Below are 56,508 nucleotides of genomic sequence, written 5' to 3' on the forward strand. Positions count from 1 at the left end.
AAGACCTTCCTTTCCGCCATCGCCCTCGCCGCAACCGTCCTGTTCTGGCTTTGACGATCAATGAGTCTGGAGCCTAGCGAGAAGCGCGGCGGCAAGGGGCAGACGAGTCGCATCCCGTCGGCTCGCGTGATGAACCGCATCCCTGCCTGATCGGCTCCCGAGCGTGTGGCGCTTTCCCGGCGATCAGGCTTCGGCCAGCGGTACGACGAAACAAAGCCGGTTCTGCCCGTTCTCGCGCGTATAGGACAGTTCGCGGGCCATGGCGCGGATCAGGAACCAGCCGAATCCGCCCTCGGGCGGGCCGTCCTCGGTGTCGTCGAGCGGGGGCAGGGCGCCGCCGGGAAGGATGCCGTCCGGCATCGGGTCGCCATGGTCGCGCACATCGACGCAAAGTCGATTGCCGCAGCGTTCCATGCGCAGTTCGATCACGCCTTCGCCGAGACGGCGGTAGGCATGTTCGACCACATTGTTCAGAACTTCGGCCAGCACCGTTTCGGCCATGCCGAGCGTGTCGGGGCCGGGGGAGGACGGGGCGAAACGGCGCCGCATCTCGGCAAGGGCTTCACGCACGCCGAGCGGCGTGGCCGCCAGCGTGATCGGCTCCGTGCCCGCGCAGGCGTGTCCGCCGCCCGGGGCCGGGTCAGGTCCGTCCCGCAAGGGGTCCAAGAGAGTCATGCGATGGACCGCTTGTCCGCAAAGGCCGTTTCGGCATCGGGATGGATGGTGAAGACCCGGTCCATGCGCGTCAGGCGGAACACCTTTTCGACATTGGGGGTCAGGTTGCACAGTTCCAGCGTACGGCCGGGGCCGAGCAACTTCATCACCGCGACGACCGCGCCAAGCCCGCTGCTGTCGAGGAAATCGACCGCACCCAGATCCAGCACGACGCGCGCCGGTCCGTCGCCGGCCACCTCGCGCATGCGGTCCTTGAACCGGATCGCCACCGCCGAGTCGATGCGCGGTTCGGCGACGATCACATGCAGCGCTTCGTCGCGGGTTTCGGTGTGCAGTTCCATGCGGACTCTCTCCTGTGATCCGGGGATGAGGCTAGACGCCAATCGTTACCATTCGGTAAGTGTTGGACGTTGATGGCGGGAGGATGGCATGAACGAGGTTGTGATCTGCGGCGCGGCGCGCACGCCCATGGGCGGGTTCCAGGGGGTCTTTGCCGATGTCGATGCGCCCACATTGGGTGGCGTCGCGATTCGCGCGGCGATGATGGGCGCAGGCGTCGAGACGGTGGACGAGTTGCTGATGGGCTGCGTCCTGCCCGCGGGCCAGGGCCAGGCGCCCGCGCGGCAGGCGGGTTTCAAGGCGGGGCTGGGCGAGGATGTGCCCGCGACCACGCTGAACAAGATGTGCGGATCGGGGATGAAGACGGCGATGATCGCGCATGACCAGCTTGCGCTGGGCGCCGCCGCGGTGATCTGCGCCGGTGGCATGGAAAGCATGACCAACGCCCCCTATCTGCTGCCCGCGATGCGGGGCGGCGCGCGGATCGGGCATGGTCAGGTGATCGACCACATGTTCCTCGACGGGCTGGAAGATGCCTATGACAAGGGCCGCCTGATGGGCACCTTTGCCGAGGATTGCGCAGGGCATTTCCAGTTCACCCGGCAGGATCAGGACGACTATGCGCTGGGCTCGCTGTCCAATGCGCTGGCGGCGCAGAAATCCGGTGCCTTCGAGGGCGAGATCGTGCCCGTGACCGTCACCTCGCGCAGGGGCGAGACGGTCGTGACCGAGGACGAACAGCCCGCCAATGCGCGGCCCGAGAAGATCCCGCAACTCAAACCCGCCTTCCGCAAGGACGGCACGGTGACGGCGGCGAATTCCTCGTCGATCTCGGACGGGGCGGCGGCGCTGATCCTGGCGACCCGGGCCGAGGCCGAGGCGCGCGGCCTGCCCATCCGCGCCCGCATCCTGGGCCATGCAAGCCACGCGCAGGCGCCGGGCTGGTTCACCACCGCGCCGGTTCCGGCGGCGCAGAAGCTCTTGGCGCGGATCGGCTGGACAAGGGACGATGTCGATCTGTGGGAGGTGAACGAGGCTTTCGCCGTGGTGCCCATGGCCTTCATGCACGAGATGGGCCTGCCGCGCGAGCGGGTGAACGTGAATGGCGGGGCCTGTGCGCTGGGCCACCCGATCGGGGCCTCGGGCACGCGGATCATCGTGACGCTGCTGAACGCGCTGGAAAGGCGCGGGCTGAAACGCGGCGTCGCGGCGATCTGCATCGGCGGTGGCGAGGGCACCGCCATCGCGATCGAGCGGCCCTGAGTGACACGGGCCGTCCTGCCCCGGCAAGGCGGCCCTGTCCTAGTCCTGAAAGCGCCAGCCCGACCGGCGCGGCACCCGGACGGCCAGCATCGGCTTCAAGAGCGGGCTGGCGAAGCGGTCCAGATCCAGTGCCTCGTGAACGCCGACCATTTCCTCGCCGAAGACCCGCGTGCGCACGGCCGAGCGGCAATAGAACGGTGCGTCCAGCATGTCGTGGACCTGTTGCGGCACATAGCCCGGATCGGCCCGCGTCTCGCGCCGGACCAGCCATTTCGACCGCGCGAACCGCGTGCGCGGCGGCGCGTCGATCACCTGCGCCGAGCCATCCGCCCCGAACCGCAGCCCCACGGCCAGTTCTGACCCGTCCCGCACGCTGGCGTCATAGAAGCAGTAGGCGCCGTTATCGCGTGTCGGGAAGCGGCCCCAGGTCCAGTAGCTGAAATCGTCCTCAAGCGCATGGATACCGAAATTCGCGTCGAAATAGCCATGCCCGGTCCATTGCCAGCCCGGCTGGTTCAGGTCGACCTCGATTTCCGATGAGGGCGCGAAGGGTCGCCAGACATGGCTGCCATCCTGCTTCAGCGGCAGTTCGACGCCGGTGATCGCCGAAGGCGTCACCGTCACCCGTCCCTTCAGCCGCCCCATATGCGGCCAGGCCAGTTCGTCGATGTCGATGATCAGCTTGCCACCCACCCAGCTCAGGCTGGACGGGCCGACCTGAAACCGCTCGCGCGACTGGCGCAGCGCGGCCTGCCCGCGGTCGGTCATCGTCCAGCGCCCGCCCTCGCCATAGGTGGCGACGTTGATGCAGCAATGGTTTTCCGGGTTCTTCCGCCCCGACCAGCGATACCAGGGCGAAAAGACCGAGCCGATGAACGAGATGATGGAGATCGACTGCTCGCCCGAATGGCTGATCCCGTCGACATACCACCAGGCATAGCCGTCGGGCGGCACCTCTAGGTCGAAGCACGGTCCGTCAAGATCGCCTCGGCCGCGTGCCGGCCGGAGAGGGTCGCCATGGGGATGCCCGCCCCCGGATGCGCGCCGCCCCCCGCCAGATAGAGCCCCCTGATCTTCGTCCGGGCCGTTGGCTTCTTCAACGAGGCTGTCAGGCCGTGCGGGCTCCGCCCGTAAAGGGAACCTTCCGAGGCGGGAAACAGCTTCGCGAACTGGCGCGGCGTCGTCAGCCATTCGGTCCCCGGCCTCGGGTCGAAGGTCAGCCCGAACCGGGCCAGCGTGTCGAAGGTGCGTGTGCGGCACGTCTGTTTCTCCTGTTCGCTCGGCTCGGCCCCGTTGGACTGGGGCGGGCCGTTCATGATGATCTCGAACCGTTCCAGGCCCTGCGGCGTGCGGCCCGTGCCCCGATCCTGCGCGCAGATATAGAGCGTGCCGTCCTCGGGCATATGGCCCTTTGCGATCGGATCGAACTCGGTATGCGGATCGTTGCAGAAAAAGACATTGTGAAACGCCAATTCGGGGCCATGCGGCACGGCCGCAAAGGACCAGACATAGGCCGACAGGCTGCGCGGGTGCGTGGCATCGGGCGGCAGCGTGTCGCGCAAAGCCTCGCCCAGAAGCCCCGCGCCCAGTGCTGCCGGGTCGCCATTGAACACCACGGTTTCGGCGGGCAGGCGGGTGCCGTCCTCCAGATGCACGGCGGCCACGCGACCCGCCTGCATCTCGATCCGGTTGGCCGCCTTGCCGAAGGTGAAGCGCACGCCCTTGTCCACGGCCAGTTTTTCCAGCCCTCGCGCCAGCCGGTGCATGCCGCCCTCGACCCGCCAGACGCCACGTTCCTCGGCATGCCAGATCAGGCCGAGGATCGCGGGGCTGCCGAAGGGCGATCCGCCGACATAGGTCGCGAAGCGCCCGAAAAGCTGCGCAAGCCGCCGGTCGGTGAATTGCGCGGCCAGCGCGCGCGCCAGGCTGCGATGCGGCGCCATGTCCAGGATCAGGCGCGGATGGGTCAGCACATGGCGCGTCAGCGCCCCTTGCGAGGGCGTGCCCGCCAGCATCATCGGCCCCTCGAACGCGCGGAAAAGCCGCTCGGCCCGGGCACAGAAGGCGCGGAACTCGTGCTCTGCCCCGGCCCCGGCAAAGGCGCCCACGGCGGCCGCGCTCGCCTCGCGTTCGGCGAACAGATCCAGCGTCGAGCCATCGGGCCACCAGTGCCGCGCCAGCACCTCCTCGCGGTGGAGCGTGACGTAATCGGACAGCCGCGCGCCGACGCCTGCGAACAGCTCCTCGAAGACCGGGCGCAGGGTCATCACCGTCGGCCCGGCATCGACCGGCCCGGCATCGGTGGCCATGGTGCGCATCTTGCCGCCGGGCACGGGCGCACGGTCCACCACCTGCACCTCGAACCCCGCATGGGCCAGCCGGATCGCGGCGGAAAGCCCGCCCATTCCCGCGCCGATCACCACGACTTTCAAAGCCGGTGCGCCCATCTTGATCCACCTCAAGGAATGTTGACACGAAACCATAGACTGTCCACCCTGATTTACAATCGTGAACGTCTTGCCAGCCTGACACACAAGGGGTTGTGCGGCAGGCCGGACCAGAACGGGGAGCCAACATGGACCTTTCGGGCCGCATCGAATCCGCCATCAGCCGTGCGATCGCAGAGGGACAGGCCGGGGCCGCCCCGCCGAAACTGGCCTCGGCGCTTGACTATGCGCTGTCGCCGGGCGGTGCGCGCATCCGTCCCAGGATCTGCCTGAGCGTCGCGCTGGCCTGCGGCGACGGCCAGCCGGAACTGGCCGATGCCGCCGCGGTGGCCATCGAACTGATCCATTCCGCCAGCCTCGTGCATGACGACATGCCCTGTTTCGACAATGCCGACCTGCGCCGCGGCAAGCCCGCGCTGCACAAGGCCTATGGCGAGCCGCTGGCGTTGTTGACCGGCGACAGCCTGATCGTGGCGGGGTTCGAGGTGCTGGCCCGCGCGGCGCATCACGACCCGCAGCGGGCAATCGAGTTGATCCGTATCCTCGGGGTCCGCACCGGCATGCCCTATGGCATCTGCGCGGGGCAGGGCTGGGAAAGCGAGGACAAGATCGACCTGTCGGCCTATCACCGGGCCAAGACCGGCGCGCTGTTCATCGCGGCCACCTCGATGGGTGCGGTCGCGGCCGGGCAGGAGGCAGGCCCGTGGGAGGAACTGGGCGACCGCATCGGCGAGGCGTTCCAGGTTGCCGATGACCTGAAGGATGCGCTGCTCGACGAGGCGGAGATGGGCAAGCCCGCCGGTCAGGACGCCGCCAACAGCCGACCCAGCGCGGTTGCCGAACTGGGTGTCGCGGGCGCGGTGCAGCGCTTCAAGGACATCCTGTCGGGCGCCATCGCCTCGATCCCGTCCTGTCCGGGCGAAGCGCAACTGGCCCAGATGGTTCGCGTGATGTCCGAGCGGCTGATCCCCGAACCCGCCCGCCAGGCCGCCGAATGACGGACGCCCTCCCTGATGCAGTATCCGCTCGGCGCCCGCGTGGGTTCAGTTGGCGCCGCTGGCGCAACCGCAAGATCGCCTCGCCCGGGTTCCAGTCCTGGGCAAGCCACTTCCCCCTGACCCGTGGCCATGCGCGGCGCGAGGGCGAGCGGCTGTTCGATCTGGTTTCGGGCTTCGTCCACTCCCAGGTGCTTTATGCGGTAATCGAGCTGGACCTGCTGGAAGCCACCTGCGATGCGCCGCAATCTGTCGCGCGGCTTGCGTTGCGCAGTGGCATCGCTCCCGACCGTATGGAGGCGCTGTGCCAGGCCGCTGTGGCGCTTGGCCTTTTCGAGCGTGTTGGCGGCGGCTACCAGCTCGCCGCGCTTGGCGCGGCCCTTATGGGTGTTCCGGGGCTTGTCGACATGATTCGCCACCATGACGTGTTCTACCGGGACATGGAGGATCCGGTAGCAGTTCTGAAAGGCGAGAAGGAAACCGAACTTGCCCGGTTCTGGCCCTATGTCTTTGGGGCGGGGGCGGTCGAGCACCCCGAGGTGGCCGAGCGGTATTCAGGGCTGATGGCCGAAAGTCAGGCCCTGGTCGCCGAGGAAACCCTGCGCACGATCTCGTTCGCTGGCGTCGCCCGGTTGCTGGATGTGGGGGGCGGTACCGGCGCATTTCTTGCAGCTGTCGGTCGCGCCAACCCTGCGCTGCAAATGGTGCTGTTCGATTTGCCCGCCGTGGTGCCCGCCGCAGAAACCCGGTTCCACGAGGCCGGGATGGCTGGCCGGGCCAGGGTTGTGGCGGGCGATTTCCACGATGACCCGCTGCCGTCCGGGGCGGATGCGATTTCGCTTGTGCGGGTCTGTTTCGATCACTCGGATGACGCTGTCGCCGCCCTGATGGCCAAGGCATTTGCGGCGCTGCCGCCGGGCGGGCGGCTCATCGTTTCCGAACCTATGGCGGGCGGCGCGCGTCCCGACCGGCCGGGGGACGCATATTTCGCATTCTATTGCATGGCCATGCAGACCGGCAAGGCGCGGTCCCAGGCGCGGCTGGCCGAAATGATGAAAGAGGCGGGATTCCAAGGCATTGAGACCCCGCGCACCCGCCGTCCCTTTGTCACGTCGGTGGTGACCGGGTGTAAACCCGGGGCGACATGATGCCCCGCCCGGGCTGTCTAAAAAAGTTGACACTTGGGGCTGTCTAAATAAACTGACAAGAACCGATCACCGCGATGTGAGTCCCGAGTCTCTCGGGGATAAGAACGGAAGGGAGTTGCCCATGGAAACCACAGCCGTCATCCTTCGGGGCCCCAAGGAGCTTGGGCTCGGCAGGCTGGCGCTGACGGAGCCGGGGCCGCGCGATCTGGTCGTTCAGATCTCGCATTCCGGCATCTCCACCGGCACCGAAAAGCTGTTCTATACCGGCGAGATGCCGCCCTTCCCCGGCATGGGCTATCCGCTGGTGCCCGGCTACGAGGCCGCGGGCGAGGTGGTCGAGGCCGGGTCCGACACGAATTTCAGGGTGGGCGAGCGGGTCTTCGTGCCCGGTGCCAACTGCTATGACGGCGCGTTCGGCCTGTTCGGCGGCTCGGCCCGGCGGCTGGTGACCGATGCCAGCCGCGTCACCCGCATCGACCCTGGCCTCGGTGCCGAAGGTGCGTTGCTGGCGCTGGCCGCGACCGCGCGGCATGCGCTGGCGGGTGTCGACAAGAAGATGCCCGAACTCATCGTCGGCCATGGCGTTCTGGGCCGCCTGCTGGCGCGGCTGACCATCGCCGCCGGTGCCCCCGCCCCGACCGTGTGGGAGATCAACCCCGCTCGGGCCGGTGGTGCCGAAGGCTACGAAGTGCTGCATCCCGACGAAGACCCGCGCCGCGACTATCGCACGATCTACGACGCCTCGGGCGTCGGCAGCCTGCTTGACAGCCTCATCACCCGCATCGCCAAGGGCGGCGAGGTGGTGCTGGCCGGATTCTATACCCAACCTCTGTCCTTCGCCTTCCCGCCCGCCTTCATGAAGGAGGCCCGCCTGCGCATCGCCGCCGAGTGGGACCGCGAAGACCTGCTTGCAACGCGCCAGCTTGTGGAAGCTGGCGCGCTGTCGCTGGGGGGTCTGATTACCCACAGCGTTCCCGCGGAAAAGGCCGCAGAAGCCTATGAAACCGCATTCAACGATCCTGCCTGTCTGAAAATGATCCTGAACTGGGGAGCCGAACATGACGCTTGATGTCCCGAATATCAAAGACATCGACCAGCGGTTGAGGGACGAGGCGAACGAGCCTCTGGATGAAATCCCCCTGACCGAGCCGACCAAGAAGACCCAGATCATCGCGATCTACGGCAAGGGCGGCATCGGCAAGTCGTTCACGCTGGCGAACCTGTCCAACATGATGGCCGAACAGGGCAAGCGCGTGCTGCTGATCGGCTGCGACCCGAAATCGGACACCACGTCGCTGCTGTTCGGCGGCAAGGCCTGCCCGACCATCATCGAGACCTCGACCAAGAAGAAACTGGCCGGCGAGGAAGTCCAGATCGGCGATGTCTGCTTCAAGCGCAACGGCGTCTTCGCGATGGAACTGGGTGGCCCCGAGGTTGGCCGCGGCTGCGGCGGGCGCGGCATCATCCACGGTTTCGAACTGCTGGAAAAGCTGGGCTTCCACGACTGGGATTTCGACTATGTGCTGCTCGACTTCCTGGGCGATGTGGTCTGCGGCGGCTTCGGCCTGCCGATCGCCCGCGACATGGCGCAAAAGGTGATCCTGGTCGGCTCGAACGACCTGCAATCGCTCTATGTGGCCAACAATGTCTGCTCGGCGGTGGAATATTTCCGCAAGCTCGGCGGCAATGTCGGCGTCGCAGGGCTGGTCATCAACAAGGATGACGGCACCGGCGAGGCGCAGGCATTTGCCAATGCGGTGAACATCCCGGTTCTGGCCGCGATCCCGCAGGACGAGGATCTGCGCCGCAAATCCGCGAACTACCAGATCGTCGGCACCAATGCCGGTCCCTGGGGCGAGTTGTTCGCCCAGCTTGCGACCGCCGTGGCCGAGGCCCCGCCGATCCGGCCCCGTCCGCTGGACAATGACGGGCTCTTGGGTCTTTTCGCGCCCGAGGATGTGGGCGCCGATTTCGAGCTGGTCCCGGCGACCGATGCCGACATGCGCGGCAAGTACGCCAAGCCCAAGAAATCGCTCGAGGTGGTCTACGACAATGTTTGATCTCGACGAGATGGCCCGCTGGGACGCCGCGCTTCAGGCGCTGGCCCATCACGACGAAACCGAAACGGACACGCTCCGCGAGGAGGCCGCCCGCGAACCGGCCGCCGCGCGCGAACTGGAGGACGCATGACCGAAGAGGTCAGATATGACACCGCCCACACGGCGCAGGTGATCGAGGGCACGCCAGGGCGGCAGGGAAACGCCCCGCTGGCGACCGATCCGGCGCTGGGCGACGGCATGGGCTGCCATGCCGGAGCGGCCGAGATGGAAGCAGTAGCCCGCAGCGCGGGCAAGTCGGACATCCTCGACCAATATGCCAGGGACTATCCGCAAGGCCCGCACGACAAGCCGCAAAGCATGTGCCCGGCCTTCGGCAGCCTGCGCGTCGGGCTCAGGATGCGGCGCGTTGCGACCGTGCTTTCGGGCTCGGCCTGCTGCGTCTATGGCCTGACCTTCGTCAGCCATTTCTACGGTGCCCGCCGGTCGGTCGGCTATGTGCCGTTCAGTTCCGAGACGCTGGTCACCGGCAAGCTGTTCGAGGACATCCGCGACGCGGTGCATGAACTGGCCGATCCCGACCGCTATGACGCCATCGTGGTGACGAATCTCTGCGTCCCCACCGCCTCTGGCGTGCCGCTGCGGCTGTTGCCGGACGAGATCAACGGCGTGCGGATCGTCGGCATCGACGTGCCCGGTTTCGGCGTGCCGACCCATGCCGAGGCCAAGGACGTGCTGGCGGGCGCGATGCTGAACTATGCCCGCAAGGAGATCATGGCAGGCCCCGTCGCCGCGCCCGAGGGCGGGCTGTCGGACCGGCCGACCGTGACCCTTCTGGGCGAGATGTTCCCGGCCGATCCCATCGTGATCGGCAAGCTTCTGGACCCGCTCGGGCTGGCCTGCGGCCCGGTCGTGCCCTGCCGCGAGTGGCGCGAGCTTTACGCCGCGCTCGACTGCGGCGCGGTGGCGGCGATCCATCCGTTCTACACCTCTGCCATGCGTGAATTCGACGCGGCCGGTCGGCCGATCGTCGGCTCGGCGCCGGTGGGACATGATGGCACAGCCGCGTGGCTGGCCAATATCGGCGACGCCTTCGGCCTGCCCGCCGACAAGGTTGCGGCGGCGCAGAACATGTTCCTGCCCGCGATCAAGGGCGCGCTGGCCGGAGCCCCGATCAACGGTACGATCACGCTGTCGGGCTATGAGGGATCCGAACTGCTGGTGGCCCGTCTGCTGATCGAGTCCGGTGCAAATATTCCTTATGTCGGAACGGCTTGCGCGAAGACGAAGCAATCCGAAGCCGACCGCGACTGGCTGGAATCCAGGGGCGTCAAGGTCAAGTTCCGCGCCTCGCTCGAGGATGATTGCGCCGCGATGGAGGCGATCCGCCCCGATCTGGCCATCGGCACCACGCCGGTCGTGCAGAAGGCCAAGGAACTGGCGATTCCCGGGCTCTACTTCACCAACCTGATTTCGGCCCGTCCGCTGATGGGACCGGCGGGCGCTGGCTCGCTCGCGCAGGTTGTGAACTCGGCGATTGCGAACAAGGGACGCATGGCGTCGATGCGCGAATTCTTCGAAGGTGTCGGACAGGGTGACACTGCGGGCGTCTGGGAGGGGGATCCGAATCTCCATCCCGAGTTCCGCGAAGCCCACCAGAAGAAACTCGACAAGAAACGTCGCGCCGAAAAGGCGGAGGAAATGATCTGATGCTGGTTCAGGATCACGACAGGGCCGGAGGGTATTGGGGGGCGGTTTATGCCTTCTGTGCCGTCAAGGGTCTGCAGGTGGTCATCGACGGCCCCGTGGGCTGCGAGAACCTGCCGGTCACCTCTGTCCTTCACTATACCGACGCGCTGCCCCCGCACGAGCTGCCCATCGTCGTCACCGGCCTGGGCGAGGAAGAACTGGGCCGCGACGGCACCGAGGGCGCGATGAAGCGCGCCTGGAAGACGCTGGACCCGGCGCTGCCCGCGGTCGTCGTCACCGGCTCGATCGCCGAGATGATCGGCGGCGGCGTCACGCCCATGGGCACCAACATCCAGCGCTTCCTGCCGCGCACCATCGACGAGGATCAATGGGAAGCCGCCGACCGGGCGATGACCTGGATCTTCACCGAGTTCGGAATGACCAAGGGCCGGATGCCCCCCGAGAAGAAGCGCGAAGAGGGCGCGAAGCCGCGGGTCAACATCCTTGGCCCGATGTATGGCGTGTTCAACATGCCCTCGGACCTGGCCGAGATCCGGCGCCTAGTCGAAGGCATCGGCGCCGAGGTCAACATGGTGATGCCGCTTGGCGCCCATCTGGCCGAGATGCGCAACCTGGTGAATGCCGACGTCAACATCGTGATGTATCGCGAGTTCGGCCGCGGTCTGGCCGAGGTGCTGGGCAAGCCCTATCTTCAGGCGCCCATCGGCATCGACTCGACGACGAAATTCCTGCGCAAGCTGGGCGAGCTTCTGGGCCTGGACCCCGAGCCGTTCATCGCGCGCGAGAAGCATTCGACGATCAAGCCGGTCTGGGATCTGTGGCGGTCCGTGACGCAGGACTTCTTTGCCACGGCCAGCTTCGGCATCGTCGCGAACGAGACCTATGCCCGCGGCGTGCGCCATTTCCTCGAAAGCGATCTGGGCTTCCCCTGCGCCTTTGCGGTTGCCCGCCAGCGCGGCGCCAAGACCGACAACCAGCAGGTGCGCGCGCTGATGGCGCAGAAGCGGCCGCTGGTCGTGATGGGCTCGATCAACGAAAAGATCTACCTCGCCGAGCTGTCCGCCGGGCACGGTCCGAAACCGGCCTTCATCCCCGCGGGCTTCCCGGGTGCGGCGATCCGGCGCGCGACGGGCACACCCTTCATGGGCTATGCCGGTGCGACCTATCTGCTTCAGGAGGTCTGCAACGCGCTGTTCGATGCGCTCTTCCATATCCTGCCGCTGGGCTCCGAGATGGACTCTGCGGCGGCAACACCGACCCGGCTGCGCCGCGACTTCCCCTGGGACGAGGACGCGCAGGCGCTTCTCGACCGGATTGTGGCCGAACACCCGGTTCTTACCCGTATCTCCGCAGCCAAGACCCTGCGAGACGCCGCCGAGAAGGCAGCACTCGAACAAGGGGCAGAGCGGGTGGTGCGGGAGACCGTCGAGGCGCTTGCGCCCGCCGGTTTCGACCGTCTTGACAAGGGAGACAGCAGATGACCGACCAGACGTCCGATGTCCAAGTCGCACGCGCGCACCGGCCGCCGAAAGCGGAGTTTGCCGTCTACTTCACGATCATCTTCCTTGCCGCACTGCCGCTGGCGCTGATCGCCACGCTGCTGTCGGTGCTGCGCAACGGAGATCTGAAAACCAAGGGGCCGATCGCCCGCGCCTGGAGCCAGGCGCGGATCATCACCCCCATGATCTTTTCTGCCTGAATGTTCGGGCAGTTCACAGAATTCGCTCATCCCCCCGGTTGGGCGAATAGCTGGCAGGCCAACAGGCTCTGCTGGAACCCGGCCGCCGGGGTGCGCGGCATCAGTCTGACGATCCGGAGGAAAGTTTATGGCTGAATCTGACCTGTCGTTCTCGGGTCTGAACGATGAGCAAGCGCAGGAAGTGCATGCTGTCTACATGAGCGGGCTTTGGCTGTTCTCGGCTGTTGCCGTTTTCGCTCACCTGGCAGTGTACATCTGGCGTCCGTGGCTCTGAGAAGGATCTAAGAGATGGCTAAATTCTACAAAGTCTGGATGATCTTCGACCCCCGTCGCGTGCTCGTCGCGCAGGGCGTCTTTCTCTTCCTCGTGGCGGTGATGATTCACCTCTTCGTTCTCAGCAACCCGTACTTCAACTGGCTGAACGTCGCTGCCGAGAAGGCCGCTGGCGCGTAAGCGACACGGCCTTCCGGTGGACTGCACTGGAAGTGACATCAGCGCCGCGGGCGGGAGCCCCGATCTCCCGCCCGCGGCGACCTCGAAGAACAAGGACGGCTGAGGCCCGGACGGACACGGCCGCCATTTGCGGAGACAGACGATGGCACTGCTCAGTTTTGAGAGAAAGTATCGCGTCCGTGGAGGGACGCTCATCGGTGGCGATCTGTTCGACTTTTGGGTGGGGCCTTTCTATGTGGGCTTCTTCGGAGTGACGACCGCCTTTTTCGCCACCCTCGGGACCGCGCTGATCTTCTACAGTGCGTCCCTGCAAGGAACCTTCAACCCGTTCACGATCCACGTTGCGCCGCCTGACCTCTCGCATGGTCTGGGCATCGCGCCGCTGGCCGAGGGCGGGCTTTGGCAATTCATCACCGTTTGCGCCATCGGCGCATTCGTCAGCTGGGCGCTTCGCGAAGTGGAAATCTGCCGCAAGCTCGGCATGGGCTACCACGTTCCGATCGCCTTCAGCGTCGCGATCCTGGCCTATGTGACGCTTGTCGTGTTCCGCCCGCTGCTTCTGGGCGCCTGGGGCCACGGCTTCCCCTACGGTATCTTCAGCCACCTCGACTGGGTGTCGAATACCGGCTACGCCTATCTGCACTTCCACTACAACCCGTTCCACATGCTCGGCGTGTCGCTGTTCTTTGCGACCTGTCTCGCGCTGGCTCTGCATGGCGGTCTGATCCTGTCGGCCTGCAATCCGGAGAAGGGCGAGGAAGCCAAGACCCCCGACCACGAAGACACGTTCTTCCGTGACCTGATCGGCTACTCGATCGGGACGCTCGGGATTCACCGGCTCGGCTGGCTGCTGGCGATCAACGCGGTCTTCTTCTCGGCCGTCTGTATCATCATCTCCGGTCCGTTCTGGACCCAGGGCTGGCCCGAATGGTGGACCTGGTGGAGCAACATGCCGATCTGGCCCGCTATCGAGGCAGCCGGCGCAGGCCAAGGAGTGATGTAACCATGGCTGAGTATCAGAACATCTTTACCCAGGTCCAGGTTGCCGGCTCCGGTGACTGGGGCATGGACAACGAGAACAACATGATGGAGGAGCGGGTCGGCGGCGTCGGCAACTTCCCGATCCTCGGCTGGCTCGGAAACGCCCAGCTCGGGCCGATCTACCTGGGTTATGCCGGCGTGATCTCGATCTTTGCGGGCTTCACGGCGTTCTTCATCATCGGCTTCAACATGCTGGCTCAGGTCGATTACTCGATCGTCCAGTTCCTGCGTCAGGGCTTCTGGCTGGCGCTGGAACCCCCGAGCCCGGAATACGGCCTGCGGATTCCGCCGCTCAGCGATGGCGGCTGGTACATGATCGCCAGCTTCTTCCTGCTGATCTCGGTCTGGGCCTGGTGGTGGCGCACCTATGCGCTGGCTGCCGAGCACAAGATGGGCAAGCACATTGCCTGGGCGTTCCTGGCCGCAATCTGGCTGTTCATGGTTCTGGGCTTCTTCCGCCCGATCCTGATGGGGTCCTGGTCGGAAATGGTGCCTTACGGCATCTTCCCGCACCTTGACTGGACGACGGCCTTCTCGATCCGCTACGGCAACCTCTACTACAACCCCTTCCACGCGCTTTCGATCGCGTTCCTCTATGGCTCTGCCCTGCTCTTCGCGATGCATGGCGGCACCATTCTCGCCGTGACCCGCTTCGGTGGCGACCGCGAGCTGGAGCAGATCTACGACCGCGGTACCGCGTCCGAACGCGCGGCACTGTTCTGGCGCTGGACCATGGGCTTCAACGCCACGATGGAAGGTATCCACCGCTGGGCCTGGTGGTTTGCGGTTCTCACCCCGATCACGGGCGGGATCGGCATCCTGCTGACCGGCACGGTTGTCGACAACTGGTTCATCTGGGCCCAGGAGCACAACTTCGCTCCGGAATACATGGAGCCCTATGGCTACGAAGCCTATACCGGGCGGACAGGAGGCTGACATGTTGAAACTCCCTAAATGGTTCTTCAAGTGGAGTGAAGACAACCCCACTGACCTGATGGGGCCCGGCATCCTCGCTGGGGTAGTCGGTGGTGCAGCGGCGGTCGTGGCCTTGCTCGTGGCCTTCGACAACCCCTACAAGACCGTCGACTACCAGACCGGGCCGCGCGGCATCGGCATGGATGTGTCCAAGTTCGTGAAGGACAATCCGCAATACGATGCCTATGCGGAGACCTATGCGGCATTCGAACGGCCCGAGGCTCAGGAAGACGAGCCGACGGCGGCCGAGGCATATGGCGAGACCGTCATGGCCTTTGGCGACCTGCCGCAAAGCAGCTTTGACCGGCTGCAGGAGGCGATGAGCGCCTGGGTGGGAACGCCCGTGGTTCTGTATGACAATGGCGAGGTCGACGAGACCACGCTGGCGATCACGCAAAGCTGCGTCGAGGCCACCCAGTATCTCAACACCGACTGGGATACCCACAACCTGGCGTCCGATGGCCGGGGGGTGAACTGCTATACCTGCCACCGTGGCCAGCCGACTCCTCCGGGATCGTGGCTCAAGGCGGGCGTGGTCAACTCGGCCGCCTCGGGTTGGGCGGGGATTCAGAACCGGCTGCTGACCTATGAACGGGCCGGGACGACGTCCTTCGTTCACAAGTACACCCAGAGCGAGTTCACCGCGCTGCCGGTAGACGCGGTCGAGAAGTTCCTGCTGGATGGCGCGTCGATCAAGGTCCATGACCTTGAAAGCCGCGTGGCCCAGCAACCGGGCGACCCGACCTGGCAGGACGCCGAGCGGACCTTCACGCTGATGAACCACCAGTCGAACGCGCTCGATGTCGGCTGCGTCTTCTGCCACAACACCCGGGCGTTCTACGACGCGACCCAGGTGACCCCGCAGTGGTCGATCACCACGCTGGCGCAGCAGATGACCATCGACATCAACCAGAACATCTACGAGCCCCGCTCGGAGATCCTGGGCCGCGAGTCCGCCAAGGTGAACTGCATGACCTGCCACATGGGCGTCATCAGCCCGCTCAACGGCCGCGACATGGTGGCCGAGTGGCCGGAACTGGCGCAGTGACATGAAATCGGCCGGGCGGCGCGGCTTGCGTGCCGCCTGGTCTCACGGGATCGGGCCCTTCGCGGGGTCCGGTATTCGGGGCCTCCACACCCCGGTTCCCTTCCTGTCAGACACAGGACACTGGCGCCGTGTGGGGAACAGACCACACGGCGCTTTTTTGTGAAAAAGAAACGCGCGGGAGAAGACCGATGACCAAGCCTCCGACCCCGATGCTGGACCGCGTCGCAGGTCCGGCCGACCTTAAGGGCATGAGCCAGGCCGACCTTGTCCAACTGGCACGCGACGTCCGCCAGGAGGTGATCTCCGTGGTCGCACAGACCGGCGGGCATCTGGGGTCGTCGCTGGGCGTCGTGGAACTGACCGTGGCGCTGCATGCGGTCTTCAACACGCCGTTCGACAAGCTGGTCTGGGATGTCAGCCACCAGTGCTATCCCCACAAGATCCTGACCGGGCGCCGCGACCGGATGCACACGTTGCGTCAGGGCGGCGGGCTGGCCGGATTCTGCAAGCGGTCCGAAAGCGAATATGACGCCTTCGGCGCAGGCCACAGTTCCACATCCATTTCGGCCGCGCTTGGCTTTGCGGTCGGCCGCGAGATGGGCCAACCCACCGGCGACGCGATTGCGGTCATCGGCGACGGCTCGATCTCGGCGGGGATGGCCTATGAGGCGCTGAACCATTCGGGCCACCTGAAATCGCGGCTTTTCGTGATCCTGAACGACAACGAGATGTCCATCGCGCCGCCCGTCGGTGCTATGTCGAAATATCTCTCGGGGCTTTATTCCGGCACCCCGCTGGGCAAGCTCAAGGACATGGCCGAGGATTTCGAGGCTGTTCTGCCCGGCCCGATCCGCGAGGGCGCACGCCGCGCCCGGCAACTGGTCACCGGCTTCCCCGGTGGCGGCACGCTGTTCGAGGAACTGGGCTTCGACTATATCGGCCCGATCGACGGGCATGACATGGGCCAGTTGCTGACCGTCCTGCGCGCCGCGCGGGCGCGGGCCTCGGGGCCGACGCTGATCCATGTCTGCACCGTCAAGGGCAAGGGCTACCAGCCGGCCGAAAGCTCGGCCGACCGCGGCCATGGCGTGGCGAAATTCGACGTGGCCTCGGGTGCGCAGGCGAAAAGCCAGCCGAACGCGCCCAGCTATACCTCGGTCTTCGGCAAGACCCTGACCGACGAGGCATCGCGCGATCCCAGGATCGTCGGGATCACCGCTGCGATGCCCTCGGGCACCGGGCTTGACATCATGCAGGGCCGTTTCCCGCAGCGGGTCTTTGACGTGGGCATCGCCGAACAGCATGCGGTGACATTTGCGGGTGGGATGGCGGCGTCGGGGCTGAAACCCTTCTGCGCGATCTACTCGACCTTCCTGCAACGCGGCTATGACCAGATCGTGCATGACGTGGTGCTGCAAAACCTGCCCGTGCGCTTCTGCATCGACCGGGCCGGGCTTGTGGGTGCGGATGGCTCGACCCATGCGGGCGCGTTCGATGTGGCGTTCCTGTCGAACCTGCCCGGCATGACCGTGATGGCCGCGGGCGACGAGGCGGAACTGGTCCACATGGTCGCGACCGCCGCGGCCTATGACGAGGGACCCATCGCCTTCCGCTATCCGCGCGGCGAGGGGATGGGGGTCGAGATGCCGGAACGCGGCCGGATCCTGGAAATCGGCAAGGGCCGGATCGTCAGGGAAGGCACGAAACTTGCGCTGCTATCGCTGGGTGCGCCGCTGGTCGACTGCCTGCGGGCCGCCGAAGAGCTTGAGGCGCGGGGCATTTCGGTCACCGTGGCCGATGCCCGCTTCGCCAAGCCCTTCGATACCGATCTGGTGGCGCGTCTGGTCAAGGAACACGAGGCGCTGGTGACCGTCGAACACGGTGCCGAGGGCGGTTTCGGCGCGATGGTGCTGCACTGGCTGGCGCGGACCGGGCGGCTGGATCGCGGTCTGCCCGTGCGCACCATGACCCTGCCCGATGCCTTCATCGAACAGGCCAGCCCCGAGGCGATGTATGCCGAGGCCGGCCTGACCGCGCGCGACATCGCCAATACCGGGCTGGAGGTGCTGGGCATCGCGGCTGCGCGCTTCGGCAACGCTGCCCGCTGAGGCCAGCGCCAGTATCTGCGAACGGCCCCGCCCCAGGCGGGGCCGTTCCGCGTTTCAGAGGTGACGCTGAATGATCGCGCGTAGATCGACCCGCGCCCTCAGACGGCTCGCCAGCAAGTAAATGCCGCCGAATTTGCGCTGGATGAACAGCGTGTCCATCGGCGGGATGTGCCAGAAATCGCGATCCGCCCCCAGCGCCATCCCCGCATCGCGCATCCGCAACGCCAGATCTGTATCGGCGAAGTCGAACGCGCCGGGGCGGCGCAGGGGTTCCATCGACATCTCGAACATGGCCAGCATCGTCTCCTGGTGATGCGATGCCGTATCCTCGGCGAAGAAGCCGATATCGAGGATCGCGCGCCGCATCGCCCCCCGCTCGCCCGACAGCCCCGCCGCCATCAACGCGCGGAACTGCTCGGCCATGGCGGGCGCAAATTCGCGCGAGGCGCCGAAATCCAGAAGGACCACCCGCCCCGTGTCAGGCTGATAGCGGTAATTGGCGAAATTCGGGTCGGTCTGCATCAGCCGGAACTCGAACAACTCGCGGAACAACAGCCCGATCAGCAGCGCCATCACCCGGTCGCGTTCGGCCTGCGGGGCATCGGCCAGCGCCTCGATCGGCACGCCCTCGACGAAATCCATCGCCAGGATGTCGGGCGTGGTCAGGTCCGGCTGAAGCCCCGGCACCACGAAATCGGGCGCCCCCGCCAGCAGCGCGCCGAACCGGCCCATGTAGCGGCCTTCGCGTTCGTAATCGGCCTCTTCGTGAAGCTGGCGCTTGGCTTCCTCCAGCATCGGCGCGATGTCGAGTTCCCGGGGCATCACGCCGGACAGCCGCATCAGCGCGGCCACGTTGTTCACGTCGCTGTCGATGGACCGACGCACGCCGGGATATTGCACCTTGATCGCCAGATCGCGCCCGTCCTTCGTATGCGCCCGATGGACCTGTCCGATCGAGGCCGCGGCGATGGGCCGGACCTGGAACTTGTCGAATCGCTTCAGCCAGTCCGCGCCCCAGGCCTCGGTCAGCACCTTCTTCAACTGCCCGCCCGGCATGTGATGCGCATCCGCCCTGAGCCGGGCCATGATCTCGGCCAGTTCCGGGGGCAGCATGTCGCCCGCATCCATCGAGATCAGTTGCCCCACCTTCATCGCCGCCCCGCGCATCTGCGCCAGTTGGTCGGCCACGCGCCGCGCATTGGCGGGCGTCAGCAGCAGATCGGCCGCGCGCGGCCGCTTGCCCTGCGCCACCTGCCGCGCGCCCGCCAGCGCCATGTTGCCCGCGACACTCGATGTCAGCGCGCCGAACCGGGCAAGCCGTGTCAGCCGCCCGGAGGGAACGGCAAGGGCGCGGGCGTCGGGTTTCGGCTGGGTCATTGGGCGATCCATCAGAGGGGGGGTGAGGCGCGAGCATAGGGCGGCGGCCCCGCGCCCGCAGTGACATAGGCACAAAACCCGCGCCCGCAACGCGGCGGGCGTGATCCCGGCGCCGAGTGCCCTAGATAGCCCGGGACGAACAGGCAGGACGGGTCAGGTCATGAGTGTGAACGCGATGATCGTTTCGGCCGGCGAGGCGCTGGATGTGCTGCGCGCGGGCTGGCAGGCGCAGGCGACGGGGCAGATGCTGGCCTCCTACATGATGCATGGGCGGCCGGGGGTCGGAAAGACGCAGGTGGTCGAGCAACTGGCCGACGAGATCGGCGCGCGGCTCTTTGACCTGCGCCTGACGACCATCGAGCCGCAGGACCTGCGCGGGCTGCCCTATTACGATCACCAGACGCAAAAGACCAAATGGTACCGCCCCGAGGATCTGCCCGACGATGTGGCGCATCCCTCGATCCTGTTTCTGGACGAGCTGACTGCCGCCTCGCCCATGCTGCAACCCACGGTCTACGGGCTGTTGCAGGAACGCCGGGTCGGGCGCCACAAGCTGCCGGGCAATGTCTTCATCGTGGCGGCGGGCAACACGGTCGAGGATGGTGCGATCGCCTACCAGATGAACACCGCGCTGTCGGACCGGCTGATCCACCTGCATGTGCAGGCCGCCGCCGCCGACTGGCTGGACAATTACGCGGTGCCGCGCGGGCTGCACCCTACCGTTGTCGCCTTCATCAAGACCCGGCCCGACCTGCTGGACACGACGGAACGCACGGTTGCCGAGGGCCAGTTGATTGCCACCACGCCGCGCAGTTGGGAGCGTGTCAGCCAGATCCTGCGCGCCGTGCCCGACAGGCGGATGCGCAACGTGCTGGTCGCGGGCACAGTGGGCGAGGCGGTCGCCGCCGAATTCGCGATGATCGCCGACGACATTTCCGCCACCGTGCAGGTACAGGACATGCTGGAGGCCGACCGCAAGGAGCGCGTTGTGCTTTACCCCGCCTCGATGCATGGGCTGAACGCGCTGATCTATGGCCTGATCGGGATTCTGGACGGGCGCAACGTCAACGGCGTGATCGACATCATGGCCGATATCCGCCAGCTTGCCCGGCTCCGCGAGGAAGAGGAGTTCAAGCGCATGCCGCTGTCCGAGCTTTGCACCTACGGGTTCGAGGGGCTGATCCGCAAGGGGCTGGATCTGGGGCTGGGCGAACGCTTCCTCGGCCATGACGCCTATCGCGCCTATGCCGCCGAGCGCAAGGAAGCGGGGCTGGCGTGACGCCCCTGCGCCATTCCACAAGGGCAAGGCGGGCCTTGACCAAGCTGGCCGAGCAGGATCCGGCCTTTGCCGCGCTGGCGCTCTGGTGCACCCATCTTGACAGCGACCAGCGCGCGGGCGCCGCCTGGACCGATGGCCGGGCCATCCATTACGGCCCGGAATTCGAGGGGCTGAGCCTGCCCGAACAGATCGGGCTTGCGGCGCATCACATCCTGCACATCGCCTTTCGCCACGCGCCGCGCTCGCGTGCGATGTATCTGCGCTTCGGCGACCGGTTCGACGAAGATCTGTTCAACCTTGCGACCGATGCCATCGTGAACGAGACACTGATGCTGACGGGTTACATCCTGCCCCGTCCCGCGGTGCGGCTGACCGGGCTGTTGCTGGCCACCACGCGCGAGAAGATCTCGGGTCAGGATGCGGTCACGAAATACGATGCCGAACGGCTTTACATCGCTCTGATGCAGGACGCTGCGCCGCCCAGGACCACAAGGCCCGGCGACAAGGGGGTGGCCAGCGGCGGCGGCGGGCGGACGGGCGGGCAGGGCGGCAGCGGTGGCGAGAAGCCGCGCCGCGGCGGTGCGCTGGCCGATGCGGCGCGGGCCTATGCCGACCAGATGGCCTTTGCCCCCGATCTGGAGAGTGCGCGGGACGAGCGCGACGACGGCGCGGGGCGCGAGGAGGATGCCGACTGGCGCCAGCGTGTCGCCCGCGCGATGGAGGCGGGGCGGCTTGCGGGGCATGGCATCGGCGCGCTGGGCCACCGGCTGGCCGATCTGCCCGAGGTTCACACCCCATGGGAGGTGCTGCTGCGCGGGCTGGTCAGCCGCGCGGTCATGGCCAGCCCCCGGCCGCTTGCCACCCGTCCTGCGCGGCGCTGGCTGGCCCGCGATGCCGATGCCCGCGCCCATGGCGGCCCCGATCCGGCCTTCGAGCCGGGCATCCTGCGCGACCGCGACATTCCCCGGATCGTGGTCGGGGTGGACAGTTCGGGGTCGGTCGATGGCACGCTCTTGGCGAAATTCGCCGCCGAACTGGGCGCCATCGCCAAGCGCACGGGGGCCGAAACCCATGTTCTGGTCTTCGATACCGAGGTGCGCAGCCGCGCGGTCATGGGGGGGGCAGTCTGGGAGCGGCGCATCACCGATATCCTGTTCACCCGCGACGGCGGCACCTCGTTCATCCAGGTGATGGACGAGGCGCTGGCGCTGGATCCCTCCGCGGTGGTCATCCTGACCGACCTTCAGGGCCCCTTTGGCCCCGTGCCGCGCCAGCGTCTGCCGATTCTCTGGGCCGTTCCGGGCGAGCCGCCGGCCACGGGTGCGCCTTTCGGTCGCGTCCTCAGCCTGGCGCGCTGACCCGGCCGCTCAGGCCGTTGCCAGCGCCTCCAGCCGGGCATGGGCCGACACGCCCCTGGTTTCCAGCGTCACGTCATGCAGGAAGCGCCCCAGCGCAAGGCTGGTGATATGCATGCGCTTTTCGGTGAACTCGGCATCGAACAGCGTTGTCTCGATCAGGCGGCGTTCCTCGTCGTCCAGGTCCAGAACATGCGGCTCGGGCACGTCCGACTGCACCGAAACGAAGGTCAGAGGCGAAATCCGGGCCAGTGCGGATTGTTCGATCACCAGATGCAGCTCGCCCGCCTTCAGCCCCCGTTTCGCGGCGATCCGCGTCAGGATCTCGCGGCCCCGGGCGCGGGCGATATCGGCGCCGCGCTCGGCCTCTTCCTCGGGCATCAGGCGACGGCGGCGTTCGGGGTTGTCGACCGAAAGCACCCGGGATTCCACCAGATAGACCATCAGGAACATCAGCGCAGGCGCCTGGCCGATCGCCAGCGCATGTTCGGGCAGCATCAGGATCAGCACCGGAAAGGGGCTGAGCGCCAGCAGATAGCGCAGGAACGACACCTCGATCACCACCCGCCGGTAAAGCGCGCTGCCCATCGACCCGCGCGGCAGCACCGAGAAGCCATGCGCGAACAGCGCGCGCGGCACCTTGCGGATCTTCATGGTCGAGGGGCTGGACACGGTCGAGGGTGTGATGACATGCAGCATGGGTCGGCCTCTGCGGGATCGAGGTGGAATAAGTCTAGTCCAGCCCGGCCCCCCGTCCAGCCCGCCGGGATTCGACGCGCCCGGCTGCGCCGTCTATCATGCCGCTGCCGCCCGGCAGGGTGCGGCAAGAGCGGGGCATTGACCAAAGCAGGACGCCCCCTTAACCCCGAACACCGACAGCGACCGGAGGAAGTCCCATGCGACCCGCCAACGAAGCCCTGATCGTGATCGACGTCCAGAACGATTTCTGCACCGGGGGCGCGCTGGCCGTGCCCGGCGGCGAGGAGGTGGTAGCGCGCATCAACGCGATGATGGACGAATTCCAGACCCGCGTCCTGACCCAGGACTGGCACCCGGCCAACCATGCCTCGTTCGCGGTGAACCATCCCGGCAAGCAGCCCTACGAGGTGGCTGGGATGCCCTATGGTCCGCAGATCCTGTGGCCCGTCCATTGCGTGCAGGACACGCCGGGCGCCGCTTTCCACCCCGATCTGGACATCACCCGGGCCGATCATGTCGTGCGCAAGGGGTTCCGCCCCGAAATCGACAGCTATTCGGCCTTTTTCGAGAACGATCACGAGACGCCCACCGGGCTTGACGACTACCTTGCCGCGCGCGGGATCGACCATCTGATCCTGGTCGGGCTCGCCACCGATTTCTGCGTGCTCTATTCCGCGCTCGATGCCGCCCGGCTGGGCTATCGCGTGACGGTGATCGAGGGGGCCTGCCGCGGCATCGACCTGAACGGCTCGCTCGAAGATGCGCGCCAGGCGATGCTGGACGCGCATATCGTGCTGGAGCCCTGAGAATGCTGGACATCGCAACGCGGGTCTACAACCATCACTGGAAGATCGACCCGATTGTCCGGTCCCTGCTCGACACCGATTTCTACAAGCTGTTGATGTGCCAGTCGGTTTTCCGCAATCGGCCAGATACCCACGTCACCTTCAGCCTGATCAACCGCACCACCTCTATCCGGCTGGCCGACCTGATCGACGAGGGCGAGCTGCGCGAGCAGCTGGACCATATCCGCACCCTGCGGCTGACCCGCGGCGAAAGCACCTGGCTGCGCGGCAACACCTTTTACGGCAAGCGGCAGATGTTCCGTTCCGATTTCATGGAATGGTACGAGGCGCTGCAACTGCCGCCCTATCACCTGGAAAAGCGCGACGGGCAGTACGAACTGACCTTCGAGGGGCGCTGGCCTGAGGTGATGATGTGGGAAATCCCCGCGCTTGCCGTGCTGATGGAGATGCGCTCGCGCGCGGTGCTGCAAACGCTGGGCAAGTTCGAACTTCAGGTGCTTTACGCCCGCGCCATGACGAAGCTGTGGGAAAAGATCGAGCGTCTGCGCCCGCTCGACCCGCTGCGGGTGGCCGATTTCGGCACGCGCAGGCGCCATTCCTTCCTGTGGCAGGACTGGTGCGTGCAGGCGATGATCGAGGGGCTGGGGTCGAAATTCGTCGGCACCTCGAACTGCCTGATCGCGATGCGCCGCGACATCGAGGCGATCGGCACCAATGCGCATGAACTGCCGATGGTCCATGCCGCGCTGGCCGAAACCGATGACGAGTTGCGCCAGGCGCCCTACCGGGTGCTGGCCGACTGGCACGAGGAACATGACGGCAACCTGCGCATCATCCTGCCCGACACGTTCGGCACCAGGGGCTTTCTGCAAAATGCCCCCGACTGGCTGGCGGGTTGGACCGGGATTCGCGTCGATTCCGGCGATCCGGTCGAAGGCGCCGAGACCGCCATCGCCTGGTGGACCGAACGCGGCGAGGATCCGCGCAAGAAGCTCATCATCTTCTCGGACGGGCTGGATGCCGATGTCATCACCGACCTGCATGCACGGTTTTCCGGCCGCACCCGGCTCAGCTTTGGCTGGGGCACGCTCCTGACCAACGATTTCCGCGGGCTGGTGCCGGGCGATGCGCTGGCGCCCTTCTCGCTGGTCTGCAAGGCGGTCAGCGCGAACGGGCGGCCCACGGTCAAGCTGTCGGACAACCCGAACAAGGCGATGGGACCGGCCGACGAGATCGCGCGCTACAAGCGCGTGTTCGGCGTCGGCGCGCAACAGCCGTTCGAGGTCGTGGTCTGAGCGCCGTCCCGCCGGGCAGGATCGCCTTTTTCGCGTCACCTTGGCGTGGAAATCGCGTCAAAAGGTTTTCATCATTGCGGAGCAACAGTATCTCCGATTCAGGAGGGTGGCCGGTCGGCCGCCCAAGAACGAGCCGCGACTCCGGTCCGGGGGAAACCGAAGCAAGGGGCACGTGACCTGATGGACATCATTCTGAATTCCGCCTTCGGCGAGGTTGCCTCGCTTCTGGTGATGGCGGCCGTGATCGGGTTCCTGGGGATCATCCTGCGCCAGCCGCTGATCGTCAGCTTCATCGCGGTGGGCCTGATCGCCGGGCCGTCTGCGCTGGATCTCGTGCGCTCGGACGAACAGATCAACCTGTTGTCGCAGCTCGGCATCGCGCTGCTCCTTTTCCTTGTGGGTATCAAGCTCGACGTCAAGCTGATCCGCTCGCTTGGGGGGGTGGCGGTGCTGACCGGTCTGGGCCAGGTCGCGTTCACCTCGATCTTTGGCTACCTGATCGGTCTGGCGCTGGGGCTTGGCCACATAACCAGCATCTATGTGGCTGTCGCGCTTACCTTTTCTTCGACCATCATCATCGTCAAGCTGTTGTCGGACAAGCGCGAGATCGACAGCCTGCATGGCCAGATCGCGCTGGGCTTCCTGATCGTGCAGGATCTGGTGGTGGTTCTGGCCATGATCGTGCTGTCGGCCATCGGCATCGGCGCGGCGGCCGAGGGCCATGGCAGTGGCTCGGTCGTGGTGGTGCTGTCCTCGGGCGTCGCGATGGTGGCGCTGGTGATCCTGTTCGTGCGCTATGTCGCCAATCCGCTGACCGAGCGGCTGGCGCGCGCGCCCGAATTGCTGGTGATCTTTGCCATCGCCCAGGCGGCGATCTTTGCCGCCATCGGCGATTTCGTGGGCTTGGGCAAGGAGGTGGGCGGGCTTCTGGCGGGCGTGTCGCTGGCCTCGACCCCCTATCGCGAAACCATCGCCGCGCGGCTTTCGCCGCTCAGGGATTTCCTGCTGCTGTTCTTCTTCATCGCGCTGGGTTCGTCGCTCGACCTGTCGCTTCTGGGCACGCATGTCGGCGGCGCCGTCATCTTTTCGCTGTTCGTGCTGATCGGCAACCCGCTGATCGTGCTCGTCATCATGGGCGCGATGGGGTACCGCAAGCGCACCGGTTTCCTGGCCGGTCTGACCGTCGCGCAGATCAGCGAATTCTCGTTGATCTTCATCGCGATGGGGGTGGCGCTTGGCCATGTGGAACAGGACGCGCTGGGTCTTGTGACCTTGGTCGGGCTCGTGACCATCGCGGCCTCGACCTACATGATCACCTATTCGCATCAGCTTTACCGCCTGTTCGAGCCGGTGCTTGGCATCTTCGAGCGCCGCGAAACCCCGCGCGAGCCGAACGGCGGCAACGCCCCCAGTACAGAGGGGTTCCCCGTGCTGGTCTTTGGGCTGGGCCGGTTCGGCGCGGCCATCGCGGTGCGGTTGCAGAAGCGCGGCGTCAGGGTTCTGGGTATCGATTTCAACCCGCAAGCCGTGCGCCGGGCCCGGGCGCTGGGGATCCGGGCGAAGTATGGCGATGCCTCTGACCCGGAATTCGTCGCCGAACTGCCGCTGGCGCGCGCCGACTGGATCGTTTCGACCGTGCCGATCCATGTCGGTGGCCTCAGCCATGAAGATACGCGCCGCACGCTGATACAGATGGCCCAGACCGGCGGGTTCCACGGCCGCATCGCGGTCACCTCGCACAATGTCAAGGACACCGAAGAACTGATCGCCGCCGGGGCCGATATCGTGCTGGAACCCTTTCAGGATGCGGCGGACCGGGCGGTGGAACTGTTGTCCGGCGCCCCCGGAACCGAACGGACCGAGATCCCCGAGATCGTGGGCGAGGAGCCGCAGACAACCTGACACGACGCGCGGGACCGGCCCGCGCCCGAGCCAGAGGAGACGTCATGTCCGACACGTCGCACGCCTTTCACGCGCTGTCCGCCCCGGACGCCCTGGCCGCGGTTCAGGCAACCCCCGAAGGTCTGGCCAGTCTCGAAGCCCGGCGCCGTCTGGACACCCATGGCGAGAACCGGCTGCCCGAACCGCCCCGCCGCAGCCCGGTCCTGCGTTTCCTGCTGCAATTCAACAATGTGCTGATCTATGTCCTGCTGGTCGCCGCCGTTGTGACCGCAGCGTTGCAGCACTGGGTCGATACCGGGGTGATCATTGCGGTCGTGGTCGTCAACGCGATCATCGGCTTCATCCAGGAGGGCCGCGCGGAACAGGCGATGCAGGCGATCCGCGGCATGCTGGCCCCGCGCTCGGCGGTGCTGCGCGATGGCCGCCGGATCAGCGTCGATGCCGCCGTTCTGGTGCCCGGTGACATTGTCCTGATCGAGGCAGGCGACCGCGTTCCAGCCGATCTGCGGCTGATCGAGGCGCGCGGGCTGAAGGCCGAGGAGGCGATCCTGACCGGCGAATCCGTGCCCGTCGACAAGGGCACCGATCCCGTCGCCGCCGGGGCCGCGCTGGGCGACCGCACGCCGATGCTGTTCTCGGGCACGCTGATCGCCACCGGCGCCGGGCGCGGCGTCGTGGTCGAAACCGGCGTGAATACCCAGATCGGCCGCATCAGCGGCATGCTGGCAAGGGTCGAGACGCTGACCACGCCGCTAGTCCACCATATGGACATCTTTGCGAAATGGCTGACGGTGTTCATCCTGCTCGTGGCGGCAAGCCTGCTGGGCTATGGCTATTTCGTCGGCCATATGGAGTTTTCCGAGCTGTTCATGGCCGTTGTCGGCCTGTCCGTCGCCGCGATCCCCGAGGGGCTGCCCGCTGTGCTGACGATCACGCTGGCGGTGGGCGTGCAGGCCATGGCACGGCGCAACGCCATCGTCCGGCGGCTTCCGGCGATCGAGACGCTGGGCTCGGTCTCGGTGATCTGTTCGGACAAGACCGGCACGCTGACCCGCAACGAGATGATGGCCGCAAGCCTTGCCACCGCCGCCCATGTCCTTGCGGTCGAGGGCGAGGGCTATGCGCCCGAGGGGCGGGTGCGTCTTGACGGCGACGATCCCGATGCCGGGGCGCAGGCGATCCTGTCGGAATTCGCCCATGCCGCGGGGCTTTGCAACGATGCGGTGCTGCATGGCACCGAAGCAGGCTGGCGGGTCGAGGGCGATCCGATGGAAGGGGCGCTGATGGCGCTGGCGGGCAAGATCACCGGCGCAGGCGCCGACCCCTTCCGCAACTGGACCCGCACCGATGCGATCCCCTTCGATGCCGCGCATCGCTACATGGCCACGCTGCATCACGACCACGAAGGCCATGCCGCGATCCATGTCAAGGGCGCGCCCGAGGCGGTGCTGGCCATGTGCGCCGACCAGCGCGCGGCAGGCGGCGGCACCGGGCCGCTGACACCGGAGCACTGGCATCACATGGTCGAGCTTCTGGCGGCGCAGGGTCAGCGGGTGATCGCGGTGGCGGCGCGCAGCGTGCCGCAGGAGCATACCATCCTGAACACCTCTGATCTGACGGGGCGCCTGACGCTGATCGGGCTGATCGGCCTGATCGACCCGCCGCGGCCCGAGGCGATTGCCGCGGTTGCCGAGTGTCACGAGGCCGGGATAAGGGTCAAGATGATCACCGGCGATCACGCCGCCACAGCCCAGGCCATCGCCGCGCAGATCGGGCTGAAGAACACCGCCACCGTCCTGACCGGCGCCGATATCGAGGCGATGGACGATGCCGAACTGGCCGAGGTGGCGGCCGGGACCGACATCTTCGCCCGCACCTCGCCCGCCCACAAGCTGCGGCTGGTCACGGCGCTGCAATCGCGCGGGCTGACCGTGGCGATGACCGGCGACGGGGTGAATGACGCGCCCGCGCTGAAGCGCGCGGATGCCGGGATCGCCATGGGCCAGAAGGGTAGCGAGGCGGCCAAGGAAGCTTCGGAACTGGTGCTGGCCGACGACAATTTCGCCTCGATCGCGGCGGCGGTGCGCGAGGGGCGCACCGTCTATGACAACATCAAGAAGGTCATAAGCTGGACGCTGCCCACCAATGGCGGCGAGTCGATGACCATCGTTCTGGCGCTGGCGCTGGGCATGGCGCTGCCGATCACCCCGGTCCAGATCCTGTGGACCAACATGATCACCGCGGTCACGCTGGGCATCGCGCTTGCCTTCGAGCCGACCGAGGCGGGCACAATGCGCCGCCCGCCCCGGCCGCGCGACGAACCGCTGCTGACCGGCGAACTGGTCTGGCATATCGTGCTGGTTTCGGTACTGTTCCTTGCGGGCATCTACGGCGTCTATGCCTATGCGCTGGATCGCGGCTACGATCAGGACGTGGCCCGCAGCATGGCGCTGAACACGCTGGTCGTGCTCAAGATCTTCCACCTGTTCTTCATCCGCAACATCCACGGCACCTCGCTGACCTGGGCTGCCGCCAGGGGGACGCGGGTGGTGTGGATCTGCGTCATCACCGTGACGGCGGCGCAGTTCGCCATCACCTATCTGCCGCCCTTGCAAGTGCTGTTCGGCACCGCGGCGATCCCGTTCTGGGACGGTGTGTTGATCGTCGCGGTGGGGGTGCTGTTCTTTGCGCTGATCGAGACCGAAAAGCAGATGCGACTTGCCTTCCGCCGCCCGGCCAGATCCTCGGCCAGCGGCGGAGCGGGCCGCGCCTAGCTGCGGCCGCGCCAGTAGGAATAGACCACGCCGGACGAAATCAGCATGATCAGCACGCCCAGCATGCTGAACACCTTGCCCAGCCAGGACAGCAAGGGCCAGTCCGGCAGGGCAAGGCCTGTCAGCAGCAGCGCCGCGCCCGCAAGGCCGATCAGCAGGAAATCCCGTGCCATCGCTGCCGGGCTGCGCCAGCCGCGGCCCAGAAGTGCCCGCAGCAAGGGCGAGCCCGAAGTCAGCCCGCGCCGGTCGGCCATGTCCGGGCTGCGGGCGGGCGCCGTCGCGATCAGCCCCTGGCGCAGCGGTGCGGCGCGGGGCGCGGGCGCTGGCCGTGACGGGCGGGGCTGCGCGGGTTGGCGCCGCGGGCGGTCCTGCCAGGCGGTCCGGAGGCGGGCCAGAAGGCGATGCACGCGGTCGGGATTTTTCAGATAGGCGAGGATCAGAACGACCGTTGCTGCCGCCAGCAGTACCAGGAACGGCACCGCCGTCCCGAGCAGCACGCCCGACAGCACCAGCAGATAGCCCACCAGCACCACAAGCGCGGCAAGCCCCCCGCGTCCGAAGAAATCCCGTCCCCAAGTCATCCTGCCCGCGCCTCTCTGGTTGTTTCGATGCCTGCCGCATATGGGTCAACGCCGCGGCCGATGCACCGGCGACGTTGTGTCGCGCCTATGTCTTCGGCCTTGCCCGAACCCCGAACCGATTCGCAACACCCCGGGGCCCTGTCGCCCCGTTTCCGCTCTGTTCCCGCATTGACGGCCGTCAAGATCACTCTCCCGCACGCATGCTAGCTTGACCGGGCGCAGGAACGGCCTGACACTTCCCCCGGAGGAGGAAGACGGGCTGTGCGCCGCATGCGGCCCGCGCGGCCGCGTCTAGCAGAGGAGGAATACCCATGTTCCGTTACAAGACGGTTACCCCGCTCGTGGCAGCGGCGGGTCTGGCGTTTTCCGGCGCCGCACAGGCCGGGGGCACGGTCGAGGTTCTGCACTGGTGGACCTCGGGCGGCGAGGCCCGCGCGGTGGGTGAACTCAAGAACAGCTTCGAGGCCGAGGGCGGCACCTGGATCGATTCGCCCATCGCGGGCGGCGGTGGCGATGCCGCGATGACCGCGCTGCGCGCCCGCGTGGTGGCCGGCAACCCGCCCGCCGCGGTACAACTGAAAGGCCCCGGCATCCAGGAATGGGCCGAGCAGGGCGCATTGGCCGATGTCGAGGATGTCGCCGCGGCCGAGGGCTGGGATGCCGTTCTGCCCCCCGTTCTGGCGGGCATCATGAAATATCAGGGCGAATATGTCGCCGCGCCGGTCAATATCCACCGGGTCGACTGGATGTGGGCCAATCCCGAGGTTCTGGCCAAGGCAGGCATCGGGACCATGCCCACTACCTGGGAGGAGTTCAACGCCGCCGCCGATGCGCTCTTGGCCGCGGGCATCACGCCCCTGGCCCATGGCGGCCAGCCCTGGCAGGATGCCACCATCTTCGAGAACGTGGTTCTGGGGGTGGGCGGGGCCGATTTCTTCCGCGCAGCGCTGGTCGATCTGGATCAGGACGCGCTGAACTCGCCCACCATGGTTGCCGCCTTCGACCAGTTGCGCAGGATGCGCGGCTATGTCGATCCGAACTTCTCGGGCCGCGACTGGAACCTTGCCACCGCCATGGTGATGAATGGCGAGGCCGCGTTCCAGATCATGGGCGACTGGGCCAAGGGCGAGTTTCTTGCCGCGGGCAAGGTGCCAGGGCAGGATTTCCTGTGCGCGCCGACCCCGGGCAACGGCTTCGTGCTGAACTCGGACAGCTTCACCTTCTTCAAGGTCTCGGGCGAGGACAACATCGCCGGGCAGAAGCTTCTGGCCAGCCTGATCATGTCGCCGGGGTTCCAGGAGACCTTCAACCTGGCCAAGGGGTCCATCCCGGCGCGGACCGATGTGGCCCTCGATGCCTTCGACGCCTGCGCGCAACGCTCGCATGAGGATCTGCTCAAGGCGACCGAGGCGAATGCGCTGGTGCCCTCGATGGCGCATGAAATGGCGATCTCGCGCTCGGTGCGGGGCGAATTCCTGGATCTGGTGACCGAGTTCTTCAACTCGGACATGAGTTCCGAAACCGCCGCAGAGCGGCTGGCCGCCGCCGTCAAGCGCGCGATGTAGGGACTGGACGGCCCGGCCGGGGGCGGCACCCCCGGCCGGCGTCAGGGGACAGGGGGGAGCGTGCTGACAGCCATGGCACGGGCGATCGAGCGGCGCCTGCCGCTCATCGTGGTATCACCGCTTTTCGCGGTCAGCCTGTTTTTCGTCTATGGCTTCATCGCCTGGACGATCTGGATTTCCTTTACCAAGTCCGGCGTCATGCCGGTCTATGACTTTCACGGTCTGGCGCAATACGAACGGCTCTGGGCTACCCCGCGCTGGTATGTGGCGCTGAAGAACCTGTTCGTCTTCTCGGGGCTTTTCATCGCGATCAGCATGGCCCTGGGCATCTTTCTGGCGATCCTTCTGGACCAGCGCATCCGCATCGAGGGGGCGATCCGCACGATCTACCTTTACCCGATGGCGCTGTCCTTCATCGTCACCGGCACGGTCTGGAAATGGATCCTGAACCCCGGGCTGGGCATCGAAAAGGTGATGCGCGACTGGGGATTTTCCGATTTCACCTTCGACTGGCTGGTGAACCCCGATTTCGCGATCTACACGATTGTCATAGCGGGCGTCTGGCAAAGCTCTGGCTACGCCATGGCGCTGTTCCTGGCCGGGCTGCGGTCGGTCGATGACGAGGTGATCAAGGCCGCCGCCATCGACGGGGCCGGGCCGTGGCGGGTCTATACCGGGATCGTGCTGCCCGCGCTGCGGCCGGTCTTCCTGTCGGTGGTCATCATCCTTGCCCATCTGGCGATCAAGAGTTTCGATCTGGTCGTGGCGCTGACCGGCGGCGGGCCCGGCTTTGCCACCGACATGCCCGCGACCTTCATGTATGCCTTTGCCTTCCAGCGCTCCGAACTGGGGGTGGCGGCGGCCAGCGCGGTGATGATGCTGGCGACCGTCTGCGCGATCATCGTGCCTTATCTCTATTCCGAACTTCGGGGGGCGCGGCGATGAGGGCGCGCAGGACCGACGGCATCGTGCGCCCCTCGGGGCCGGGGGCCATCGCGCTTCGCGTGCTTCTGTTCACACTGCTCGGGCTGTTCTGCCTTTACTACCTGTTCCCGCTTTTCGTCATGGTCTCGACCTCGCTCAAGTCGCTGGCCGAGATCCGCGAGGGCAGCTTTCTGGCCTTGCCCCGGGCGATCAGCTTCGAGGCCTGGGCCAAGGCCTGGGGGTCGGCCTGTGTCGGCGTGCGCTGCGACGGCTTGCAGCCCTATTTCGTGAACTCGGTGATGATGGCGGTGCCCGCGGTGCTGCTGTCGACGCTGCTGGGCGCGCTCAATGGCTACGCGCTGACCAAGTGGCGGTTTCGCGGGGCCGACATCATCTTTGCGCTGATGCTGTTCGGCGCCTTCATCCCGTTCCAGGTGGTGCTGCTGCCGATGGCTCGCACGCTGGGCGAGCTTGGCCTTGCGGGCACCGTGCCGGGGCTGATCCTGGTGCACACCGTCTATGGCCTCGCTTTCACCACGCTCTTCTTCCGCAACTTCTTCATCGGCGTGTCCGATGGCATCGTGAATGCGGCCAAGGTCGATGGCGCGGGCTTTTTCGGCATCTTCTTTCGCATCGTGCTGCCGATGTCGCTGCCCGCCATCGTCGTGACCGTGATCTGGCAATTCACCCAGATCTGGAACGACTTCCTGTTCGGCGTGTCCTTTACCGTGGGGGATTCCAACCCGGTCACGGTGGCGCTGAACAACGTCGTCAACACCTCGACAGGCGTCAAGGAATACAACGTCGACATGGCGGCGGCGATCATCGCGGGCCTGCCGACGCTTCTGGTCTATGTCGTGGCGGGGGCGTATTTCGTGCGCGGGCTATCGGCCGGGGCGATCAAGGGGTAGGGTATGGCATCGGGCATCCGGCTGGAAAACCTGCGCAAGAGCTTTGGCGCGACCGATGTCATCAAGGGCATCGACATGGCGATCGAGCCCGGCGAATTCGTGGTTCTTGTCGGCCCCTCGGGCTGCGGGAAATCCACGCTTTTGAACCTGATCGCGGGGCTTGAAACCGTCACCTCGGGCAATGTCCTGATCGGCGGGCGCAACGTCAACAAGGTGCCGCCGCGCGACCGCGACATCGCCATGGTGTTCCAGTCCTACGCGCTTTACCCCACCAGGACGGTGCGCGCGAACATCACCTTCGGGATGGAAACAAGGCGCGTGCCGAAGGACGCGCAGGAATCCGCGCTGGCGGAATTCGCGAAGCTTCTTCAGATCGACCACCTGCTCGACCGCAAGCCCGGCCAGTTGTCGGGCGGCCAGCGCCAGCGGGTTGCCATGGGCCGTGCGCTGGTCCGGCAACCGGCGGTGTTCCTGTTCGACGAACCGCTTTCGAACCTCGACGCCAAGCTGCGCATCGAGATGCGCACCGAGATCAAGAAGCTGCATCAGCGGTTGGGCAAGACCGTGGTCTATGTCACCCATGACCAGATCGAGGCGATGACGCTGGCCACCCGGATCGCGGTGATGGACAACGGCCATATCCGGCAATTCGCCGATCCGGCCACGATCTATGAAAACCCCGTGGACCTGTTCGTGGCGGGTTTCATGGGCTCGCCGCCGATGAACATGATCCCGGGGCGGCTGTTCCACGAGAACGGACAGGTCTTTGTCCTGCCCCGCAGTGCGCGCGAACGCATCCGCTTTCCGCTGGACGGGCCGGCCGGGCAGGGCGAGGGGCTGGCGGACGGGCGTGAGGTGATGCTGGGTCTGCGTCCCGAAACGATCTTTGCCGCCGGGGCCAAGCTGCCGGGGCCGCACCGCTTCCTGTTCGAGGCGCCGGTCGAGGTGGTGGAGCCCACCGGCCCCGACACGATGCTGGTCTTTCAGATCGGCGGGCAGGATCTGATCGCCCGCGTCCGCCCCGAGGATACCGCCACCCCCGGCGCGACCTTTCGGTTCGAGGTGGACATGGGCAAGGCCAAGCTGTTCGATGCGGGGACGGGCATGGCGCTGTGAGCGGGGCCGCGCCCTTGCCCGAGTGAAAGACTTGGATTGACAAAGCCGACAAGATCGCTCAGGAATGAGAGGTGCCGCCGCCCGGAGCATTCCGCGATGATCGTCTGTCACTGCCGCGCCATCACCGACCGGGATATCCATGCCGCGATAGACTGGATGCGCGCATCCGATCCGCAAACGCTCATCACTCCGGGCAAAATTTTCCACGCTTTGGGGAAAACAACCGATTGCGGCGGCTGTTTGTCGCTGTTCCTCGACACCATGCGCCTGAATGATAACCTTGAGGTGCCGTTGGAACTCGGCGCCCTCAAGGAACTTCCCCGCAGAAAGGAACACGCGACATGCAAGGCGACCCCAAGGTCATCGACTACCTCAACCGGGCCCTCCGCAGCGAACTGACCGCGATCAACCAGTACTGGCTGCATTACCGGCTACAGGACGACTGGGGCCTGGGCCACATGGCCAAGAAGAGCCGCGAGGAAAGCATCGAGGAGATGAACCACGCCGACAAGCTGGTGGCGCGCATCCTGTTCCTCGAAGGCCATCCGAACCTGCAAAAGCTCGACTCGCTGCGGATTGGCCAGACCCCGAAGGAAACGCTGGAATGCGACCTTGCCGCCGAGCATGAGGCGCATGCGCTGTACAAGGAGGCGCGCGAATATTGTGCCAGCGTCGGCGACCATGTCACCAAGGAACTGTTCGACGAGCTGCTGGCCGACGAGGAGGGCCATATCGACTTCCTCGAAACCCAGCTTGACCTGCTTGCGCGCATCGGCCCCGAGAATTACGCGCATCTGAACGCGACCCGGATGGACGAGGCCGAATAGGCTCCATCATCCCGGATCCGGTGGCCGAAATGGCCGCCGGACCATGCCCGGTGGTATTCGCCGCGGCGCCTCCCCCTGCGAAAACCGTCACATGAACACCCCTGCGTGCCCGGCGCGCAACGGTGCGCGCGGTCTTGATTCCATGACAATTCCGCGCCTCTTGCGCCATTGGTGCGGAAATGCCAGAGCGGCGGCCCCATTCATGGTTTTTTTACGCCTTTTGCTGGGCAGGCGCCCTTTCCGGTGCCATAGTCCAGCCACGAATTGAGGAGTGCTCCCGCATGTTCGATCGAGTGGTGTTGGTAACGGGGGGCGCAGGCTTCCTTGGGTCTCATTTGTGTGACCGTCTGATGGGCGAAGGCGCCCGCGTGATCTGTCTCGACAACCTGATGACGGGCTCGATCTCGAACATCTCGCATCTTATCGGGCGTCCGGGTTTCCGCTTTGTCCAGCATGACGTGATCACGCCCTTCGATCCGGGCGAGCGGATCGACGAGATCTTCAACCTTGCCTGCCCGGCCTCGCCGCCGAAATACGCGCTCGACCCTATCCACACCTTCCAGACCTGTGTTCTGGGGGCGATGAACATGCTCGATCTGGCCCGCAGGCAGGGTGCGCGGATCGTCCAGTCCTCGACCTCCGAGGTTTATGGCGATCCCACCGTCAGCCCGCAGCCCGAAACCTATCGCGGCTATGTCAACCCCGTCGGGCCGCGCGCCTGCTATGACGAGGGCAAGCGCGGCGCCGAGACGCTGTTCTTCCATTATCGCGAAAGCTACGGCGTCGATGCGCGGATCGCGCGCATCTTCAACACCTATGGCCCGCGGATGAGCCCCGATGACGGCCGCGTGGTGTCGAACTTCATCGTGCAGGCCCTGACCGGCGCGCCGCTGACGGTTTACGGCACCGGCGAGCAGACCCGGTCCTTCTGCTATGTCGACGATCTGGTCGAGGGGCTGTTGCGGCTGATGGCAGCACCCGGTCATGGGCTGGGCCCGGTCAATCTGGGCAATCCGGGCGAGTTCACGATGCTGGAACTTGCCGAACTGGTGCTTGCCAAGACGCGCGCGGGATCGCGCCTGACCTTCGAGGCGCTGCCCCAGGACGATCCGCGTCAGCGCCGCCCCGACATCATGCTGGCCGGACAGATGCTGGGCTGGGCGCCCACCGTGCCGCTGAGCGAGGGACTGGACCGCACCATCGCCTATTTCGCCGAGAGCATCCACCAGGGCAAGACCGGGGAATAGGAGCGGACCTTGACCCAGTCGAAAGCGGTTCTGGTCACCGGCGGCGCCGGTTACATCGGCTCTCATACCTGCAAGCGACTGGCCGAGGCGGGCTATCTGCCGGTGGCCTATGACAACCTGTCGACCGGCCACGAGGACGCGGTGCGCTGGGGCCCACTTGTGCAGGGCGACACGCGCGACGCGGCGGCCATGGCGGACGCGATCCGCGCCCATGCACCGCTGGCCGTGATCCATTTCGCCGCCGCCGCCTATGTCGGGGACTCGGTGCGCGATCCGGGTTTCTACTACGACAACAACGTGAACGGCATGCAGGGGCTGCTGACCGCCTGCCGCGAGACCGGGCTTTCGCGCGTGATCTTCAGTTCGTCCTGCGCCACCTATGGCGTGCCCGACCGGCTGCCGATCACAGAGGACACACCCCAGAACCCGATCAACCCCTATGGCCGGACCAAGCTGATCGGGGAATGGATGCTGGCCGATTTCGCTCGCGCCCATGGCATCCGCTACGCCGCGCTGCGCTATTTCAACGCCTGCGGCGCCGACCCGGACGGCACGCTTTGCGAACGCCACGACCCCGAGACGCATCTGCTGCCGCTGGCGCTGTTCGCTGCGGACGGGCGGCGCGCAGCACTTGACCTGTTCGGCACCGATTACCCCACGCCCGACGGCACCTGCATCCGCGACTACATCCATGTCTGCGATCTGGCCGAGGGGCATCTGGCCGCGCTGCGCCATCTCGAAGCGGGGGGCGACAGCGTGGCGGTGAACCTTGGCACCGGCACCGGCCATTCCAACCGCGAGGTGCTGGCCGCAGTCGGCCGCGTTCTGGGCCGCCCGGTCCCGGTGAACGAGGTTGCGCGGCGCGAGGGCGATCCGCCCGCGCTGGTCGCCGATCCGACCTGCGCCCGCGACCTGCTGGGCTTTTCGGCCCGTTTTCGCGATCTCGACGCGACCGTCGCCCATGCGGCGCGGGCCTTCGGCATGAAGCTTGGTGATGACCCCACGCCCTGACCGACACCCGCCGCGCCCCCGTCCGCGCCACCTTGTCCCGATCTACACGTCGCGCATGAAGCTGCGCTACTGGCTGTCGGTCCTGCTATGGGCTGCGACCGCCCTGTGGTTCTGGGCGTGGTGGTTCCAGCCGCACCACAATATCGGCACCTTCCGCTATCTGGTCATCACGCTGGCCATCGGGTGGGTGATGTTCCTTCAGGTCTATTTCCTGACCGTGATGCTGCGCGCCGTGCGCCCTTCGGGCGATCTGGCGGCGCTGAAGGGCGCGCGGGTTGCCATGGTCGTGACGAAAAGCCCGACCGAGCCCTTCGAGGTGGTGCGCCGCACGCTTGAGGGGATGCTGGCGCAGGACTGGCCGCATGACACCTGGCTGGCCGACGAAGACCCCGCACCCGAGACGCTGGCCTGGTGCGCGGCCCATGGCGTCAAGGTCTCGACCCGCAAGGACCGGACCGAATATCACCGCGCCGAATGGCCACGCCGCACCCGCTGCAAGGAAGGCAACCTGGCCTTTTTCTACGACAGCTACGGCTACGAGAATTACGATTTCGTGGCCCAGCTCGACGCCGACCATGTGCCCCAGCCGGGCTATCTGCGCGAGATGCTGCGCCCCTTCGTCGATGCCGAGGTCGGCTATGTCAGCGCCCCCTCGATCTGCGCCAGCAATGCGCGCGAAAGCTGGGCGGCGCGGATGCGGCTCGATCACGAGGGGATGTTCCACGGCATCCTTCAGGCGGGCTATTCCAACGGCTGGGCGCCGATGTGCATCGGCTCGCATTATGCGGTGCGCACGGTGGCGCTGCGCGAGATCGGCGGGCTGGGCCCGGAACTGGCCGAGGATCATTCCACCACGATGATGATGAACGCCTTCGGCTGGCGCGGCGTGCATGCCTTCGACGCGATCGCGGTGGGCGACGGGCCGGTGACCTTCGCCGACATGCTGACGCAGGAATTCCAGTGGTCGCGCAGCCTGGTGACGCTGTTCCTGCGCTATACGCCGGGCTATTTCCCGGGGCTCCGGCCGATCCTCAAGTTCCAGTTCCTGTTCTCGCAGCTCTGGTATCCGGGCTTCGCCTTCTTCATGGCGGCGACGCTTCTTGTTCCGATCACGGCGGTCCTGTTCGACATCCGCTTTGCCAATGTCACCTATCCCGCCTTTGTCGGCCATAGTGTGCCGGTGGTGCTGGCTTTCATCCTGATCGCCTATCAACTCAAGGCCGACGGGCTGTTCCGCCCCGCCGATGCCAAGGTCATCAGCTGGGAGAAGGGGTTGTTCCAATGCGCGCAATGGCCCTGGGTGCTGTGGGGCTGCCTGATGGCGCTGCGCGACAGCGTGACCGGGCGCTTCGTCGATTTCCGGATCACCCCCAAGGGCTCATCGGCCAGCACGCGGCTGCCGTTCCGGGTGCTCATGCCCTATATGGCGCTTGCGGCGGCGGCGATCCTGCCGGTCCTTGTCGTCGATCACCTCGAGAACTCGGCGGGCTTCTACCTGCTGTGTCTTTTGAACGCAGCCCTCTATCTGGCGGTTCTTGGCGTGGCGATCACTCATCACATCCGCCAGAATGGGCTTGGCTGGATGAACAATGCGCTTCGATTGGGGCCGCAGATGGCGATAACCTTGGCACTGGCGGGCACGCTGGTCTTTTCGGGCTGGCTGAGGGGCATGCAGAGCCTGCATTATCTGTCCACCGGACTGGGGCCCTACCAGTTCACCAAGGTTGAATTCATGGTTTCCGGGGCGGGGCAAGGGGGCAAGAGGTCGATGCGCTATTCGTTCGACCTTCCCTTTGCCCGGTCGGACCGGAGGCCTTTCTTCGAGTGAGGAACGCATCATGGCCTACGCTCTGAAACCCGCGATTGCCGGACTGGCCGCCACGCTGGCGTTGTCTGCCGTCGCTCTTGCGGAATCCGCGCCTCCGGGCGAGTTGCCCTTCGGCGTCTATGATCCCGACGGGCTGTTCGCGGATGATCCCGAGGTTACCATCGAACATCTGTTCCTGCCCTGGGAAGACGTGTTCCTGCCCAGCCTGATCGAGGCCGATGCCTATGCGATGGCGCGCGGCCGCTCGATCCTGGCCACGATCGAGCCCTGGACCTGGAACCGCAGCGAACGCAACACCCCCGAAGCGTTGCAGCAGGGCATCGCTTCGGGCGATTACGACCGCTACATGGCCTCGATCTGCGCCGTCCTGAACCTGTTCGACAGCCCCGTGACCGTGCGCTGGGCGCATGAGATGGAAGATGAGAGCGGCCAGTTCATCTGGGCCAACTGGGAACCCGAAACCTATATCGCCGCCTATCGCCGGATGGTTGATGTCTGCCGCGCCCAGGCGCCCAATGTTAACTACATGTGGTCGCCGCTGGGCTTCGAACCCCTGACCGACTACTATCCCGGCGATGAGTATGTCGATATCGTGGGGCTGTCGGTCTTCGGTCTGCAACCTTGGGAGCGCGAGATTCTCGGCGAGGAGCAATCCTTCGAATCGATCCTGTCCCCCCGCTACGCGCGGGCCGAACCCTTCGGCAAGCCGGTGGTGGTGGCCGAGGTCGGCTATTCGGGCAGCGAGGACTACGTCGCCAAATGGGACAGCGAGATCCGGTTGATCTATCCTGATTTCCCCAGCCTGGTCGCGGTGGTCTATTTCAACCAGAAAGAGGTCTATCCTTGGCCTGATGGCTATGGCCTGCCGAACTGGCGCTTCGACTCGCGGGTGATCGAGGAATAGGCGCCGGGCAAACGCCGCCCGAAGTGCATCGGCAAGGGGCCGCCCACGACAGGCGGCCCTCGGCGATTTCCCGCCTGTTGAGTGGTGTGCGGGGCCTGATGCCTCGCCATTGCCTTCGGAATGCCACAAAACGGGCTTATCACTCAACGATGCTCAATATCTGGTGATGCCTTCGGCCAGTTGAAGGAAACGCTGCGCGTTTGCCGGGCTGCCGGGCTCTGTCTGAGGTAACGCAGGAACCATTCGCCATGCGCCACGGAAGACGTCCATTCCTTGCCGGACTGCCGCTGCTTGCAGCGCTGGCGACCGCCGGAACGATGGCCACGGTCGCCCCGGCCCGTGCCGAAACTCCGGGCGTGCAGCGCCCGGCAATCGTCGGCGCCTCGGTCATGCGCTGGCTGAACCCCGCGCCCCCGGCGGACAAGTCCCTTTCGATCCGCGAGCGCAAGGCAATGGCCAGCCGGTTCGACAGCCGCCATGGCCGTGGCAGCTATATCTGTACCGCCTCGGGCTTCGGCAATCGGCCAAGCTGCTTCGCCCGCTGAGAGGCGCGTCTTTCCCGACGCCGCCACACGGGCTGTTCCCGGGCCTGTCCCTGAACGGCCCTTTCGCCCGCTGCGTCTTTGCGCTATGCGTCCGCCCCGGGAATACCCCCGACGCTGAAGGAAGAACCCGATGGGCTACAAGGTCGCCGTCGTCGGCGCCACGGGCAACGTGGGCCGCGAAATGCTGAACATCCTCGCCGAGCGCGAGTTTCCGGTGGACGAGATCGCGGCACTTGCCTCGCGCCGCTCGCTCGGCACCGAATGCAGCTTTGGCGACCGCACCCTCAAGACCCAGGATCTGGAGCAGTTCGACTTCACCGGCTGGGATATCGCGCTTTTCGCCATCGGCTCGGATGCGACCAGGGAATATGCGCCCAAGGCCGCCAGGGCCGGTTGCGTGGTGATCGACAACTCGTCGCTCTACCGCTACGACCCCGATGTGCCGCTGATCGTGCCGGAGGTGAATGCCGACGCGGTGATGGGCTATTCCAAACGCAACATCATCGCCAATCCCAACTGTTCCACCGCGCAGATGGTGGTGGCGCTCAAGCCGCTGCATGACCGCGCGCGGATCAAGCGGGTTGTGGTCTCTACCTATCAATCCGTGTCCGGTTCGGGCAAGGAGGCGATGGACGAGCTGTGGAACCAGACCAAGGGCATGTATGTGCCGGGCCAGGAAGTTGCGCCCAGCGTCTATCCCAAGCAGATCGCCTTCAACGTGATCCCGCATATCGACGTCTTCCTCGATTCCGGCGAGACCAAGGAAGAATGGAAGATGGTCGCCGAGACCAAGAAGATCCTAGATCCCGCGATCAAGGTGACGGCCACCTGCGTGCGGGTGCCGGTCTTTGTCGGCCATTCCGAGGCGATCAATATCGAGTTCGAGGATTTCCTCGACGAGGACGAGGCGCGCGACATCCTGCGCGAGTCGCCCGGGGTCATGGTGATCGACAAGCGCGAGCCCGGTGGCTACATCACGCCGATCGAATGTGTGGGCGATTATGCCACCTTCGTCAGCCGCATCCGGCAGGATTCGACCATCGAGAACGGTCTGAACCTGTGGTGCGTCTCTGACAACCTGCGCAAGGGTGCGGCTCTGAACGCGGTGCAGATCGCCGAGGTTCTGGGCCAGCGCGCGCTGAAGAAGGGGTGAGGCCCGGTCCGGGGCGTCAGCCCCGGCAAAGGTCCGGTCCGACAGGATCCAGACGGCGCGGCGGCCCGGCCCCGCGCCGTTTTTCGTTCCCCCGGCTTTGCCCTTGCCAAGCCCGGCCCCCCTGCCGCACCCTGCGCCTCGCATCCCCGCCGCCGGAGCGATCCCCATGCGCCGCCTTGCCCTTGCCCTGTCCCTTGCCGTGACCCCCGCCACGCTTCTGGCCGCCGATTTCCCGCTGACCAGCGCGGTCAGTGCCGTCACGCTCTATCCCCAGGGCGCAACCGTCACCCGCGCGGTTCCCTATGACATTCCCGCAGGCCGCCACCGGCTGATCCTGACCGACCTGCCTGCCACGACACCGCTGCATGCGGTCCGCGTCGGCGTGACCGGCGCCACGCTGGGCGGCGTCACCGCGCGGGCCGATTTCGTGCCGCCCCGCAGCGCCGAGAAGGATGCCGCGCTCGCCGCCGCCGAAGCCGAGGTCGAGCGGCTGGACGACGCGCTGCGCAGCGCAGAGGCCGACATCGCCGCGATCCGGCTCGAGGCCGAGGCCGCCAGGGCCCGCATCGCCTTTTTCGAGCGGCTGGGCACCACCGAATTGCCCCAGGGCACCGACATCGCCGCCCTTGCCGTGACCATCGGCGCGGGCACGCTGGACGCGCTGCGTTCGGCGCATGCGGCAGAGCAACGCGCCGAGGCGGCCGACCGGGGGTTGAAGGAATTGCGCGAGGCGCTGGCCCGCGCGCGTCAGGCGCTGGCCGCGCTGGTGCCCGAGGACGAGGCCCGCGCCCTGCTGACCGTCGAACTCTGGTCCGACACGCCCGCCAGTGGCGATCTGACGGTCAGCTATACCATCGCCGAGGCAGGCTGGACGCCGGTCTATGACCTGCGCCTTGATCGGGCCGCCGGGCGGCTGGACATCGAGCGCGGCGCCTTCGTCGCGCAGGCAACGGGCGAGAACTGGGCCGGTGTGGCGCTGACGCTGTCGACCGTGCGCCCGGCCGAGCAGATTGCCCCCGGCGAGGTCTGGCCCGATTTGCGCCGGATTGCCGATCCCGGCCAGATCATGCCGCGGCTCGGCGGCGTGCCGATGGCCGAGGCCGACATGGCGCGGGGGGGAGTCGAACTGGCCGCGGCGCCCGCGCCGAAGGTAGAGGCCGTTGCCATGGCCGATGCGCTGGCGGTCAGCTATGTCTATCCCGATCCGGTCGATATCGCCGCAGGCGCCGACCGGGTGCGGCTGGCGCTGGGCAATCTGACCGCCCCGGCCGAGATCTTTGCCCGTGCCGTGCCGCTTCGGGACAGCAGCGGGTTCGTGACCGCCGCCTTTGCCAACACGTCGGACGAATTGATCCTGCCCACGGCAGAGGCGATGTTCCATCTCGATGGCCGTTTCGTCGGCCAGCAAAGCCTTGCGCTGATCCCCGCGGGGGCCGAGGCCGAACTGTCCTTCGGCCCGATCGATGGGCTGCGGCTGACCCGGATCGTCGACCGCTCCGAGGGGGATCGCGGCGTGATCCGCAAGTCGAACGAATGGGCCGAGCGCGTGCGGATCGGGGTCGAGAACCTGACCGCCGAGCCCTGGTCGGTGCGGCTGACCGACCGGGTGCCCTATTCCGAACAGGACGATCTGAAGATCACCTGGAGCGCCGATCCCCCGCCCGCCCGGAGCGATATCGACGGCAGGCGGGGTGTTCTGGAATGGCGCTTCGACCTTGGCCCCGGTGCCAGCCAGGAGATCGGCTTGACCCAGCGCATGACCTGGCCCGAAGGCAAGGTGCTGCAATAGCTCAGAACCGCTCGGCCCGCAGCACCTGGCAATCGGTGACCGAGACGACGCCGATATGTCGCTCGACCACGGCAAAGGCGGCGTCGAGCAGGCTGTCCAGCCGCTCGGGCCGGATCAGGCAGACGACCGCCACCATGCCGCCCGCGCGCCCGACCTGACCCTCGCGGCTCCACTCGCCCGACCGGCCGGTGCCGCCCAGAACCGGCAGCACGGTGTAGCCGGTGACGCCCGCCTCGCGCAGCGCGGCGGTCAGGCGGCGTTCCATCGGCGCCTCGATGATGATTTCCACCCGTTTCGCGTCATGGGTCTGCATGCGGTTATCCTCCGGTCACAAGCCGGGCCGCGGCAAGGTAAAGCGGAATGCCCAGCGTCAGGTTGAACGGGAAGGTGATGCCCAGCGCCAGCGTCAGGTAGATCGAGGGCTTCGCCTCGGGCAAGGCCACCCGCATCGCCGCCGGCACCGCGATATACGAGGCCGATGCCGCCAGCGTCATCATCAGCACCACGCCGCCAAGGCTGAGACCCAGCGCCAGCCCCGCCGCCAGCCCGAAGACGGCGCCGATGGGCGGCATCACCACCCCGAAGGCCAGCAGCCCCGGCGTGATGACGCCGCGGCTTTCGCGCAGGTTCCGCCCCGCCACCAGCCCCATGTCCAGCAGGAACAGGCACAGAACGCCCTTGAACGGCGCGATGATGAAGCTCTCGATCTCGGCCAGCCCGCCGGGGCCGGTGATCCAGCCGATGGCAAAGGCGCCCAGCAACAGCACGATGGACCCGTTCAGCAGGATTTCGCGCCAGAGCCCCGATTCCACGTCGGTCTGCCCGCCCTTTCGCATCACCAGCCACAGCGCGGCCAGGATCGCGGGGGCCTCCATGACCGCGGCGACCGCGACCATGAAGCCCTCGGAGGCGATGCCCTGGCTGGTCAGCACCGAGGTTGCGGCAACGAAGGTCACGATCGAGATCGAGCCGTAATGCGCCGCGACCGCGCCTGCATCCACCGTGCCCAGCCGCGTCATCGTCCTGAGCAGCGCAAAGGCCACGAAGGGCAGCCCCGCCGACAGCACCAGCCCCGCAATCAGCGCCAGCAGCAGCGTCGCATCAAGCCCATGCGCGGCAACGCCCACGCCGCCCTTGAAGCCGATGGCGAACAGCAGATAGATCGACAGCGCCTTGGCGGCGGCCTCGGGCACGGAAAGATCGGACCGCGCCAGCGCTGCGGCCAGCCCCAGCGCGAAGCTCAGGATGATCGGCGACAGCAGGTTGCCCGCCGCAAGATTCAGTATCTCCGTCACGTCCGCGCCCCCTGCCGATCCTGCGCTTCAGCCCGCCCTCGCCCCAAGGAAGATGGGCTCAGACCGGAACGAACCGGCCGGCCGCCGGATCGTAGCATTCCACGTTCCCCGCGCCGATATCGTTCCAGATCCCGTGCAGCGTCAATTCTTCGGCCTCGACCGCGTCGCGCACGAAGGGAAAGGTCAACAGGTTCTCGAGCGAGACCAGAACCGCGTCCTTTTCCATCGCTTCCAGCCGGGCGGTCTCGTCGGCGATCTGCGCCATGCGCTGGTAGCTGGGGCGCAGGATGTCCATCCAGCGGCCGATGAAGCTGGATTTCTCCTCCAGTTGCGGGGCAAGGCCCGCGCACATGTCATGGCAGCCCCTGACGCCGCCGCAACTGGAATGGCCGACCACCAGCAGATTCGCGACCTTCAGCACCGTCACCGCATATTCCACCGCCGCCGAGGTGCCGTGATGGTCGCCATCGGGCGCGTAGGGGGGCACGAGGCCAGCGATATTGCGGTGGATGAAGAATTCGCCCTCGTCCGCACCGAAGATCGAGGTGACATGCACGCGCGAGTCGCAGCACGAGATGATCATCGCCCGCGGCCGCTGGCCTTCTTCGGCGAGACGGCGGTACCAGGCCTTGTTCTCGGCATGAATCGTCGCTTTCCAGCCATGGTAGCGCTGGACCAGGTATTGCGGCAGAGGGCGGGCACGGTGCATCACGGTCTCCGTTTTCTCTGCGGCTGCATAGAGCGCATTTGCCGGTAATTCGAGAGATTTCGGCGTCGCGGCGCAACGCTTTCTTGACGCTGCCGGTGCAGGTTGACCCCAGGTGTGGTGCATTTTTCTGGAGGGGTCTCGTGTCCCGAGTTGTGGTCTTGCGTCAGGACGAACCGTTGAGTGTGGATTCGGATCGTCTGGCGGACATGTTTGTCGATCTGGGCGAGGCGCGGGCCGCGCATCTGGTCTCGATCTCTGTCGAGCGGCTGGAGGAACTGATGGCAAGCCTCGATCTGGCGGCGGCGCAGGTGCGTCCGGGCGACTGTGTCGACCTTGCGGGCCAGATCCGGGCCGTGGGCGATTCGCTCGGCCTGCTCAGCCTGTCGCTCGCTGCCCGGGGCGTGTCGCGCGCGGTGCAGTCCGGCGATCCGGTGGCTGTGGCCGCCACCATGGCGCGGCTGCGGCGGCTTGCCATGCGGTCGTTCCGGATCGCGGCAGAGTTGCAGCACCGTTCGGGCTGAACGCGCTTGCGGGCGCGGGCGAAGCGGCTAGGCTCGGGCTTCATCCCGATCCCCGACCGAAGGACGCCCCGCCCATGCCGCCCCGTTTCGCCGCGCCCGATGCGCCCTCGCTGCCGCTGCATGTCGTCGATGAGGCCGCGCTGGCCGACTGGCGTGCGGCCCTTCCCCCGGCCCAGGCCGCCTGGCTGACCGCCACGGGCTTTGCCGCCGGTCTGGGCGAGGTTGCGCTGTTGCCGGGGTCCGAGGGAAGCATCGCGGGTGCGGTGGCGGGCCATGGCAACCCCGACAAACGCGCGCGCGGGCGGTTCCATCTGGCCGCTGCCGCCGCCCGTCTGCCCGAAGGGGTCTGGCATCTCGACACTGCCCTTGCGGGCGCCGATCTGGCGACCGAGGCGCTTGGCCTGCTGCTGGCTGCCTATCGCTTTGACCGCTATCGCAGCCAGCCCCCGTTGAAAGCGCAGTTCAAGGCCCCCCCCGGCATCGACGCGCCTAGGGTCGAGGCGCTGGCCGAGGCCGAATGGCTGACCCGCGACCTGATCAATACCCCCGCCTCGGATATGGGCCCCGAGGCGCTGGAGGATGCGCTGTTCGCGCTGGCCGCCCGGCATGGCGCGACCGTTTCGGCCATCCGGGGCGACGACCTGATCGCGCGGAATTTCCCCCTGATCCATGCCGTTGGCCGCGCCGGGCCGCAGGCGCCGCGGCTTCTGGACCTGCGATGGGGCGATGCGGGGCCGGCCCTGACGCTGGTCGGCAAGGGGGTCTGTTTCGACACGGGCGGGCTGAACCTGAAACCGGGCGAGTCCATGAGCCTGATGAAGAAGGACATGGGCGGGGCCGCGACCGCGATGGGGCTGGCGCAGGCGATCATGGCCCTGGGCCTGCCCCTGCGGCTGCGCCTGCTGATCCCGGCGGTGGAAAACTCTGTCTCTGCCAATGCCTTCCGCCCGCAGGATATCCTGAGGGCGCGCAACGGGCTGAGCATCGAGATCAACAACACCGATGCCGAGGGGCGGCTGGTGCTGGCCGATGCGCTGGCGCTGGCCTGCGAGGAAGAGACCGACCTGCTGATCTCGATGGCCACCCTGACCGGGGCGGCGCGCGTCGCCGTCGGCCCCGATATCGCGCCCTTCTTTACCGGCGACGAGGCGCTGGCCGCAGCCCTGGCCGCCGCCGGGGCAGAGGGCGCCGATCCGGTCTGGCGCCTGCCCTTCCACGCGCCCTACGAGGCCATGATCGAGCCCGGCATCGCCGATCTCGACAACGCGCCGAAGGGCGGTTTTGCCGGGTCGATCACCGCCGCGCTGTTCCTGCGCCGCTTTGCCGGGGCTGCGCGCTACGCCCATTTCGACATCTATGGCTGGCAACCCGCCGATGCGCCCGCCCGGCCCAAGGGCGGGCTGGGGCAGGGCGCGCGCGCGATCCTGGGCGCGCTGCCGCAGGTGCTGGGGCTGTGAGCGACCGGCGAGAGACGCCCGCCAACGCCCGCGTCGCGGCGCTGCACCTGCAAGGCCGGGGCGCGGCCGAGCGCTTCGTTGCCGCCACCCGCCACCGCGTCATCCGCCCGCTGACGGATCTGCTGCGCGCGCCCGGCGGCCCGCGGGAGCGTCAGCTTGTCCATGGCGAGGCGTTCGAGGTTCTGGAAACGCACGAAGGCCATGCCTTCGGCTGGGCCGCGCGTGACGGTTATGTGGGCTATATCGCGGCCACGGCGCTGTCGGGCAGGCTGCCCGAGCCCAGCCATGCCGTCGCCGCCCCCGCCACCCATGCCTATCCCGCCCCCGACCTGAAATGCCCCGAGATCTGCGGCCTGTCCTTCGGCACGCAGGTGCGCGTCACGTCCGAGACCGGTGGTTTTTGTCAGACCGCAGAAGGCTGGTTCCTGCCCAGACCGCATCTGCGCCCGCTCGATGCGCCCTTTGCCGATCCGGTCGCTGTGGCAGAGCTGTTTCTCGGGGTGCCCTATCTGTGGGGCGGCAATTCGATCCGGGGCATCGACTGTTCGGGGCTGATACAGACCGCCTTTCTCGCCTGCGGCCGGGCCTGTCCCGGCGACAGCGACCAGCAGGAACGTGCGCTGGGCGGGGTGCTGCCGCCGGACAGCGCGTATCGGCGCAATGATCTGATCTTCTGGACGGGCCATGTCGCGCTGGTCGCCGACCCTCTGACGCTGATCCACGCCAATGCCCATTCCATGTCCGTGGCCCGTGAACCCATCGCCGACGCGCTGGCCCGGATCGCGGCGACGGGCGGCGGTGCCCCCACCGCGCACCTGCGGCCCTAATCGACGGGGCGGATCAGCGCCTTTTCCAGAACGCGTAGCACGGTTTTCAGATCATGCCCGCGCTTCAGCACCCGCCCGTCCATCGCGATCACCGCATAAATCCCCTGCCGGGCGCGCAGGCGCGGGCGTTTCTCGATGCGGTAAAGCGGATGCTCGGCGGTGCGGCGAAAGACTGAAAAGACCGCCGCCTCGCGCAGCGACGAGATCGCATAATCGCGCCACTCCCCTGCGGCGACCATCCGGCCGTAAAGCGCAAGGATCACCCCAAGCTCCGCTCGGTCAAAGGCGACCTGCTCGGGTGGGCTGGCCCGGACGAACGGGGGCGGCGTCACGAGGTTCATGGGTCAAGCGTGCCGCCCCTAGGCCCGCAAATCAAGCCCCGCCCGGATCATGCCGCGAAATTACCTTGCGATCACCCCGGACGCTCCGCGATCCTGCCCGGAATCGGGGGGATATTGGCCTCATAGCGAAGACGCTACCCCGGTGCCGCGGATCAATAGCCCCCACCCAGCCTGCGGCATCGGGGACCTTTGCTTTCCCCCCTCGACACGTCGGATCACAAGCGGCATCGCCGCACGGACGATCAGTGCCGGGCGCGGCCCGTCCGGCCTCCGGCCTTGCAATCCCGGCGCCGAGCGCGTATCTCGGGGCCCAATCGATACGAGAAACGGGATCGTCCCGGCCATGGCCAATCCGCTTCAGTTCATCCAGCAGACCCGGTCCGAGGTCTCGAAGGTCGTCTGGCCGACTCGCCGCGAGGTGGGACTGAGCACCGTCATGGTGCTGATCATGGCTACGCTGACGGCCATCTTCTTCTTTTTCGTGGACTGGATGATCCGCTCGGGGCTTCAGCTGATCCTGGGCTTTTTCGGCTAGGCTGGTCGGTTTTCCGGCAGCCGGGCTTGAAACGGGGGGGGCTCCCCTGTAAGGCGAACGCTGATCTGGACTCCGGCGTGCATCGATTCGGGTTGCGCGCTGTTTTTTGTTCCGGAAAGCGCTGGTCGCAACAAGAATTCGGCCCAGGGCCGGTGGACGCGAGGTAACGGGCAAGATGGCGAAGCGTTGGTATTCGGTGTGCGTGCTCTCGAATTTCGAGAAGAAGGTCGCCGAACAGATCAGGCAAGCCGTCGCAGATGCCGGTCTCGAGAGCGAGATCGAGGAAGTTCTGGTGCCCACCGAGGAAGTGATCGAGATCCGGCGCGGCAAGAAGGTCACGAGCGAGCGGCGCTTCATGCCCGGCTATGTGCTGGTGCGCATGGACATGACCGACCGCGGCTATCACCTGATCAGCCAGATCAACCGCGTCACGGGATTCCTTGGCCCCCAGGGCAAGCCGATGCCGATGCGCGACGAGGAGGTGAACCAGATCCTCAACCGCGTCGAGGAAGGCGAGGCGCAGCCGCGTTCGCTGATCACCTATGAGATCGGCGAGAATGTCAGCGTGACCGACGGCCCGTTCGAAGGCTTCTCGGGCATGGTCGAGGAAGTGGATGACGACAACCAGCGCCTGAAGGTGACGGTGTCGATCTTTGGCCGGGCAACCCCGGTCGAACTGGAATTCACGCAGGTCTCCAAGGGGATGTGACGTGATCGCGTGGGAGGTACGCGGGCGCGCCCGCAGGCCGGACCACTAAACCGATGCGCCGCCCTCGCGTGGGTCCGGCGCGGTGAGAAGAAGGAGAGGGCCTTATGGCCAAGAAGGTAATCGGCAAGCTGAAGTTGCAGGTCAAGGCTGGCCAGGCGACCCCGAGCCCGCCCGTTGGTCCCGCGCTGGGTCAGCGCGGCATCAACATCATGGAATTCTGCAAGCAGTTCAACGCCAAGACCCAGGATCTGGAGCCCGGTGCCCCCTGTCCGACGGTCATCACCTACTACCAGGACAAGTCCTTCGCGATGGAGATCAAGACGCCGCCGGCGTCCTTCCTCCTGAAGAAGGCGGCGGGCCTGAAGCCAGTGGGCAAGCGCAACCGTGCCAAGGGTGCGGAAAAGCCCGGCCGTGACGTTGCGGGCACCGTGACCGTCGCGCAGGTGCGCGAGATCGCCGAGACGAAGATGAAGGATCTGAACGCCAACGACATCGAGGGCGCAATGCAGATCATCCTGGGGTCGGCCCGTTCGATGGGCATCGAGGTGAAGGGGTAAGCGCGATGGCCAAGCATGGAAAACGTGTGCGCGCCGCGCGCGCTGCCGTCGTCGGCAAGGACAACCTGAGCGTCGAGGACGCAGTTGCCCTGATCAAGGCCAACGCGAACGCCAAGTTCGATGAAACGGTCGAGATCGCGCTGAACCTGGGCGTCGACCCCCGGCATGCCGACCAGATGGTGCGTGGCGTCGTGACGCTGCCGAACGGCACCGGCAAGGACGTGCGCGTTGCGGTCTTTGCCCGCGGTCCCAAGGCAGACGAGGCCCGGGCGGCCGGGGCAGAGGTAGTCGGCGCCGAGGATCTGATGGAGACGATCCAGGGCGGCAAGATCGAGTTCGATCGCTGCATCGCCACGCCGGACATGATGCCGATCGTTGGCCGGCTGGGGAAAATCCTTGGCCCGCGCAACCTGATGCCGAACCCCAAGGTGGGCACGGTGACGATGGATGTGGCCGAGGCGGTCAAGAATGCCAAGGGCGGCGAGGTGCAGTTCCGCGCCGAGAAGGCGGGCGTCGTGCATGCCGGTATCGGCAAGGCGTCCTTCGATGCCGAGAAACTGGCCGAGAACGTGCGTGCCTTCGTCGGTGCGGTGACCCGGGCCAAGCCCACGGGCGCCAAGGGCACCTACATGAAGAAGGTGTCGCTGAGCTCGACCATGGGGCCGGGCGTCACGGTTGACGTCGGTTCCGCAACCGGTAATTGATAGAGGATAGGTTAACGCCTATCTTCACGCGAATTTTCGGGCCTCGTGCCCGGGAATGGCGGGGCGGCAACGCCCCGTCCTGTCCGAGACGGAGGGTGCGGCCCGAACGGGGCGCTTAATGTCCTTCCCGAGATGGGGAAACGAGACAGATTTCCGCGAAGGTCTTTCCTTCGGGCGATCATGGCCTCGGGACCTCACGGACCCGAACGCCGGGCTTCGGCCCGGCAGACCTGAGCCGGGGGGCAACCCCCAAACTGGAGTGAAACTGTGGATAGAGCCCAGAAAGAGAAAGTGGTCGAGGAACTCGGCCAGATCTTCGAGAGCTCTGGCGTCGTGGTGGTTGCGCACTACGCGGGTCTCACGGTTGCCGAGATGCAGGACCTTCGCGCACGCATGCGTGCGGCGGGCGGGTCCGTACGCGTCGCCAAGAACAGGCTCGCCAAGATCGCCCTGGAAGGAAAGCCTTGCGCCAGCATCGCCAGCCTTCTGACGGGCATGACCGTGCTCACCTATTCCGAAGACCCCGTGGCAGCAGCCAAGGTCGCGGAAGCCTTTGCCAAGGACAACTCGAAATTCGAGATCCTCGGCGGGGCGATGGGAGAGACGGCCCTGGACCGGGCCGGTGTCAAGGCAGTGTCCGACATGCCGTCGCGCGAGGAGCTTATCGCCTCGATCGCGGCCTGCATCGGCGCACCTGCCAGCAACATCGCCGGTGCCATTGGCGCGCCCGCTTCCAATATCGCAAGCATCCTCTCGACCATCGAGGAGCGTGCGGAAGCCGCTTGAGCAACTTCGTGATCCCGCGTGAGGCAAGACCGCTTCGCGTTGGAACATACCATGTGAAAGAACGGAACAGAAAATGGCTGATCTGAAAAAACTCGCCGAAGAGATCGTGAACCTCACGCTTCTTCAGGCCCAGGAACTGAAAACCATCCTCAAGGATGAGTATGGCATCGAGCCCGCTGCTGGCGGCGCGATCATGATGGCCGGCCCCGCCGCCGGTGGCGACGCTGCCGCCGTCGAGGAACAGACCGAGTTCGACGTGATCCTGAAGAACGCCGGCGCCAACAAGATCAACGTGATCAAGGAAGTGCGCGCGATCACCGGTCTGGGCCTGAAGGAAGCCAAGGATCTGGTCGAGGCCGGTGGCAAGGCCGTCAAGGAGCAGGTCTCCAAGGCCGAAGCCGAAGACATCAAGGGCAAGCTCGAAGCGGCTGGCGCCGAAGTCGAGCTCAAGTGATCCGGGCGCGGGCGTCCTGCCCGCGATCCTGCGAAAAAGGCTGGGCCCGGGGTGCAACCCGGGCCCGGCCGAACCTGTCTTGAAAAGGGCTTGCAACGCCCAAGCCCTTTTCAAGGTGCGGTTCGAGGTTCGGGAGCGGCCGGTGGGACGGCCCGCAGGAATGGAACCTCTCCCCCTGTTTCGTGAGCGGCGCGCGGCCGTGGCCCGACGGCATCGCGCAGACGCGACAGACGAAAGGTGAGACCACGGACATGGCGCAGAGCTACGTTGGCCAGAAACGACTCCGCAAATATTATGGCAAGATCCGCGAAGTGCTGGAGATGCCGAACCTCATCGAGGTGCAGAAAGCCTCGTATGACCTGTTCCTGAACTCGGGCGATGGCCCGGCCCCCGCCGATGGCGATGGCATTCAGGGTGTGTTCCAGTCGGTCTTTCCGATCAAGGATTTCAACGAGACCTCGGTGCTGGAGTTCGTGAAATACGAGCTTGAGAAGCCGAAATGCGATGTCGACGAATGCATGCAACGCGACATGACCTATGCGGCGCCGCTCAAGGTGACGCTGCGGCTGATCGTGTTCGATATCGACGACGATACCGGCGCCAAGTCGGTCAAGGACATCAAGGAGCAGGACGTGTTCATGGGCGACATGCCGCTCATGACGCCGAACGGCACCTTCATCGTCAACGGCACCGAACGGGTGATCGTTTCCCAGATGCACCGCTCGCCGGGCGTCTTCTTCGACCATGACAAGGGCAAGACGCACAGCTCGGGCAAGCTGCTGTTTGCCTGCCGGATCATCCCCTATCGCGGGTCGTGGCTGGATTTCGAGTTCGACGCCAAGGACATCGTGTTCGCGCGCATCGACCGGCGCCGCAAGCTGCCGGTGACGACGCTGCTTTACGCGCTGGGGCTCGACCAGGAAGGCATCATGGATGCCTATTACGAAACGGTCGATTTCAAGCTCGAGAAGAACCGGGGCTGGGTCACCCGCTTCTTCCCCGAGCGTGTGCGCGGTACCCGGCCGGGCTATGATCTGGTCGATGCCGACACCGGCGAGGTGATCTGCAAGGCGGGTGACAAGGTCACGCCGCGGCAGGTCAAGAAGCTGATCGAAGAGGGCAAGGTCACCGAGCTTCTGGTGCCGTTCGATCACATCGTCGGCCGCTATGTCGCCAAGGACATCATCAACGAGGAAACCGGCGCGATCTATGTCGAGGCCGGGGACGAGCTGACCTGGGATCTCGACCGCGATGGCGAGGTGTCGGGCGGCACGCTCAAGGCGCTGCTGGATGCGGGCATCACCGAGATTCCGGTGCTCGACATCGACAACATCAATGTCGGCCCCTACATCCGCAACACCATGGCCGCGGACAAGAACATGGGCCGCGATACCGCGCTCATGGACATCTACCGCGTCATGCGCCCGGGCGAGCCCCCCACCGTCGAGGCCGCCACCATCCTGTTCGACACGCTGTTCTTCGATGCCGAACGCTATGACCTGTCCGCGGTGGGCCGGGTCAAGATGAACATGCGTCTTGATCTGGACGCGCCCGACACCCAGCGCACGCTGCGCCGCGAAGACATCATCGCCTGCATCAAGGCGCTGGTGGAACTGCGCGACGGCAAGGGCGAGATCGACGATATCGACCATCTGGGCAACCGCCGGGTGCGCTCGGTCGGCGAACTGATGGAGAACCAGTATCGCGTGGGCCTTCTGCGGATGGAGCGCGCGATCAAGGAACGCATGTCCTCGGTCGAGATCGACACGGTGATGCCGCAGGATCTGATCAACGCGAAACCGGCCGCGGCGGCCGTGCGCGAGTTCTTCGGCTCCAGCCAGCTTTCGCAGTTCATGGACCAGACCAACCCGCTGTCGGAAGTCACGCACAAGCGGCGCCTGTCGGCGCTTGGCCCGGGCGGTCTGACCCGGGAACGCGCGGGCTTCGAGGTGCGCGACGTGCACCCGACCCATTACGGCCGGATGTGCCCGATCGAGACGCCGGAAGGCCCGAATATCGGCCTAATCAACTCGCTCGCGACATTCGCTCGGGTGAACAAGTACGGCTTCATCGAGACGCCGTATCGCCGCGTCAATGACGGACAGGTGACCGACGAGGTCCAGTACATGTCCGCCACCGAGGAGATGCGCCACACCGTCGCCCAGGCGAACGCGAATCTCGACGAGCAGGGCCGGTTCGTCAACGATCTGGTGAACACCCGCCAGTCGGGCGAATACACCATGGCGCCGCGCGAAAGCGTCGATCTGATCGACGTGTCGCCGAAACAGCTTGTCTCGGTCGCGGCCTCGCTGATCCCGTTCCTTGAAAACGACGACGCCAACCGCGCGCTGATGGGCTCGAACATGCAGCGCCAGGCGCTGCCGCTTCTGACCGCCGAGGCGCCCTTTGTCGGCACCGGCATCGAGTCCAAGGTGGCCATCGATTCCGGCGCGGCGATCCAGGCCCGCCGCGCGGGCATCATCGACCAGGTCGATGCGCAACGGATCGTCGTGCGCGCCACCGAGGATCTGGAACTGGGCGATGCCGGTGTCGACATCTACCGGCTGCGCAAGTTCCAGCGTTCGAACCAGAACAGCTGCATCAACCAGCGCCCGCTGGTCAAGGTGGGCGATGTCGTGGCCAAGGGCGAGGTGATCGCCGACGGCCCCTCGACCGACATGGGCGAACTGGCGCTGGGCAAGAACGTGATCGTCGCGTTCATGCCGTGGAACGGCTACAACTACGAGGACTCGATCCTGATCTCGGAACGCATCGCGCGCGATGACGTGTTCACCTCGATCCATATCGAGGAATTCGAGGTCGCGGCCCGCGATACCAAGCTCGGGCCCGAGGAGATCACCCGCGACATCCCGAACGTGGGCGAGGAGGCGCTGCGCAACCTCGACGAGGCGGGCATCGTCTATATCGGCGCCGAGGTCGGCCCGGGCGACATCCTTGTGGGCAAGATCACGCCCAAGGGCGAAAGCCCGATGACGCCCGAGGAAAAACTGCTGCGCGCGATCTTCGGCGAAAAGGCGTCCGACGTGCGCGACACCTCGCTGCGGCTGCCGCCGGGCGATTACGGCACCGTGGTCGAGGTGCGCGTGTTCAACCGCCACGGCGTCGACAAGGACGAGCGCGCGCTTCAGATCGAGCGCGAAGAGGTCGAGCGGCTTGCCCGCGACCGTGACGACGAGCTGGCGATCCTCGAACGCAACATCTACGCGCGGCTCAAGTCGATGATCCTCGGCAAGGTGGCGGTCAAGGGGCCGAAGGGCGTCGCGGCCAACACGCCGATCACCGAGGATCTGCTGGGCACGCTGTCGCGTGGGCAATGGTGGCAACTGGCGCTTGAGGGCGAGCAGGACGCCGCCCAGGTCGAGGCGCTGAACGCCCAGTTCGAGGCGCAGCGCCGCGCGCTGGATCACCGCTTCGAGGACAAGGTGGAAAAGGTGCGCCGCGGCGACGACCTGCCCCCCGGCGTGATGAAGATGGTCAAGGTCTTCATCGCGGTGAAGCGCAAGTTGCAGCCCGGCGACAAGATGGCGGGCCGTCACGGCAACAAGGGCGTGGTCTCCAAGGTGGTGCCGATGGAGGACATGCCGTTCCTTGGCGACGGCACGCCGGTCGATCTGGTGCTGAACCCGCTGGGCGTGCCCTCGCGGATGAATGTGGGCCAGATCCTCGAAACCCATATGGGTTGGGCCGCGCGCGGGCTGGGGCTGAAGATCGACGATGCGCTGGGCGAATACCGCCGCTCGGGCGAT

Annotated in this window: 55 protein-coding genes (1 of these 55 only partly in view); 44 read left to right on the forward strand and 11 right to left on the reverse strand. The window is 66.3% G+C overall.

The genetic code is table 11. The features are described 5' to 3' along the window. Positions 1-183: 183 nt before the first annotated feature. The gene (locus GH815_RS13545; protein ID WP_153749314.1) at positions 184-675 is read right to left on the reverse strand and encodes an ATP-binding protein; all 492 of its coding nucleotides are present in this window, start codon (positions 673-675) and stop codon (positions 184-186) included. After that, positions 672-1,016, reverse strand: a complete 345-nt coding sequence (locus GH815_RS13550; RefSeq protein ID WP_153749315.1) for an STAS domain-containing protein — start codon at positions 1,014-1,016, stop codon at positions 672-674. The genes GH815_RS13545 and GH815_RS13550 overlap by 4 nt, the downstream gene beginning before the upstream one ends. Before the next feature lie 88 nt (positions 1,017-1,104). On the opposite strand from GH815_RS13550, the gene GH815_RS13555 reads away from it, so the two are divergent. After that, a complete protein-coding gene (locus GH815_RS13555) occupies positions 1,105-2,277 on the forward strand; it encodes a thiolase family protein (protein ID WP_153749316.1) in 1,173 nt (390 codons plus the stop codon). Positions 2,278-2,316: 39 nt separating this feature from the next. Here GH815_RS13555 and crtC read toward each other — a convergent pair whose 3' ends face one another. Further along, the gene (gene crtC / locus GH815_RS13560; RefSeq protein WP_343030882.1) at positions 2,317-3,192 is read right to left on the reverse strand and encodes a carotenoid 1,2-hydratase; all 876 of its coding nucleotides are present in this window, start codon (positions 3,190-3,192) and stop codon (positions 2,317-2,319) included. A gap of 41 nt (positions 3,193-3,233) precedes the next feature. Then, positions 3,234-4,724: a 1-hydroxycarotenoid 3,4-desaturase CrtD gene (crtD, locus tag GH815_RS13565; RefSeq protein WP_153749317.1), complete on the reverse strand. Its 1,491-nt coding sequence runs from the start codon at positions 4,722-4,724 to the stop codon at positions 3,234-3,236. A gap of 128 nt (positions 4,725-4,852) precedes the next feature. Here crtD and GH815_RS13570 point away from each other — a divergent pair, with 128 nt between their 5' ends. The 14 genes from GH815_RS13570 (at position 4,853) to dxs (ending at position 17,958) form a co-directional block, all read left to right on the forward strand. After that, positions 4,853-5,722 carry a polyprenyl synthetase family protein gene (locus tag GH815_RS13570; RefSeq protein WP_153749318.1) on the forward strand — a complete coding sequence of 290 codons (870 nt, stop codon included), beginning with the start codon at positions 4,853-4,855 and terminating at the stop codon, positions 5,720-5,722. Beyond that, positions 5,719-6,867: a methyltransferase gene (locus GH815_RS13575; RefSeq protein ID WP_153749319.1), complete on the forward strand. Its 1,149-nt coding sequence runs from the start codon at positions 5,719-5,721 to the stop codon at positions 6,865-6,867. The genes GH815_RS13570 and GH815_RS13575 overlap by 4 nt, the downstream gene beginning before the upstream one ends. Positions 6,868-6,988: 121 nt before the next feature. Next, positions 6,989-7,936, forward strand: coding sequence for a chlorophyll synthesis pathway protein BchC (gene bchC, locus GH815_RS13580; RefSeq protein ID WP_153749320.1), 948 nt, complete (start codon positions 6,989-6,991; stop codon positions 7,934-7,936). Then, positions 7,926-8,927, forward strand: coding sequence for a chlorophyllide a reductase iron protein subunit X (locus GH815_RS13585; protein ID WP_153749321.1), 1,002 nt, complete (start codon positions 7,926-7,928; stop codon positions 8,925-8,927). The genes bchC and GH815_RS13585 overlap by 11 nt, the downstream gene beginning before the upstream one ends. Beyond that, positions 8,920-9,057 carry a hypothetical protein gene (locus GH815_RS13590; RefSeq protein ID WP_153749322.1) on the forward strand — a complete coding sequence of 46 codons (138 nt, stop codon included), beginning with the start codon at positions 8,920-8,922 and terminating at the stop codon, positions 9,055-9,057. The genes GH815_RS13585 and GH815_RS13590 overlap by 8 nt, the downstream gene beginning before the upstream one ends. Next, complete coding sequence (gene bchY / locus GH815_RS13595; protein WP_153749323.1) at positions 9,054-10,634, forward strand: chlorophyllide a reductase subunit Y; 1,581 nt, start codon at positions 9,054-9,056, stop codon at positions 10,632-10,634. Before GH815_RS13590 ends, bchY begins: the two co-directional genes overlap by 4 nt. Further along, the gene (bchZ, locus tag GH815_RS13600; protein ID WP_153749324.1) at positions 10,634-12,115 is read left to right on the forward strand and encodes a chlorophyllide a reductase subunit Z; all 1,482 of its coding nucleotides are present in this window, start codon (positions 10,634-10,636) and stop codon (positions 12,113-12,115) included. Before bchY ends, bchZ begins: the two co-directional genes overlap by 1 nt. Beyond that, the gene (pufQ, locus tag GH815_RS13605; RefSeq protein WP_153749325.1) at positions 12,112-12,333 is read left to right on the forward strand and encodes a cytochrome PufQ; all 222 of its coding nucleotides are present in this window, start codon (positions 12,112-12,114) and stop codon (positions 12,331-12,333) included. The genes bchZ and pufQ overlap by 4 nt, the downstream gene beginning before the upstream one ends. Positions 12,334-12,460: 127 nt before the next feature. Next, entirely contained in the window at positions 12,461-12,607 is a 147-nt protein-coding gene (gene pufB, locus GH815_RS13610) for a light-harvesting antenna LH1, beta subunit (RefSeq protein ID WP_153749326.1), read from the forward strand. A 14-nt stretch (positions 12,608-12,621) separates the two neighbouring features. Continuing rightward, entirely contained in the window at positions 12,622-12,786 is a 165-nt protein-coding gene (gene pufA / locus GH815_RS13615; protein ID WP_132693284.1) for a light-harvesting antenna LH1, alpha subunit, read from the forward strand. A gap of 142 nt (positions 12,787-12,928) precedes the next feature. Further along, positions 12,929-13,789 (forward strand): photosynthetic reaction center subunit L, encoded by an 861-nt coding sequence (gene pufL, locus GH815_RS13620; RefSeq protein WP_153749327.1) that lies wholly within the window; start codon positions 12,929-12,931, stop codon positions 13,787-13,789. A 2-nt stretch (positions 13,790-13,791) separates the two neighbouring features. Beyond that, positions 13,792-14,763 carry a photosynthetic reaction center subunit M gene (pufM, locus tag GH815_RS13625; RefSeq protein ID WP_153749328.1) on the forward strand — a complete coding sequence of 324 codons (972 nt, stop codon included), beginning with the start codon at positions 13,792-13,794 and terminating at the stop codon, positions 14,761-14,763. Between the two features lies 1 nt (position 14,764). Beyond that, positions 14,765-15,850 carry a photosynthetic reaction center cytochrome PufC gene (gene pufC, locus GH815_RS13630; protein ID WP_170290353.1) on the forward strand — a complete coding sequence of 362 codons (1,086 nt, stop codon included), beginning with the start codon at positions 14,765-14,767 and terminating at the stop codon, positions 15,848-15,850. A gap of 188 nt (positions 15,851-16,038) precedes the next feature. Beyond that, complete coding sequence (gene dxs / locus GH815_RS13635; protein WP_153749330.1) at positions 16,039-17,958, forward strand: 1-deoxy-D-xylulose-5-phosphate synthase; 1,920 nt, start codon at positions 16,039-16,041, stop codon at positions 17,956-17,958. 54 nt (positions 17,959-18,012) lie between these two features. Here the strand turns inward: dxs and GH815_RS13640 are convergent, their stop codons facing one another. Continuing rightward, positions 18,013-19,335, reverse strand: a complete 1,323-nt coding sequence (locus GH815_RS13640) for an ABC1 kinase family protein (protein ID WP_153749331.1) — start codon at positions 19,333-19,335, stop codon at positions 18,013-18,015. A 160-nt stretch (positions 19,336-19,495) separates the two neighbouring features. Between GH815_RS13640 and GH815_RS13645 the strand changes: the two genes are divergently transcribed. Further along, positions 19,496-20,614 carry an AAA family ATPase gene (locus GH815_RS13645; protein WP_153749332.1) on the forward strand — a complete coding sequence of 373 codons (1,119 nt, stop codon included), beginning with the start codon at positions 19,496-19,498 and terminating at the stop codon, positions 20,612-20,614. Next, positions 20,611-21,972 carry a vWA domain-containing protein gene (locus tag GH815_RS13650; protein WP_343030875.1) on the forward strand — a complete coding sequence of 454 codons (1,362 nt, stop codon included), beginning with the start codon at positions 20,611-20,613 and terminating at the stop codon, positions 21,970-21,972. The genes GH815_RS13645 and GH815_RS13650 overlap by 4 nt, the downstream gene beginning before the upstream one ends. 9 nt (positions 21,973-21,981) lie before the next feature. On the opposite strand, the gene GH815_RS13655 is transcribed toward GH815_RS13650, so the two are convergent. After that, positions 21,982-22,668, reverse strand: a complete 687-nt coding sequence (locus GH815_RS13655; RefSeq protein WP_153749333.1) for a hypothetical protein — start codon at positions 22,666-22,668, stop codon at positions 21,982-21,984. Between the two features lie 197 nt (positions 22,669-22,865). On the opposite strand from GH815_RS13655, the gene pncA reads away from it, so the two are divergent. The 4 genes from pncA to GH815_RS13675 all read left to right on the forward strand — a co-directional run bounded on the left by pncA (position 22,866) and on the right by GH815_RS13675 (position 29,445). Next, positions 22,866-23,474 (forward strand): bifunctional nicotinamidase/pyrazinamidase, encoded by a 609-nt coding sequence (gene pncA, locus GH815_RS13660; protein ID WP_153749334.1) that lies wholly within the window; start codon positions 22,866-22,868, stop codon positions 23,472-23,474. A gap of 2 nt (positions 23,475-23,476) precedes the next feature. After that, positions 23,477-24,769: a nicotinate phosphoribosyltransferase gene (gene pncB / locus GH815_RS13665; protein ID WP_153749335.1), complete on the forward strand. Its 1,293-nt coding sequence runs from the start codon at positions 23,477-23,479 to the stop codon at positions 24,767-24,769. Positions 24,770-24,949: 180 nt separating this feature from the next. Continuing rightward, positions 24,950-26,671 carry a cation:proton antiporter gene (locus tag GH815_RS13670; RefSeq protein ID WP_246176438.1) on the forward strand — a complete coding sequence of 574 codons (1,722 nt, stop codon included), beginning with the start codon at positions 24,950-24,952 and terminating at the stop codon, positions 26,669-26,671. Positions 26,672-26,715: 44 nt separating this feature from the next. Further along, complete coding sequence (locus tag GH815_RS13675) at positions 26,716-29,445, forward strand: HAD-IC family P-type ATPase (RefSeq protein WP_153749336.1); 2,730 nt, start codon at positions 26,716-26,718, stop codon at positions 29,443-29,445. Here the strand turns inward: GH815_RS13675 and GH815_RS13680 are convergent. After that, positions 29,442-30,026 (reverse strand): hypothetical protein, encoded by a 585-nt coding sequence (locus GH815_RS13680; RefSeq protein WP_153749337.1) that lies wholly within the window; start codon positions 30,024-30,026, stop codon positions 29,442-29,444. The genes GH815_RS13675 and GH815_RS13680 overlap by 4 nt on opposite strands. A 311-nt stretch (positions 30,027-30,337) precedes the next feature. On the opposite strand from GH815_RS13680, the gene GH815_RS13685 reads away from it, so the two are divergent. From GH815_RS13685 to GH815_RS13745, 13 genes are all read left to right on the forward strand, one after another. After that, positions 30,338-31,591, forward strand: coding sequence for an ABC transporter substrate-binding protein (locus GH815_RS13685; protein ID WP_153749338.1), 1,254 nt, complete (start codon positions 30,338-30,340; stop codon positions 31,589-31,591). Positions 31,592-31,663: 72 nt separating this feature from the next. Beyond that, a complete protein-coding gene (locus GH815_RS13690) occupies positions 31,664-32,536 on the forward strand; it encodes a carbohydrate ABC transporter permease (RefSeq protein ID WP_153749366.1) in 873 nt (290 codons plus the stop codon). Next, a complete protein-coding gene (locus tag GH815_RS13695; protein ID WP_153749339.1) occupies positions 32,533-33,426 on the forward strand; it encodes a carbohydrate ABC transporter permease in 894 nt (297 codons plus the stop codon). The genes GH815_RS13690 and GH815_RS13695 overlap by 4 nt, the downstream gene beginning before the upstream one ends. Before the next feature lie 3 nt (positions 33,427-33,429). Continuing rightward, the gene (locus GH815_RS13700; RefSeq protein ID WP_153749340.1) at positions 33,430-34,542 is read left to right on the forward strand and encodes an ABC transporter ATP-binding protein; all 1,113 of its coding nucleotides are present in this window, start codon (positions 33,430-33,432) and stop codon (positions 34,540-34,542) included. Between the two features lie 96 nt (positions 34,543-34,638). Beyond that, entirely contained in the window at positions 34,639-34,941 is a 303-nt protein-coding gene (locus GH815_RS13705; RefSeq protein WP_153749341.1) for a (2Fe-2S)-binding protein, read from the forward strand. Beyond that, positions 34,884-35,369: a bacterioferritin gene (bfr, locus tag GH815_RS13710; protein ID WP_153749342.1), complete on the forward strand. Its 486-nt coding sequence runs from the start codon at positions 34,884-34,886 to the stop codon at positions 35,367-35,369. Before GH815_RS13705 ends, bfr begins: the two co-directional genes overlap by 58 nt. A 281-nt stretch (positions 35,370-35,650) precedes the next feature. Continuing rightward, entirely contained in the window at positions 35,651-36,616 is a 966-nt protein-coding gene (locus GH815_RS13715) for a UDP-glucuronic acid decarboxylase family protein (protein ID WP_153749343.1), read from the forward strand. Positions 36,617-36,625: 9 nt separating this feature from the next. Continuing rightward, positions 36,626-37,627: a UDP-glucose 4-epimerase GalE gene (galE, locus tag GH815_RS13720; RefSeq protein WP_153749344.1), complete on the forward strand. Its 1,002-nt coding sequence runs from the start codon at positions 36,626-36,628 to the stop codon at positions 37,625-37,627. A gap of 55 nt (positions 37,628-37,682) precedes the next feature. Then, positions 37,683-39,455 (forward strand): glycosyltransferase, encoded by a 1,773-nt coding sequence (locus tag GH815_RS13725; RefSeq protein WP_246176439.1) that lies wholly within the window; start codon positions 37,683-37,685, stop codon positions 39,453-39,455. A 10-nt stretch (positions 39,456-39,465) separates the two neighbouring features. Further along, positions 39,466-40,359, forward strand: a complete 894-nt coding sequence (locus GH815_RS13730; RefSeq protein ID WP_153749346.1) for a glycoside hydrolase family 26 protein — start codon at positions 39,466-39,468, stop codon at positions 40,357-40,359. Between the two features lie 248 nt (positions 40,360-40,607). Then, complete coding sequence (locus tag GH815_RS13735) at positions 40,608-40,904, forward strand: hypothetical protein (RefSeq protein ID WP_153749347.1); 297 nt, start codon at positions 40,608-40,610, stop codon at positions 40,902-40,904. Positions 40,905-41,034: 130 nt separating this feature from the next. Continuing rightward, positions 41,035-42,057 (forward strand): aspartate-semialdehyde dehydrogenase, encoded by a 1,023-nt coding sequence (locus GH815_RS13740; protein ID WP_153749348.1) that lies wholly within the window; start codon positions 41,035-41,037, stop codon positions 42,055-42,057. A 166-nt stretch (positions 42,058-42,223) separates the two neighbouring features. Beyond that, on the forward strand, positions 42,224-43,846 hold the full coding sequence (locus GH815_RS13745) for a DUF4139 domain-containing protein (RefSeq protein WP_153749349.1): 1,623 nt from the start codon (positions 42,224-42,226) through the stop codon (positions 43,844-43,846). Position 43,847: 1 nt separating this feature from the next. On the opposite strand, the gene GH815_RS13750 is transcribed toward GH815_RS13745, so the two are convergent. The 3 genes from GH815_RS13750 to GH815_RS13760 are packed head-to-tail and all read right to left on the reverse strand — an operon-like array spanning position 43,848 to position 45,850. Beyond that, positions 43,848-44,159 (reverse strand): P-II family nitrogen regulator, encoded by a 312-nt coding sequence (locus tag GH815_RS13750; RefSeq protein ID WP_153749350.1) that lies wholly within the window; start codon positions 44,157-44,159, stop codon positions 43,848-43,850. 4 nt (positions 44,160-44,163) lie between these two features. Beyond that, positions 44,164-45,141, reverse strand: coding sequence for a sodium-dependent bicarbonate transport family permease (locus tag GH815_RS13755; RefSeq protein WP_343030877.1), 978 nt, complete (start codon positions 45,139-45,141; stop codon positions 44,164-44,166). 58 nt (positions 45,142-45,199) lie between these two features. Beyond that, on the reverse strand, positions 45,200-45,850 hold the full coding sequence (locus tag GH815_RS13760) for a carbonic anhydrase (protein WP_153749351.1): 651 nt from the start codon (positions 45,848-45,850) through the stop codon (positions 45,200-45,202). Positions 45,851-46,026: 176 nt separating this feature from the next. Between GH815_RS13760 and GH815_RS13765 the strand changes: the two genes are divergently transcribed. From GH815_RS13765 to GH815_RS13775, 3 genes are all read left to right on the forward strand, one after another. Then, positions 46,027-46,371: a hypothetical protein gene (locus GH815_RS13765; protein WP_153749352.1), complete on the forward strand. Its 345-nt coding sequence runs from the start codon at positions 46,027-46,029 to the stop codon at positions 46,369-46,371. A 74-nt stretch (positions 46,372-46,445) separates the two neighbouring features. After that, on the forward strand, positions 46,446-47,828 hold the full coding sequence (locus GH815_RS13770) for a leucyl aminopeptidase family protein (RefSeq protein WP_153749353.1): 1,383 nt from the start codon (positions 46,446-46,448) through the stop codon (positions 47,826-47,828). Further along, positions 47,825-48,655 (forward strand): C40 family peptidase, encoded by an 831-nt coding sequence (locus tag GH815_RS13775; RefSeq protein WP_343030878.1) that lies wholly within the window; start codon positions 47,825-47,827, stop codon positions 48,653-48,655. The genes GH815_RS13770 and GH815_RS13775 overlap by 4 nt, the downstream gene beginning before the upstream one ends. On the opposite strand, the gene GH815_RS13780 is transcribed toward GH815_RS13775, so the two are convergent. Beyond that, positions 48,652-48,996: a DUF2794 domain-containing protein gene (locus tag GH815_RS13780; RefSeq protein ID WP_153749354.1), complete on the reverse strand. Its 345-nt coding sequence runs from the start codon at positions 48,994-48,996 to the stop codon at positions 48,652-48,654. The genes GH815_RS13775 and GH815_RS13780 overlap by 4 nt on opposite strands. 343 nt (positions 48,997-49,339) lie before the next feature. On the opposite strand from GH815_RS13780, the gene secE reads away from it, so the two are divergent. From secE to rpoB, 7 genes are all read left to right on the forward strand, one after another. After that, positions 49,340-49,531: a preprotein translocase subunit SecE gene (gene secE, locus GH815_RS13785; protein ID WP_132697034.1), complete on the forward strand. Its 192-nt coding sequence runs from the start codon at positions 49,340-49,342 to the stop codon at positions 49,529-49,531. A 175-nt stretch (positions 49,532-49,706) separates the two neighbouring features. Continuing rightward, positions 49,707-50,240, forward strand: coding sequence for a transcription termination/antitermination protein NusG (nusG, locus tag GH815_RS13790; protein WP_153749355.1), 534 nt, complete (start codon positions 49,707-49,709; stop codon positions 50,238-50,240). Positions 50,241-50,344: 104 nt separating this feature from the next. Continuing rightward, on the forward strand, positions 50,345-50,797 hold the full coding sequence (gene rplK / locus GH815_RS13795) for a 50S ribosomal protein L11 (RefSeq protein ID WP_153749356.1): 453 nt from the start codon (positions 50,345-50,347) through the stop codon (positions 50,795-50,797). A 5-nt stretch (positions 50,798-50,802) separates the two neighbouring features. Further along, positions 50,803-51,501 carry a 50S ribosomal protein L1 gene (gene rplA / locus GH815_RS13800; protein WP_153749357.1) on the forward strand — a complete coding sequence of 233 codons (699 nt, stop codon included), beginning with the start codon at positions 50,803-50,805 and terminating at the stop codon, positions 51,499-51,501. A gap of 267 nt (positions 51,502-51,768) precedes the next feature. Further along, positions 51,769-52,287 carry a 50S ribosomal protein L10 gene (gene rplJ, locus GH815_RS13805; RefSeq protein ID WP_343030880.1) on the forward strand — a complete coding sequence of 173 codons (519 nt, stop codon included), beginning with the start codon at positions 51,769-51,771 and terminating at the stop codon, positions 52,285-52,287. Between the two features lie 73 nt (positions 52,288-52,360). After that, entirely contained in the window at positions 52,361-52,741 is a 381-nt protein-coding gene (gene rplL, locus GH815_RS13810) for a 50S ribosomal protein L7/L12 (protein ID WP_153749358.1), read from the forward strand. 251 nt (positions 52,742-52,992) lie between these two features. Further along, positions 52,993-56,508, forward strand: partial view of a DNA-directed RNA polymerase subunit beta gene (gene rpoB, locus GH815_RS13815; RefSeq protein ID WP_153749359.1) — the 5' portion only. It continues 621 nt past the right edge of the window; the window shows 3,516 of its 4,137 coding nt (coding positions 1-3,516); the start codon lies at positions 52,993-52,995; its stop codon lies off the right edge, out of view.

The sequence above is a fragment of the Rhodovulum strictum genome (assembly GCF_009649175.1).
GTDB lineage: Bacteria > Pseudomonadota > Alphaproteobacteria > Rhodobacterales > Rhodobacteraceae > Rhodovulum > Rhodovulum strictum.

Excerpts from the sequence above, each read along its gene's own strand:
- rplK (WP_153749356.1), top strand. The coding sequence starts at position 50,345 with ATGGCCAAGAAGGTAATCGGCAAGCTGAAGTTGCAGGTCAAGGCTGGC.
- pufB (WP_153749326.1), top strand. The coding sequence starts at position 12,461 with ATGGCTGAATCTGACCTGTCGTTCTCGGGTCTGAACGATGAGCAAGCG.
- bchC (WP_153749320.1), top strand. The coding sequence starts at position 6,989 with ATGGAAACCACAGCCGTCATCCTTCGGGGCCCCAAGGAGCTTGGGCTC.
- GH815_RS13745 (WP_153749349.1), top strand. The coding sequence starts at position 42,224 with ATGCGCCGCCTTGCCCTTGCCCTGTCCCTTGCCGTGACCCCCGCCACG.
- GH815_RS13585 (WP_153749321.1), top strand. The coding sequence starts at position 7,926 with ATGACGCTTGATGTCCCGAATATCAAAGACATCGACCAGCGGTTGAGG.
- GH815_RS13555 (WP_153749316.1), top strand. The coding sequence starts at position 1,105 with ATGAACGAGGTTGTGATCTGCGGCGCGGCGCGCACGCCCATGGGCGGG.
- pufA (WP_132693284.1), top strand. The coding sequence starts at position 12,622 with ATGGCTAAATTCTACAAAGTCTGGATGATCTTCGACCCCCGTCGCGTG.
- pufL (WP_153749327.1), top strand. The coding sequence starts at position 12,929 with ATGGCACTGCTCAGTTTTGAGAGAAAGTATCGCGTCCGTGGAGGGACG.
- GH815_RS13760 (WP_153749351.1), bottom strand. The coding sequence starts at position 45,850 with ATGCACCGTGCCCGCCCTCTGCCGCAATACCTGGTCCAGCGCTACCAT.
- pncA (WP_153749334.1), top strand. The coding sequence starts at position 22,866 with ATGCGACCCGCCAACGAAGCCCTGATCGTGATCGACGTCCAGAACGAT.
- GH815_RS13715 (WP_153749343.1), top strand. The coding sequence starts at position 35,651 with ATGTTCGATCGAGTGGTGTTGGTAACGGGGGGCGCAGGCTTCCTTGGG.
- GH815_RS13575 (WP_153749319.1), top strand. The coding sequence starts at position 5,719 with ATGACGGACGCCCTCCCTGATGCAGTATCCGCTCGGCGCCCGCGTGGG.
- nusG (WP_153749355.1), top strand. The coding sequence starts at position 49,707 with ATGGCGAAGCGTTGGTATTCGGTGTGCGTGCTCTCGAATTTCGAGAAG.
- GH815_RS13770 (WP_153749353.1), top strand. The coding sequence starts at position 46,446 with ATGCCGCCCCGTTTCGCCGCGCCCGATGCGCCCTCGCTGCCGCTGCAT.
- rplL (WP_153749358.1), top strand. The coding sequence starts at position 52,361 with ATGGCTGATCTGAAAAAACTCGCCGAAGAGATCGTGAACCTCACGCTT.
- GH815_RS13705 (WP_153749341.1), top strand. The coding sequence starts at position 34,639 with ATGATCGTCTGTCACTGCCGCGCCATCACCGACCGGGATATCCATGCC.
- GH815_RS13680 (WP_153749337.1), bottom strand. The coding sequence starts at position 30,026 with ATGACTTGGGGACGGGATTTCTTCGGACGCGGGGGGCTTGCCGCGCTT.
- GH815_RS13640 (WP_153749331.1), bottom strand. The coding sequence starts at position 19,335 with ATGACCCAGCCGAAACCCGACGCCCGCGCCCTTGCCGTTCCCTCCGGG.
- GH815_RS13545 (WP_153749314.1), bottom strand. The coding sequence starts at position 675 with ATGACTCTCTTGGACCCCTTGCGGGACGGACCTGACCCGGCCCCGGGC.
- GH815_RS13655 (WP_153749333.1), bottom strand. The coding sequence starts at position 22,668 with ATGCTGCATGTCATCACACCCTCGACCGTGTCCAGCCCCTCGACCATG.
- crtD (WP_153749317.1), bottom strand. The coding sequence starts at position 4,724 with ATGGGCGCACCGGCTTTGAAAGTCGTGGTGATCGGCGCGGGAATGGGC.
- GH815_RS13730 (WP_153749346.1), top strand. The coding sequence starts at position 39,466 with ATGGCCTACGCTCTGAAACCCGCGATTGCCGGACTGGCCGCCACGCTG.
- pufC (WP_170290353.1), top strand. The coding sequence starts at position 14,765 with ATGTTGAAACTCCCTAAATGGTTCTTCAAGTGGAGTGAAGACAACCCC.
- GH815_RS13550 (WP_153749315.1), bottom strand. The coding sequence starts at position 1,016 with ATGGAACTGCACACCGAAACCCGCGACGAAGCGCTGCATGTGATCGTC.
- pufQ (WP_153749325.1), top strand. The coding sequence starts at position 12,112 with ATGACCGACCAGACGTCCGATGTCCAAGTCGCACGCGCGCACCGGCCG.
- GH815_RS13780 (WP_153749354.1), bottom strand. The coding sequence starts at position 48,996 with ATGAACCTCGTGACGCCGCCCCCGTTCGTCCGGGCCAGCCCACCCGAG.
- secE (WP_132697034.1), top strand. The coding sequence starts at position 49,340 with ATGGCCAATCCGCTTCAGTTCATCCAGCAGACCCGGTCCGAGGTCTCG.
- GH815_RS13590 (WP_153749322.1), top strand. The coding sequence starts at position 8,920 with ATGTTTGATCTCGACGAGATGGCCCGCTGGGACGCCGCGCTTCAGGCG.
- GH815_RS13695 (WP_153749339.1), top strand. The coding sequence starts at position 32,533 with ATGAGGGCGCGCAGGACCGACGGCATCGTGCGCCCCTCGGGGCCGGGG.
- GH815_RS13675 (WP_153749336.1), top strand. The coding sequence starts at position 26,716 with ATGTCCGACACGTCGCACGCCTTTCACGCGCTGTCCGCCCCGGACGCC.
- GH815_RS13690 (WP_153749366.1), top strand. The coding sequence starts at position 31,664 with ATGGCACGGGCGATCGAGCGGCGCCTGCCGCTCATCGTGGTATCACCG.
- bfr (WP_153749342.1), top strand. The coding sequence starts at position 34,884 with ATGCAAGGCGACCCCAAGGTCATCGACTACCTCAACCGGGCCCTCCGC.
- rplA (WP_153749357.1), top strand. The coding sequence starts at position 50,803 with ATGGCCAAGCATGGAAAACGTGTGCGCGCCGCGCGCGCTGCCGTCGTC.
- bchZ (WP_153749324.1), top strand. The coding sequence starts at position 10,634 with ATGCTGGTTCAGGATCACGACAGGGCCGGAGGGTATTGGGGGGCGGTT.
- GH815_RS13725 (WP_246176439.1), top strand. The coding sequence starts at position 37,683 with ATGAAGCTGCGCTACTGGCTGTCGGTCCTGCTATGGGCTGCGACCGCC.
- dxs (WP_153749330.1), top strand. The coding sequence starts at position 16,039 with ATGACCAAGCCTCCGACCCCGATGCTGGACCGCGTCGCAGGTCCGGCC.
- GH815_RS13685 (WP_153749338.1), top strand. The coding sequence starts at position 30,338 with ATGTTCCGTTACAAGACGGTTACCCCGCTCGTGGCAGCGGCGGGTCTG.
- GH815_RS13700 (WP_153749340.1), top strand. The coding sequence starts at position 33,430 with ATGGCATCGGGCATCCGGCTGGAAAACCTGCGCAAGAGCTTTGGCGCG.
- bchY (WP_153749323.1), top strand. The coding sequence starts at position 9,054 with ATGACCGAAGAGGTCAGATATGACACCGCCCACACGGCGCAGGTGATC.
- GH815_RS13735 (WP_153749347.1), top strand. The coding sequence starts at position 40,608 with ATGCGCCACGGAAGACGTCCATTCCTTGCCGGACTGCCGCTGCTTGCA.
- GH815_RS13570 (WP_153749318.1), top strand. The coding sequence starts at position 4,853 with ATGGACCTTTCGGGCCGCATCGAATCCGCCATCAGCCGTGCGATCGCA.
- pufM (WP_153749328.1), top strand. The coding sequence starts at position 13,792 with ATGGCTGAGTATCAGAACATCTTTACCCAGGTCCAGGTTGCCGGCTCC.
- pncB (WP_153749335.1), top strand. The coding sequence starts at position 23,477 with ATGCTGGACATCGCAACGCGGGTCTACAACCATCACTGGAAGATCGAC.
- GH815_RS13750 (WP_153749350.1), bottom strand. The coding sequence starts at position 44,159 with ATGCAGACCCATGACGCGAAACGGGTGGAAATCATCATCGAGGCGCCG.
- GH815_RS13645 (WP_153749332.1), top strand. The coding sequence starts at position 19,496 with ATGAGTGTGAACGCGATGATCGTTTCGGCCGGCGAGGCGCTGGATGTG.
- GH815_RS13740 (WP_153749348.1), top strand. The coding sequence starts at position 41,035 with ATGGGCTACAAGGTCGCCGTCGTCGGCGCCACGGGCAACGTGGGCCGC.
- GH815_RS13670 (WP_246176438.1), top strand. The coding sequence starts at position 24,950 with ATGGACATCATTCTGAATTCCGCCTTCGGCGAGGTTGCCTCGCTTCTG.